We start from the raw sequence: 54,903 nt of genomic DNA on the forward strand, positions 1-54,903 counted from the left end.
GGCCGATGGCGTCGTCCAGGGTGCCGATGAAGCGCTGATAGTTGTGGCAGTCGCTGGCCGACATACCGGTGGTCATGGCCTGTTGCAGGCGCTCCAGATAGTCCTGGCGATAGTCCTGCAGCATGCCGAGCTGGCGTTCGGCATTGGTGCGCTCGGTGCTGAGGCGGCCAAGCAGGCGGGCGGCTTCGTCCGTGCTCTCCTTGGCCAGGTTGATCAGCATGTCCAGAGGCAATTGGCTAGGCATAGGTGTCCCTCAATTCAAAGCTGGCGCGCAACTGTTCCACCGCGTCCTCGTAGCCGACGTTCTCGCCAATATCCTGCTGCAGGAAGGCTTCCAGGCGCGGGTAGCGGGCGATGGCGTCGTCCAGTTGCGGGTCGTTGCCGGCGGCGTACGCGCCCACGGCGATCAGGTCGCGGTTGCGCTGGTAGCGCGACAGCGTCTGTTTGAAGCGGCGCACCACCGAGAACTGCTGCGGCGTGATCAGCGAGGTCATGGCGCGCGAGATCGAGGCCTCGATGTCGATGGCGGGGTAGTGGCCGGATTCGGCCAGATGGCGCGACAGCACCACGTGGCCGTCCAGGATGGCGCGGGCCGAGTCGGCGATCGGGTCCTGCTGGTCGTCGCCTTCGGCCAGCACGGTGTAGAACGCGGTGATCGAGCCGGCCTTGCCGCTGGGCCCGGGCGCGCCCATGCCGGCGCGTTCGACCAGGGTCGGCAGCTTGGCGAACACCGACGGCGGATAGCCTTTGGTGGCGGGCGGCTCGCCGATGGCCAGCGCGATTTCGCGTTGCGCCATGGCGTAGCGGGTAAGCGAGTCCATGATCAGCAGCACGTCCAGGCCCTGGTCGCGGAAGTGTTCCGCCAGGCGCGTGGCATAGGCCGCGCCCTGCAGGCGCAGGAGCGCCGAGACGTCGGCCGGGGCGGCCACCACCACCGAGCGCGCCAGGCCCTCGGGGCCCAGGTTGTGCTCGATGAATTCCTTGACTTCGCGGCCGCGTTCGCCGATCAGGCCGACCACGATGACGTCGGCCTTGGTGTAGCGGGCCATCATGCCGAGCAGCACGCTCTTGCCGACGCCGGAGCCGGCGAACAGGCCCATGCGCTGGCCGCGGCCGACGGTGAGCAGGCCGTTGATCGCGCGCACGCCGGTATCGAGCACGGTGTCGATCGGGGCGCGCGACAGCGGGTTGATCGGCTGGGCCGACAGCGGCGCCAGTTCGGCGCCGGTCAGCGGACCGAGGCCATCCAGCGGCCGGCCGGCGCCGTCCAGCACGCGGCCCAGCAGGGCGTTGCCCACCGGCAGGTGGCGACCCAGCTGCGGCTTGGCGTTGCCATTCAGCTCGGCCTTGCGCGGCAGCGGGATCTGGCGCTGCACGGGCGGTTCGCCGGGCACCACGCGGGCGCCGGGCGGCAGGCCGGAAATGTCGGCCTGCGGCATCAGGTACAGGGTGTGACCGTCGAAACCGACCACTTCGGCGTCGGCCCAGTGGTCGTGGCCGCGGGCGATCTCGATGCGCGCGGCGGCGCCCACCGGCAGGCGCAGCCCCGTGGCGTGCAGCACCAGGCCCGTGGCGCGCGTGATCTTGCCGCTGACCAGCCAGGGGTCGGTCGAGGCGGCGCGGATCGAGCCGATCTGCAGCTGGGTCTGCCAGCGGTCGATCACGGGCACGGCCGGTTGGCCGGGCTGCGCGGGGGCCGGATTGGCGCTCACGCCGGGTCCTCCCAGTGGACGTTGCGGCCCAGCGAGGCCGCGACGCGGCGCCAGCGGGTCTGCAAGGTGGCGTCGATGTCGCCGAATGGCGTCTCGGCGCGGCAGCCGCCGCGGGCGATGGATTCGTCGGCCAGCACGCGCCAGTGGCCTTCCTTGAGCTCGTCGGCCAGATGCAGGCGGATCAGCTCGATGTCGGCCGGATTGGCCCACAGGCGCATCTGGCCGCCGGCGGTGGGGTTGATGTGCAGCACTTCGCGCACGGCGCTGGCCACGGTCTCGGGCTGCTCGGCCAGCGTGGTGCGCACGACCTGCTGGGCGATGTCCAGCGCCAGCGTCAGCAGGCTCTGGCCCATCTTTTCTTCCAGCGATCCCACCGATTCAGCGCAGGCTTGCAGCAACGCGTGCAGCTGTTGCGCTTCCTGGGCGCCTTGTTCGCGCGCCTGGGCCAGGCCTTCGGCATAGCCGGCTTCGCGGCCGGCGGCCAGGCCCGCTTCATGGCCTTCGGCGCGGCCGGCTTCCAGGCCGGCGGCATGACCTTGCGCGTAACCTTCCTCGCGGCCCTCGGCGATGGCCTGGGCGCGCAACTGGGCCATCACCACTTCCGGGTCGGGGCCCGGGTCGGGTTCCGGCTCGGGTTCCACTTCGACGGGCGGCGGCTCGTCGAACGACAGCATCTGCCAGCGCCGCCAGGCGGCGCTGCGCGAGATGAGCGTCGACTGGCCGGTATCCGCTTCAGACATACGCGTCGTCTCCGGAATTGCCCAGGACGATCTGGCCGCTCTCGGCCAGGCGGCGGGCGATCTGCAGGATCTTCTTCTGCTCGCCCTCGACCTTCGACATGCGGATCGGGCCTTGCGCTTCCAGGTCTTCGCGCAGCATCTCGGCGGCGCGGCTGGACATGTTGCGCAGGAACTTGGCGCGCAGCTCTTCCTGGGCGCCCTTGAGCGCGACCATGAGCGTGTCGTTGTCGATTTCCTTGAGGATGAGCTGGATCGCGCGGTCTTCGACGTCGAGCAGGTTGTCGAACACGAACATCTCGTCGATGATCTTCTGCGCCAGGTCGTTGTCGCGTTCGCGCAGGCTGGCGACCACGGTTTCCTCTTCGGCCGAATTCATCATGTTGAGAATCTCGGCCGCGGTGCGCACGCCGCCCATCTTGCTGCGCTTGGCGCCCTGGCCGGCCAGCACGGAATTGAGCACTTCGGTCAGTTCCGACAGGGCCGCGGGCTGCACGCCGCCGAAGGTGGCGATGCGCAGCATGACGTCGTTGCGCAGGCGGTCGGTCAGCAGCGCCAGCACGCCGGCGGCGCGGTCGCGTTCCAGGTGCACCAGGATGGTGGCGATGATCTGCGGGTGCTCGTCGCCGATCAGCTCGGCCACGGTGTGCGGGTCGAGCCAGTTCAGGGCGTCGATGCCGCTGCCGCCTTCGCCGGCTTCCAGGATGTCCTCGATCAGGCCGGCGGCGCGGTCGCTGCCCAGCGCCTTGGTCAGCACGGTGCGGATGTAGTCGTCCGATCCCAGCGTGACGGCCATGAACTGGTCGGCTTCCTGGCGGAACTCCTCCAGCACCACGGCCACGTCGTTGCGGGTGACCTGCTTGAGGCTGGCCATGGCGGCGCCGACCTGCTGCACTTCGCGGGCGGTGAGGTACTTGAAGACCTCGGCGGCGGCGTCTTCACCCAGCGACATCATCAGGACGGCGCTGCGCGTCATGCCGTCCATGGGCTTGGCATCATTTTTCATCTTTGGTCATCCAGGTGCGCAGGACCATCGCGACGGCGCGCGGATCCTTGTTCGCCATCGTGCGGGCGCGTTCCAGGTTGTCCTGGTAACGGTCGGTTTCCTTGGCGCGGGCCAGGTCCTGGGCCTCGCGCTGGGCTTCGATGCGCTCGGCCTCGGCCACTTCAGGATCGACCGGCGGGTACAGGTAGTCGCCCACCGAGCGGCGGATCTTGCGGTACAGCCACAGGGCCAGCACGCCACCCACCAGCCAGGCCAGGATGGTCTTGAACAGGGCGATCATTTCCGGATCGCGCCACATCGGCACGGCCGGCGGACCGTCGTTGAACTGGCTGTTGACCAGGTTCAGCGAGTCGCCACGGCTTTCGGAGTAGCCCATCGCCTCGCGCACCAGGTTGGTGAGCTTGCTCAGTTCCTCGGGCGGCAGGGCGGCCAGTTCGCCGTCCTTGTCGCGCACGTAGTTGACCACCACGGCGACCGACAGGCGCTTGAGCGTGCCGACCGGCTGCTTGATGTGGCTGATGGTGCGGTCGACCTCGTAGTTGGTGGTGGCGTCGCGGCGATCGCTGACGGTGCCGCCGGCGCCCTGGGCGCCAGCGCCGGTGGTGGTCTGCTGTTGCTGCTGGCCTTGTTGTTGCGGCTGGCCCGGGCGCGGCGGCTGGGTCTGCGGCGGGTTGGCGATCGGCGCCTGGGCGTTGGCCGGGGGCTGGTTGGACAGCGCGCCAGGCACGCCCTGCGCGGGATTGATGCCGCGCTGGTTCGACTCGCTGGTCTGCTGGCTGCGGATGGCGGCCTGGCCGGGCTCCTGGTTGGGGCGGTAGACCTCGGAGGTTTCCTCGCGGCGCGAGAAATCCATTTCGGCGCTGGCCTGGGCGTGGACGTTGCCCGGGCCGACCAGCGGGTTGAGGATGGTGAGGATGCGTTCGACGGTGCGCTGCTCGGTCTCGCGGACCATGCGCATCTGGTCGGCGTCCATGCCGCGGCCCTCGCCGGTGGGGGCGGACAGCAGGCGGCCGTTCTGGTCGACGATCGAGACGTTTTCGGCGGTCAGTTCCGGCACGCTGGAGGCGACCAGCCAGGAAATGGCCGAGACCTGGGCGTCGCTCAGGCTGCGGCCGGGGTAGACGTTCAGCAGCACCGAGGCGGTCGGCGGCTGGCGTTCACGCACGAACAGCGACTGGCGCGGCATGGCCAGGTGCACGCGGGCGTGCTGCACGGTGTGCATGGATTCGATCGAGCGCGCCAGTTCGCCTTCGAGGCCGCGCTGGTAGTTGATCTGTTCGGCGAACTGGCTGGCGCCGAAACGGGCGTTGTCCATTAGTTCGAAGCCGACCGAGCCGCCGCGCGGCAGGCCCTGCGAGGCCAGTTGCAGGCGGGCGTCGTAAACGCGGTCTGCCGGCACCAGCAGGGCGGTGCCGGTGTCGTTGTACTTGTACGGCACGTTCATGGAGCCCAGGGCGGTCACGATGGCGCCGCCATCGCGGTCGTCCAGGTTCGAGAACAGCACCTTGTACTTGGGCTCGCTGCTCCACATCGCCACGGCGACGATCAGCGCGACCAGCGCCGCGGCCGCGCCGAGCAGGATCGGCTTGGGCAGGGCACGTATCTTTTCCAACACGGGAAACTTCGCCAGAAGCGACGCGCTCAGGGTAGCCTGCTGATTCATTGGCGGCTCCCGCTGGCTTCGCGGAGCAGGGAAAATGACTTCATGTTCGGGTAGGGCAGATTACACATGCAACGTGCTTCTGGTCTGGGGAGAGCCTGGATTATTGCTGCTGCGTTAGCAAACCCAATCGTTGAAAACAGCGGTTTTTTGGCGTTACTTGTCCTCTATGTCGACAAGCGAGCGCGGCAGGTGGACGCGGGCGGTCGCGACGGGTGCCGGCCGCTGTGGGGCATTCGCGGAAATATCGGGTGTTTTGGCGGCTTTTAGCCGCTATGGCGCGCGCGATGGCGGGTTACGCTGCCAGCATCCTGGGCGTAGTCCCTCGTCCTACCAGCAAGGAATAACGTAATGGCTGTATCAGGCTTGTCCGGCATCGAAAGCATGCTTCAGCAGATGCGCGTGGCGGTAACCAAGGCCGAAACCGGCAACCTGGCCGCCGGCGAAAGCGTGGCCCAACCCGACGGCTTCGCCGCCGAGCTGCATCGCTCCATCCGCCGCGTCACCGCCGCGCAGAACGCCGCCACCGCCCAGGCCAAGGCCTTTGAACTGGGCGCGCCCGACGTGTCGCTCAACGACGTCATGATCGACCTGCAGAAAGCCAGCATCGGCTTCCAGACGGCCGTCCAGGTGCGCAACAAGCTGGTCGCCGCCTACAAGGAAATCTCGTCGATGGCCGTGTAACGGCCAGTCGGAGCGGATCACGGGGGGGGGGGGGCGGCAGCCGCGCCTGCCCCGCGCGAAGGCACGTTGCCAGCGGTTGTGGTCAGCCGTTGGCGATTGGTGTTTCCACCGGCCGTTGTGGCCCGCCGTTCCTGTCGGTCGTTTTTGTTGGTTGTTATTGTCGGTTGTTCTTGCCGGTCGTTGCGGTCAACGGCCTTTCTCAGGCCCGTTCGCCCGCCGCGTTTTCGGCGCCGAACCGGGGCGCCTCTGCTCCCCGTGCGGCATGCATGCCCGTGCGGTCAGCGGGCAGTCTTCTCCAGCCGCCACACCACCTGCTGCAACCAGTTCTCCTGGCGCGCGTCCAGGTTCAGGAAGACCGCGCCCAAATGGCTCATTGGCGGCTCGCCCGTCAGCGACACGTGGGTCGGCGCCGGCTCGTCGGGGCTGGCGGCCTGGGTCATGGGCTGGCCCGAGATCGGGTATACATTGCGGACTTCCAGGTGCGCATTGAGCTTGCCCAGCTCGCCGAAATCCAGTTGCACGTCTTCGAGCACCGTGCCGCGTTGCGGCAGGGCCTGCACCGCCAGCTCCGCCCGCAAGCCCACCCCGTCCACCGAAATATCGCGCACCGAGAAGCTGATCGGCTTGTCGGTGGGAGCGGGGCGCCAGGACGCCTGGCAGCGGTTGGCATGGGTCACCAGCGAGGCCCGGAACATCTTGCGGCGCTGGATGCGCGCCAGACGTTCGGGGAAGGGCGACATCAGCGCCGCGCTGCCGTCATCGAAATGGATGACTTCGGGACGCGAGACGCGGAAGCGGATCTGCACGCCGCCGTAAGCCGTCGCGTGGAAATGGAAAGTGGTGCCGCTGAGCAGGCCCATGCTGTCGGACTGCTCGAAGTCGGCGCCCGCGTAATCGCGCGGGCGCCAGAAAAACTGTCGGGTCTGCTTGTCGGCGCCCAGCACCAACACCGCCATTTCCCGGTCCGCGGCGTCACGCACCAGGATGTGGCTGTCGGGGTGCGTCAGTTCGAAGAGCGCGGCGCGCATGTCTTCCGGCCGCGTGAGCAGGAATTCCGGATCGCTGGCATCCAACACGGTGGTGGTCCTTAGAGAGAGGGGTCAGGCAGGCGGCGCGCCTTCGGGGAGTTCGCGCGATTCGAGGCGATAGAGCCAGGCCAGCAATTCTGCCACCGCCACGTAGAGTTGGGGAGGAATATGCGAATCCAGGTCCACCTGCATCAGCAGTCCGACGAGTTCGCGCGATTCGTGCACGTACAGGCCGTTTTCCTCGGCGGCACGCACGATGGTGTCGGCCAACTGGCCGTAGCCCTTGGCCACCACGCGCGGGGCGGCGTCGCGGTCATCGTATGAAATGGCGACCGCGGCATTGCGGTTGGCGTTCGGGCCCTGGTCGGGCGGTGGCACGGTACGCATCAGAAATCCGTGGGGACGACGGGGCGGGGGTCGACCACGTTCACCACCAGGTGGCTGAGCGTGAGGCCGGCGGCCAGCAGGCGCGAGCGCAGCAGGTCGGAGGATTCGTTGATCTCGGCGGCGCTGTGGGGCGCGACCACCTGCAGCACGAGCTGGTCGCCCGCCAGGTTCAGGCGCGCGTCCACCAGGCCCAGGCGCGGCAGGTCGAGCTTCAGGCGGGTGGCCCAGGTGGACCCGGCGGAGTCCGGATCGCCGCCATAGGGGTCGCGCTCCACCTCCCACTCCATTGGAGCGCCAGGCCAGGCCTCGCCCTGCCAGGTCAGGGCCTGGTTGGCCAGTACGTCCAGCTGCTGGCGCACCAGCAAAGTCAGGTCCTGGTGGATGCCGCTGATCGGGGCGCCCGGCGCGGGCGTGCTGGCGCCGCCGGTGGCGGTCGATTCGCCGCCGGCGCGGCCGGTCGGCGCGGTGGTGTCGGCGCGAGGCCGCGCGCCGTCGGCGTCGGCGGCGGCGCCACGGGTAAGGCGGGCCTGCGGTTCCTGTTGTAACTGTGCCGGATTGCTACGGCCGAAGACCATGTCGGTCAGGTGCGATTCGTAGAACAACCCGCTGGTCTGCAGCGCGGCGCGCAGGGCCTGGCCCAGCGCGCGGGCGGAAGGGGCGGCGCCGGCCAGGGCGGCGTGGGCCGCGCCGTCGGCGCCTTTGGCGCCGGCGGGGGCGCCGTCCGCAACGGCGGGGCGTCCGGGTTTGGCGGTTGCGGGGGCGTCCGTGGCGGGGTCGGCCGCGACGGACGCCGCTGCGGCCGCGGCCGTGCTGGCGGCGGAGGCGCCGGCAGGCGCTGCGCCGCCAGGCGTGGGCGCGGTGGCGCCGGGAGCGGGTTGCGTGGCGGGTTGCTGGGGATTGGATTGGCCAGCCGCCGGCTGCGCTGGCGTGCCGCTCGACGGCGCGGGCGCATCCGCCGTCCAGAGGGGCGCGCGGCCCTGCACCGCCGGGGCGGTTTCAGGATACTGGGCCAGCAGGGCCAGGATGGCGCGGGCGGTGGTGCCCAGCGTGGTGGGGGCCGAGGCGGTGGTGTCGCTGCTGGTGACCAGGCCGCGCGCGGCCAGCGCCAGCGCGGCGGCGGTCTTGGCATCGATAACGGTGGCCGGGCGATCGCCGCGGGCGCCGCCCGTCTGTATGCCTTGGCGGGGATCGCGGTTGGAGCCGTCGGCCGAGCCGGGCTTGTCCAGGTTGCCGGGCTGGCTGACCGCATCCGGCCGCGCGCCCGACACCTGGTTGGCGCTGGCGGCGGACATCGTCGTGCCAAGCACGGCATCCAACCGCTGCACCAGGACGTTGCCGAGTGCCGCGGGACCCACGCTCATGCTTCAGGCGCCTGGTAGCCGTAGGCCGAGAGCAGGGTCTGCTGGCGCTTCATGCGCCCCAGCAGCTCGCCCAGCCGGGCCAGTTGCGGCAACGCCAGATCGCGCGTCATCGCGTCGTTCTCCAGGATGCGCACCAGCAGGTCGTATTTCATGGCGCGGCCGGCCTCGTCCAGCGGCGCCGTCGGCTCGGCGATGCGCAGGCGTTCCACCAGTTCGCAGTACTGCTGGCCATGCGCCATCGCCGTATCCCAGTCACCGGCCTGCGCGGCCGTCAGCATTTCGCCCGTGATGAGGGCTATCTCCTGGTAGTGTTCCAGAATAGGGGAGGTGTACTGGGTAAGGGACGTCATGGAAATCTCGGGCGTTCGATGGCGGGCTGGATTTGTGTTTCTGGGCCATCAGGGCTGCGTTACACCAGCCGGTCGGTCGATGGAAGTCTGCCAAGCCTCGGCCAGATCCGCCAACAGGCGGTCGGCGATGTCGAGTTGCTCGGGATCTGCTTTCAGATTTGCCGTCAGCAGGGTGCGGACGATGTAATCGTAGAGCCGGGCGAGGTTGGCGGCGATGTCGCCGCCGGCCTCCATGTTCAACCCGGTCTTCAAGCCTTCATCGACGATCTTGATCGCTTTCGAGATGGCCGCGCCGCGTTCGGCGATGCGGCCGTCCTGCAGGTGGATGCGCGCTTGCCCGATCGCCGCCCGCGCACCCAGGTACAGCAGGGTGATCAGCCGCTCGGGCGTCGCGCTCAAAACCTGGGTTTCCAGGCCGATATCGGCGTAGGAGCGGACGGATTGGGACCCTGTGGGGCGGCGGGCGGCGTAAGTCATTGATGCATCTTCTACAGGTTATTTGCTCGATTTGTTCATCGCCGCAAATTGTTGGGTCAGGTAGTTGCCCGTGACAGCCAGTTGGGAAACGTATTTGTCCAGCGCCACGAAGCGCGTGCGCATTTGGTCCATTTCGGCATCGCTGGCGGCCTTGGCCCGCTTTTGCTGGGCGTCGAGGTCGCTCATGGATTTGGCGAGGCCATCGGTCCGCGTCTTGAGTGAGCCGGTGCTACCCAGGACGTCCTTGAAGGCGGCTTCGAAGTTCTTGGCCAGGCCGTTGCTCCCGGTTAGCAGCTTGGTGACGTCACCGGGGTTCTCGGTCAGGGCCTTGTCGAGCTTGGTCTGGTCGAGCTTGAGCTGGCGCGTCTGCGGATCGGTGGTGATGCCCAGGTCGGCCAGCGAACGGACGGTGCCTTCGCCAAGCACGGCCTGCAGCGCATTGGTCACCGACGACTGGATCGAACGCGTGGTGCCGTCGCCGGTCAGCGGCTGGTTGGTGGCCGCCTTGGCGTCGAAGGCCGTCAGGTTCTTGATGGTCGTTTGCAACGCGTTGTAGGTCTTGACGAAGTCCTGGACGGCCTTGCTGGCGACCGAGGTGTCGGCTTCCAGTTTGAGCGTGATCGGCTTACCGGCCTCGGTCTTCTCGGTCAGGTTCAGCGTGACGCCGTCGATGGCCTTGGAGACGTTATTCGAACCGCTCTTGACCGTGATGCCGTTGATAACCACTTCGGCGTCTTCGGCCTTGTTATTGGCCATGCCGCTGGTGGTGCCGTCGGCGGCGGTGCTGAAGGTCAGGATGTCCTTGAGCGATTGGTCACCGGTGACGGTGATGTTCTTCACCGAGGCCTGGACGCCGGTGTCCTTGGCGGTCAGCATCAGGTAGTTGTTGCCGTTGCCGTCATTGATGACGGTGGCGCGCAGGCCGGACTTGTCGTCGGCGTTGATCGCCTTGACGATGCCGTTGAGGGAGGTGTCGCCCTTCAGATCGATGGTGCGTTTGGTGCCGTCGGCCAGTTCGACCTCGAATGAGCCCGTGTCGCCGTTCTTGGCGGTGCGATCGGCCACGGCACCCGATTGCAGGCTCTGGGCGCGGGCCAGGTTGTTCACATAGATGGTGTACTGGCCCGCGACGGCGCCCTCGGCGGCCACGCTGGCCGTCAAGGCGGTGCCGCCGGTGACGCTGCCTTTGATGGCGGCCATCGTCTCGGTCTTGCCCAGCACGCCGGCCGACTTCTGCAGCGCTTCCAGCGCGCTTTGGAGCTGCGCGTAGGCATCGATGCGGGTCTGGTAGCTTTGGGCGCGGGTGGTGTAGATCGAGAGCTTCTTGTCCTCGGCGTCCTGCAATTTTTTCAGTGTTTCTTCCAGGGGCAAGCCGGAAACCGAACCGAGGTTAGTGATAGAGGCCATGTGAAATTCCTTCCTAGCGATGCGATTCTGTCAAAAATAGGGTGCCGGCGATTGACCGGGTAAGGGCATAAGGCGGGCCTAATTCAATGCTTCCGGCATCGATTGGCGCCAAAACAGGCACGGCGGAAAATATCCGGTGCCATATCAAGCCGTGGTTTTGATGCCGTTTCCTTGCATGTTGACGATCATTTTGGCGATCTTCAGTACGGCTTCACTCGGGATGGTGCGGATGACGTCCCCGGATTTCGCGTCCACCACCGACACCACTACCTGGTGCACGTCGGGATCGACCTCGAACTGCAATTGGGTGGACCAGGCCTTCATCTGTTCGTTGATCTCGTCGAGCGCCTTTTCCAGCGGCAGCTTCTGGGAGGTCGACTGCTCCGATGTGGCGGTGTCGGCGCCACCGCTCTGGCTGCCGGCGGCCGGCGGCGCGACGGTCACCGACGGATCGGCGGTGACCGGCACGGGCGCCGCCGGCGCGGGCGCGAACGTAGCGGGGGCTAAGGGGGTTACGGCCATGATCACTCCAACGGCGATGAGGGCGTCTCGGAGGAACGCGCTGTTTTCAGGGAATTCTCAGCTACGATTACGGCAGTCCCGCAGGGAACTTTAGGGCCCGGCGCGGACGGTTGTTTCATGTGCTAACAAGTTGGGAACGGGCAATGAGTGTCAAGACGGCGCTGCGAGTCATCGAAATCATCGAAACCTATGCCCGGGAGAAGCGCGCACTGCCCCTGTCTGAACTGGCCCGGCTGCTGGACGTGCCGGTGTCGAGCTGCCTGGCGCTGATCCGAACCCTGACCGGCCTGGGCTATCTCTATGAAACCGGCCGCCGCCAGGGCTATTACCCGACGGGCCGCCTGCTGGCGATGGCGCAGCGCATCGCCCGCGCCGACCCGGTGCTGGACCGGGTCTACCCGAGCCTGGTCGAACTGCGCGATGCCACCCGCGAAACCGTTGTATTCGCCAAGCTGACGCAGGATGGCCGGGTGGTCTATCTGGACGTGCTGGACTCGCCCCATACGATCCGATACGCGCCGGTTGCCGGCGAGTTCAAGGACGTACACGCCAATTCGCTGGGCAAAGCGCTCATGTCGCTGATGGACGAGCCGGCCCGCGACGCGCTCCTGGCCGCCACGCCGTTGACGCGCTACAACGACCGCACGCTGGTCACGCGCGAGGCGGTATTGCAGGACATCGACCGGTCGCGCCAGCGCGGCTGGTTCATGAACAGCGGCGAGTCGATTCCCGACGTGGGTGCCATCGCCTGGCCGGTGACGCTGTCAGGCGAGCATTACGCCATCTCGGTGGGCGGACCGATCTACCGGATCGAGCCGTGCCAGGAAGAGTACGCCCGCATTCTGCGGGCGGCCTGCACGGGGCTGGAACAGCAGTCCTGAGGCGGTCCGGGGTGCCCCGGCAAGGCGTCGCCCGGGCGGAAGGCGCGCCGGCCGCGCGCTGGGCAGGCGCCTCAATAGGACTTCGGCAGGCCCAGCACCTTTTCCGCGATGAAGCACATGATCAGCTGCGGGCTGACCGGCGCGATGCGCGGGATGAAGCTCTCGCGCAGCAGCCGTTCCACGTGGTATTCCTTGGCGTAGCCCATCCCGCCCAGCGTCATCACCGCCGTCTGGCAGGCGTTGTAGCCGGCCTCGGCCGCCAGGTACTTGGCGGCGTTGGCGGCCGGGCCGCAGGGCTGGCCGGCGTCATACAGGCTGGCGGCCTTGAACACCATCAGGTCGGCCGCCTCCAGTTGCATCCAGGCCTGCGCCAGCGGGTGCTGGATGCCCTGGTTCTGGCCGATGGGCCGGCCGAACACCTTGCGCTCGCCGGCATAGCGCACCGCCCGCTCCAGGGCGGCGCGGCCGATGCCCACCGCCTCGGCGGCGATCAGGATGCGTTCCGGGTTCAGGCCATGCAGGATGTATTCGAAGCCGCGGCCTTCCTCGCCGATGCGGTCGGCGACCGGAATCCGCAGGCCGTCGATGAACAGCATGTTCGAATCCACCGCCTTGCGGCCCATCTTCTCGATCTCGCGCACCTCGACCTTGGCGCGGTCCAGGTCGGTGTAGAACAGCGACAGGCCCTGGGTCGGCTTGGCCACGTCCGCCAGCGGCGTGGTGCGGGCCAGCAGCAGCATCTTGTCGGCCACCTGGGCGGTCGAGATCCAGATCTTGCGGCCATGCACCACGTATTCGTCGCCCTCGCGCACGGCGCGGGTGCCAAGCTTGGTGGTGTCCAGGCCGGCGTCGGGCTCGGTCACCGCGAAGCAGGCCTTCTCGCGGCCCGAAATCAGGGGCGGCAGCCAGCGGGCGCGCTGCGCGTCGTTGCCGAACACCACCACCGGGTTCAGGCCGAAGATGTTCATGTGCACGGCCGAGGCCCCGGTGAAGCCGGCCCCCGAGGCGGCGATGGTCTGCATCATCAGGGCGGCCTCGGTCATGCCCAGGCCGGCGCCGCCATGCTCTTGCGGCATGGCGATGCCGAGCCAGCCGTCGCGCGCCAGGTCCGCGTGCAGGGGCTCGGGGAAACCGCCTTCGCGGTCGCGTTCCAGCCAGTACTCGTCCGGATAGCGTTCGCAGATGCGCGACACGGCATCGCGCAAGGCCAGTTGGTCGGGGGTGAATTCGAAGTCCATCAGTGGGTTCCGTCCTGGGTGATGCGATGGGTGAAGAGGGCGTCGATGGCCGTGTCGTCGTAACCGGCTTCGGCCAGCACTTCGCGGCTGTGCTGGCCCAGTGTCGGCGCCGGGCGGCGAATAGCGGTCGGCGTGCCCTGGTAGCGGCCGAGCGGGGCGGGGGTGCGCAGGCGGCCTTCGGTGGGATGGTCGTGGCGCTGCACGAAACCGGTGGCCGCCAGGTGTTCGTCCTCCAGCAGATCGTCCACCGTATAGAGCTGCGAGGCCGGGATGTCGGCGTCCGCCAGCGCCCGCAGCCAGTCCTGGCTAGAGCGGGTGCGGATCACGTCGGCGACGAAGGCGTAGACCTCGTCGATGTGCGCGGCGCGCGCGCCGTGGGTGTGAAAGCGCGGATCCTGGCCCAGTTCGGGTTGGCCGATCAGGGCGAAGAAATTGCGCCAGTGCTTGTCGTTGTAGATCAGCAGGCAGATGTAGCCGTCGGCAGTGGCGTACGGGCGGCGGTGCGACGCCAGCAGCCGCGCGTAGCCGGTGGGGCCGAGCGGTGGCTCGAAGGTCGCCCCGCCCAGGTGGTCGCCCAGTACCAGGTGGGCCATGCCTTCGAACATGGGAATCTCCACCTGCTGTCCCTGGCCGCTGGCCCGCGCATGCAGCACCGCGGACACCAGCGCGATGCCGACGTGCAGGCCGACCGCCCGGTCGGCCAGCGTCAGTGGCGCGTAGCGCGGCACGTCACCGCTCTGGCGCGCCGCCAGCGCCGCGATGCCGGTCTGGCCCTGGATCAGGTCGTCATAGGCGGGACGGCCGGCGTAGGGGCCGGCTTCGCCGAAGCCGTACGCGCCCAGGTAGACGATGCGCGGATTGCGCGCCGCCACCACCTCGTACGACAGGCCCAGCCGGGCCATGGCTTGGGGGCGGATGTTGTAGAGCAGGGCGTCGCAGCTCTCGGCCAGGCGCAGGCAGGCCTCGCGGCCCTCGGGGGTTTTCAGGTCCAGCACCACGGAGCGCTTGTTGCGGTTCAGGTGCAGGTACAGGTGCCCCATGCCCGGATTGCGCATGGGGCCGACCGCGCGCATGTTGTCGCCCGCCGGCGATTCGACCTTGATGACATCGGCGCCGAGGTCGGCCAGCACCTGGGTGGCATAGGGGCCCATCACGACCGAGCTGAGGTCGAGGATGCGCACGCCGGCAAGGGGGCCGGCGGCCTGCGGGGCGGCTGCGTGGGGCATTGTCATTGCTGCTCGATCCCCGCGTCGCGGATCAGCTTGCCCCACAGGTCGCGCTGTTCGCCGACGAACTGGCCGAAGGCTTCCGGCGAGCTGGAGAAAGCGTCAAAGCCCAGGCCCGCCAGGCGCTTGCGCACGTCGGGTTTGGCCACCACCTGCTTGATGGCGTCGTTGAGCTTGGCCACCACCTCGGGCGGCAGGCCGGCCGGGCCGAAATAGCCGTTCCAGGAGTTCAGGTCGAAGTCCGGCACGCCCGACTCGGCCATGGACGGCAGGTCCGGCACGATGGCGCTGCGCTCGGCCGTGGACACGGCCAGCGCCCGCAACTGGCCGGACTGCACGAACGGCAGGCCAGACGCCAGGTCGGTGAACATGAAGTCGACCTGGCCGCCGACCACGTCGGTCAGCCCCTGGGGCGTGCCTTTGTAGGGCACGTGCAGGATGTCGATCTTGGCGCGGTTGGCCAGCGTGGCGCCCGCCACGATGCCGGTGCTGTTGCCGCTGGCGTAGGTGATGCGGCCCGGATGCTGGCGCGCGTCGGCCACCAGGTCGGCCACGCGCTTCCAGGGCCGCTTGGGATTGACCACCAGGATGAAGGGCAGGTTGCCGCCACGCGCGATGGGGGTGAAGTCCTTGACCGGATCGTAGGGAACGTTCTTCATCAGCCAGGGGGCTGCCGAATGCGAGGTGTTGGTGGTGACGAACAGCGTGTAGCCGTCAGGTTTGGCGCGCGCGACGTAGCTGGCGGCGATGGTGGCGTTGGCGCCGGGCTTGTTCTCCACCACGATCTGCTGGCCAAGGATGGTCGACAACTCGGCGCCGAAGATGCGGCCGACCGCGTCGGTGCCAGAGCCGGCAGGGAATGGCACGATCAGCGTGATGGGTTTGTTCGGATAGTCCGCGGCGTGGGCCGCGGGCAGGGCCAGCAGGCTGGCGCCGCCGATCAGGGCGGCTCCCAACAGGCGTGGAAGTTGCATGGTTTGTCTCTCCAGATGGTGGGAAACCGGGCGCGGCTTCTGCGGCCGCTGTCCGGGGATGCCGGGGACCCCGGCGCCTCAGGCGCCGGCGTTGGGCGCGGGGAAATCGCGGATGACGCGGTCGGGGGATTCCTCGTAGGGCGGCGTGTAGATCACCAGCAGTCGGGCAGGCTCGTCGCTGGTCACGGTGAATACGTGCGGAATGTCGGGCGGGAAGTAGCAGCAGTCACCCGGCCCCATGTCGGCCCATTCGTCCTGGACCTGGGCGCGGGCGGTGCCGGACAGCAGGTAACAGACCTGTTCGATGCCGGGATGGGCATGCGGCAGCGCGCCTTTGCCTTTTTCGATCACCCCCAGCAGTACCTCCACGCCGCGCGCGCCCACGGTGTCGGGGCCGATCAGGCGGCGGTTCAGGGTGCCGGTGTGGTTGGCCGGGTGATAGCCGGGCACGTCGGCTTCGCGGATCAGCCAGGCCGGGGTTTTCTGCTGCGTCATGTCGCCTTCCTTCTGAATTCTCATATGTGAATTTATTTTTACGTATGAGAAAAACATCGGCAAGCGGTTTTTCCCGAGAACCCGTGCCGCGCCCTGGGGGATTAGGGAAAACACCGGGCGCGCGCTGCTAAAATCCGCGGTTGTTCACCTTTTCGATGCCGTCATGCCTTCTGCCCTCCCGCCCGCCGCCGGTGCTTCCCTGTCCGTCTGGCTGCAGTACCTGGAATCCATCCACGCCACCGCGATCGACATGGGCCTGGAGCGCGTGCGGGAAGTGGCGGCGCGCATGAACCTGGAACTGTCCGGCGTGAAGTTCGTGGTCGGCGGCACCAACGGCAAGGGCTCGACCTGCGCCATGCTCGAAGCCATCCTGCTGGCGGCGGGTTACAAGGTCGGCCTCTACACCTCGCCGCATCTCATCGATTTCAACGAGCGCGCCCGCGTCAACGGTCAGATCGCCTCGGACGAGGCCCTGATCGAGCAGTTCGCCGCCGTCGAGGCCGCGCGCGGCGAGGTATCCCTGACGTACTTCGAATTCACCACGCTGGCGATCCTGCGCCTGTTCTCGCAATCGCGGCTGGACGCGGTGGTGCTGGAAGTGGGCCTGGGGGGACGCCTGGACGCCGTCAACATCGTCGACGCCGACTGTGCCATCGTCACCAGCGTGGACCTGGACCACATCGAATACCTGGGCGACACGCGCGAGAAGATTGGCTTCGAGAAAGCCCACATCTATCGCGCCGGCCGGCCGGCCATCTGTGCCGACCCGGTGCCGCCGCAGTCGCTGCTCGATTACGTCGCGCAGATCGGCGCCGACCTGTGGCTGTTCAGCCGCGACTACAACTATTCCGGCGACCGTCAGCAGTGGGCCTATGGCGGGCGCGAGCAGCGCCGCAGCGCGCTGGCGTATCCGGCGCTGCGCGGCGCCAACCAGCTGCTGAACGCCTCGGCCGCGCTGGCCGCGCTGGAATCGGTGCGCGACCGCCTGCCGGTGCCCCAGCAGGCCGTGCGCCAGGGATTGCTGCAGGCCTCGCTGCCTGGCCGCTTCCAAATCCTGCCGGGCCAGCCGACCGTGATCCTGGATGTGGCCCACAATCCGCACGCCGCCGCGGTGCTGGCCCAGAACCTGGACAACATGGGTTTCCATCCGTACACCTACGCGGTGTTCGGCATGCTCAACGACAAGGACCTGGCCGGCGTGCTGGCCAAGCTCGGCACCCGCATCGACCACTGGTTCTGCGCCGGCCTGCCCGGGCCGCGCGGTGGCACCGGCGAGCGCCTGGCCGAGCAGGTGGCCGCCGGGTTGCCGGCGGCGCCGGCCGGGGCCGAGGCGCCGGGTGTGTCAGCCTACGCGGATCCGGCCCAGGCCTTCGCCGCGGCGCGCGAACGGGCGGGCGAGAATGATAGAATCGTGGTGTTCGGATCATTTCTCACCGTGGCCTCGGTTTTGCAGTCTCTGGGTCGCAAGGCGTAGGTAAAGCGGCATAGGCAAAACCGGGTGCAGCGTCGTGGCGGTTTGCCGCCATACCCGCAAATCCGCCGCCGCGAGGCGCCGCAAGGAATTCTCTCCCATGGGTTTTTTCAAACGCAAAGATCCTGCCGACCAGGCGCAGCCCTCCAAGCGAGCGGCGGTGCCCAGCGAGGTCCAGGCGGCGGAGTTGCGCGGGCGCGCCCGGCGCCGGCTGGCCGGCGCCATTGCGCTGGTGCTGGCTGCTGTCATCATCCTGCCCATGGTCCTGGACTCCCAGCCGACGCCCGTCGCCGATAACATCCCCATCAAGGTGCCGGAACGCAACACGCCGTTCCAGCCGCAGGTGAGCGAACCACAGGCCGCCGCGCCGGCCACGCCGACGCCGGGCGCCGCGCCCGCCGATCCGTCGGCCGTGCAGACGCCGCCGCCGCTCACCTCGGCCCAGCCGCCGGCCACCACGCCGCCCGCCACCACACCGCCCGCCGCGACGCCGCCCATGGCCACGCCGCCGCAGGTAGCCGCCACCACGCCGCCGCGCGCGCAGCCGGCCACGCCGCCCAAGCCGGAATCCAAGCCCGAGCCCAAGCCGGCCACGCCCAAGCCCGAAACCCGTTCCGATGACGGCGCCCGCGCCCTGGCATTGCTCGAAGGCCGCGCGGCGCCCGCCGCGGCCGCCACGCCAGCGGCCAAGCCGCCGGCCGCCAAGGGCAATTTCGTGCTGCAGATCGCGGCCTACACCACGTCCGAGGACGCCCAGTCGCGGCGCGCCAAGCTGCATCAGGCCGGGGTGACCAACGCATTCGTCGAGCAGGCTTCCATCGGAGGCAAGCAGCAGTACCGTCTGCGGGTGGGGCCGTTCCCCTCGCGCGAGGCGGCGCAGGCGGCCCAGGCGCGGTTGCGCACCCTGGGCTATGACAACGGTTTCATTGCCGCCCAGTAGTGACCGGCTTCGACTTCGTCGTGCTGGCCATCCTGGCGGTATCGGGTGTGCTGGGCCTGGTGCGCGGCCTGCTCAAGGAAGTGCTGTCGCTGGTCGCGTATCTGCTGGCCTTCGTGGCCGCGATCTGGTGGGGGCCCACGGTCTATACCTGGCTGGAGCCCTATATCGAAACAACGCTGCTGCGCATGGGTGTCTCGTACGCGGTGGTTTTCATTATCGTGCTGCTCGGCGTGGGGTTGGTCAACATGACGCTTGCCGCCTTGATCCGCAGCACCGGGCTGGGTCCGGCCGATCACGGCCTGGGCGGCATGTTCGGACTGGCCCGGGGGCTGCTCATCGTGCTGGCGCTGGTCGCCGCCGCCGGCTATACGCCGTTGCCGCAGGAGCCGTGGTGGCAGGACGCCATGTTTTCGCATTCGGCCATCGAGGCCATCAAACATATCAAGACGTGGCTGCCGCCGTCCCTGGCGACATGGCTGCCGTATTGATTAGCTTCACATCAACCAGGAAATCTCACCATGTGTGGAATCGTAGGGGTCATCGGGCGCGGGCCGGTCAACCAGCTGCTCTATGACAGCTTGCTGCTGTTGCAGCATCGCGGGCAGGATGCCGCGGGCATCGCGACGTCGCAAGGCAACCAGTTCAATATGTACAAGGCGCACGGCCTGGTGCGCGACGTATTCCGCACGCGCAACATGCGTGCCCTGCCGGGCACCTCGGGCGTGGGCCAGGTGCGTTATCCCACCGCCGGCTCCAGCGCCAGCGAGGAAGAGGCCCAGCCGTTCTACGTCAACGCGCCGTTCGGCATCATGTTCGCCCACAACGGCAACCTGACCAACTGGCGCGAGCTGCGTGAATCGCTCTACCGCGTCGACCGCCGCCATATCAACACCAATTCCGACTCGGAAGTGCTGCTGAACGTGCTGGCCCACGAGCTGCAATCGGCCGCCAGCGGCGTGTCGCTCGATGACGACGCCATGTTCCGCGCCGTTGCCGCCGTGCACAAGCGCGTGCGCGGCGCCTACGCCGTGGTGGCGCAGATTTCCGGTTACGGCCTGCTGGCGTTCCGCGATCCCAACGGCATCCGTCCGCTGTGCATCGGCCGCCAGGAGACCGACGAAGGCGTCGAGTGGATGGTGGCTTCGGAATCCGTGGCGCTGGAAGGCAGCGGTTTCGCCTTCGTGCGCGACGTCGAGCCGGGAGAGGCGGTGTTCATCGACCTGGACGGCCGCTTCGTCAGCCGCCAGTGCGCCGACAATCCGCAGCTGGTGCCATGCATTTTCGAATACGTCTACTTCGCCCGCCCCGATTCGTTGATCGACGGCGTGTCGGTGTACGACGCGCGCCTGCGCATGGGTGAATACCTGGCCGACAAGGTCGCGCGCAACATGCGCCTGGGCGACATCGACGTGGTCATGCCGATCCCCGATTCCTCGCGCCCGGCCGCCATGCAACTGGCCGCGCGCCTGAACCTGGACTACCGCGAAGGCCTGATCAAGAACCGCTACGTCGGCCGCACCTTCATCATGCCCGGCCAGGCCGTGCGCCGTAAATCGGTGCGCCAGAAGCTCAATGCCATCGGCATGGAATTCAAGGGCAAGAACGTGCTGCTGGTGGACGACTCCATCGTGCGCGGCACCACCAGCCGCGAGATCGTCGACATGGCGCGCGCCGCCGGCGCCAACAAGGTGTACTTTGCCTCGGCCGCGCCTCCGGTGCGCTTCCCCAACGTCTACGGCATCGACATGCCGACGCAGAGCGAACTGATCGCCACCGGCCGCAGCGACGAGGAAATCGCCCGCGCGATCGGCGCCGACAGCCTGGTCTACCAGGACCCGCACGACATGCAGCAGGCGGTGCGCGACCTGAACCCGAAGCTGTCGCGCTTCGAAGCGTCGTGCTTCGATGGCGAGTACATTACCGGCGACATCACCGCGGAATACCTGGCTCGCCTGGGCCAGTCGCGCGCGGAGCCGGGCGATGGCGAAGGCGCCAGCGGCCTGCAGTTCAACATGGGCTATGCTGCCAACGACGCCTGAGGTCGGCGCCCCATGCAAAAGCCGCTCCCTGGGGAGCGGCTTTTTTTTGTCCGTGGGCTCGCGCGGGCGGAGGCCTCACCACAGGCTCTCGCCGCTGGCTTCCAGATGGGTCAGGTACAGCCGCAGGTCGAATTCATACTGGTGATATTGCGGCTCCATTAGTCGGCACAGGTTGTAGAAGGCCTTGTTGTGGTCTTTTTCCTTCAGGTGCGCCAGTTCGTGCACCGTGATCATCTTCAGGAATTCCTCCGGCACCGTCTTGAACAGCGTGGCCACGCGGATCTCGTGCTTGGCCTTGAGCTTGCCGCCCTGCACCCGCGAGATGAACGTGTGCTGGCCCAGCGCGTGCTGGATCACATGGATCTTGCTGTCGAAGGCGATCTTGCTGAGCGGCGCGCCGTTGCGGATGTAGGTGTTCTTCAGGTCCACCACGTAGTCGTACAGCGCCTTGTCGGTGCGCACGGCATGCGCGCCGGCGGGATAACGGGCTCGCAGCGCCGGTCCCAGCTTGCCCTGGTCGAGCAGCGCGCGGGCCTGCGCCAGCAGGGGTTCCGGATAACCGGTAAGGTATTTCATGGCGTCAGGAAAGCGGGGAGGGCAGCACCCGCAGGCGCGGCCATTTGTCGGTGTAGCGCTTGGCCAGCAGCCGTTGCGCGTAGAGCGCGGGATCGCGCAGTCCGGGGCTGGGCCGCAGCACCAGGTTGAACAGGTCGTCCAGGCCGTGCGGCGCCAGGATGCGCAGGTGGTCGTCGGCGTCGAGCGACACGCCGATACAGGTGGCGGTCTCGGGCCAGGTGGCGATGCCGGCCGCCAGCGACGCCAGCGGGGGCGGCGCCATGCCGCCGTCGCGGCGCCACAGGTGGACCCGCGCCTGGTTCACCACCTCCCAGGGCGCATCCGGCGCGGCGCCGCGCAGGCGGTGCGCGATAGCGGCCTCTCGCTCCGCCGTCAGGTTGGCGGCGTCGAAATAGACGAAGTCCACATCCGCGGGCGCATGACTGTCTGGAGGCAGGTCGTGCAGATGGTTCCAGACCAGCGTGCGGACCACGCCCGCGCCCAGACACCAGTCGGCCAGGCCGCAATCGCGCGCGGCGCGCAGCCACCGCATCAGCGGTGCGTGATCGCGGACCAGGGCGCGCAGGCGTTCGGCGTGGGGCGCTTCCAATGGCGAGGCGTGCGGCTCAGGCGCGGCCACGGCCGAACGCCGCGGCCAGCGCCATGACCAGCAGGATCACGAACAGCGCCAGGCTCCACAGCGCATACTCGATGCCCAGCACCGGCACCACCGCGTCCATGCAGGTGGCATAGATGCCGAACAGCCAGGGCACGCCGCCATCCAGGCCGATGCCGGTCATGAAGCGGTCGGCGAAGGTCTGGTCGCAGGACAGCATCTTGGCGGCCACGGTGTACTGGTACCAGGCGGCGGCGATGCCGCTGATCGACAGCAGGGCGGCCAGGGACGCGCAGATGCGCGTCAGCGCGCGGCCGCCGCCGAAGCCGCAGACCAGGGCGATGACGCCGATCACCAGGTAGATCAGGCGCTGCAGCACGCACCAGGCGCAGGGCGGCATGTCGAAGGCATACTGGGAGACCAGGGCGATGCCGACGGCGCCAAAGCAGAAGAGGGCGATCAGTCGGAGCAGGCGTTCTGAACGAGAAGTCATGGTTGTTGCAAGGTAAGGGGTTCGCGGGGGCGGAGCCCCCGGTGGATGGCCGGTCCGGCCGCCAGGCGTTAGGCCTTGGGAACCGGAATTGGTTGCATGACCTGCTGCAAGACGCCGAGCAGCAGTTCGCGCGAGCCTTCCCAGAAGATCTGCACGCCCAGGCACAGCATGATGAAGGCCGACATGCGCATGAACACGGCGGTGCCATTATCGCCCAGCCGATGCAGCATCTGCGCGGCAAAGCGCAGGCAGACATACAAAGTCAGCGAAACCACCACGATGCCCGGGATCGAGCCGCCCAAGCGCAGCAGGCTCAGCACGTGGTTCTGGTCGCGCAGCGACACGCCCACGGTGATGGCCGCGGCGATCGAGCCGGGGCCGCAGCTGATGGGGAAGGTCAGCGGGTAGAAGGCGCGCGCCTTGGCCATTTCCGGGGTGAAGGATTCGGCCATGCGGGCCACGCGCTCGGTGTCGGCATCGGGGGAATTGACCAGGCGCCACGCGCTGGCGATCACCAGCATGCCGCCGCCCACCCGCACGATCGACAGCGAGATGCCGAAAAAGCTCAGCAGCACGTTGCCCGCCACCATGGCCACGATCAGCATCAGGCCGACATTGACGGCCACGCGCTTGGCCAGCACCGTGCGGGTTGCCGACGAGGCGCCTTCGGTGAGCGACAGGAAGATGGGGGCGATGGCCGGTGGGTTCAGGAACGGCAGCAACGTGGCCAGCGCGAAGAAGAAGCTGGTCCCCAGCACCCGCAAATATTCGTTTAGCTCCATCGCACGGTATCGCCAAGCCGAAAACCGGATTGTATGCGGTCGGCGACGGTCTGGCGATGGCGCGGCGAGGCGGTCAGGCGGCCTGCTGCCGGGCCTCTTCCCCGGCCAGGGCGTCCAGGATGTCGCGTTCGAACTGCATCTGGCTGCGCGGGCGCGCCAGCGCGGCGCCGTCGACGATGAAAACGTCCTCCACACGGTCGCCCAGCGTCATGATCTTGGCCATCAGCAGGTTCACCTCGTGCTGGGCAAAGACCCGCGCCAGGGCGTGCAGCAGGCCGGGCCGGTCGGTTGCCGTGACCGACAGGCGCCACGAGGTGCTGCGTTCGTCGGGCTGCAATTCCGCCTGCGGCATGATCGGAAACACGCGTGACATGCGCGACTGGCGCCCGCGGCCGTAGTAGCCGCCACGGCCAGGCGGGACCTGGGCCGCGGCCTTGGCGTCCTTCAGGCGTTCGGCCAGTTCGTGCTCGACCAGCGTGGCCTGCGCGCGCAGGTCGCTGGCGCCTTCGGGCAGCAGCACGATGAAGCTGTCCAGCGCCCAGCCATGGCGCGTGGTGTGGATGCGGGCGTCCTGCACCGACAGCGACTTGGCGTCGAAATACCCGCAGATCGCCACGAACAGGTCCGGCACGTCGCGCGTGTAGACCATGATCTGCAGGCCTTCGCCCTGCTCGGTGGGGCGGGCCCGCACCACCGCGTGCGGCGGCGCCACCTGGTGGTACAGATGGCGCGTGTGCCAGGCGATGTCGGAGGCGTCGTGTCGCAGGAAATACGCCACGTCGAGCTGGTTCCAGAAGGCTTCGCGGGCGTCGTCGCGCAGGCCGGCCAGGCGCGTCAGGCGCGCGGCCTCTTCCTTGCGTTCGGTCAGCACCGTATGGGCGTCGGCATGGGCGCCGCCCAGCGCGGCCAGGGTCAGCTTGTACAGGTCCTCGAGCAGCTTGCCCTTCCAGGCGTTCCAGACCTTGGGGCTGGTGCCGCGGATATCGGCCACCGTCAGCAGGTACAGCGCGGTCAGGTGGCGTTCGTCCTTGACCGTGGCGGCGAAGTCCTGGATCACGGTGGGGTCGGACAGGTCGCGCTTTTGCGCCACGGCCGACATCAGCAGGTGCTGGCGCACCAGGAATTCGACCAGCCTGGCGTCCTCGGGCTCCATGCCGTGATCGTGGGCGAACTTGCGCACCTCGCGCGCGCCCAGCTCGGAGTGGTCGCCGCCACGGCCCTTGGCGATGTCGTGGAACAACGCCGCCACGTACAGCAGCCAATGGCGGTCCAGGCCGGCGATCAGCTGGCTGGCCAGCGGGTATTCCTGGGCGTGCTCGGGCATGGTGAAGCGGCGCAGGTTGCGCACCACCGCCAGGGTGTGCTGGTCCACCGTGTAAGCGTGGAACAGGTCGTGCTGCATCTGGCCGACGATGCGGCGGAACACCGGCAGGTAGCGCGGCAGGATGTTCAGCATGGTCATGCGGCGCAGCTCGTGCACGATGCCGCGCGGCTGCTGCAGGATCTGCAGGAACAGCTTGCGGTTGACCGGGTTGCGGCGGAATTGCGCGTCGATGCGGTGGCGCGAGTGCCAGATGGCGCGCAGCGTGCGCGCCGACATGCCGGTCAGCTCGGGATGCTGTTGCATCACCAGGAAGGCGCGCAGCAACAGCGTCGGGTTCCGCTCGAAGCCGTCGTCGCGGATGATGTCGAGGCGGTCGCGCAGGTTGCGGAAATCGTCGTCGATGTCGCGCGCGTCGCTGTCGGGGCGCGGGAACAGCCGTTCCTCGATGTTCTGCACCAGGATGCCGTTGAGCTGCGTCACCAGGCGCGCGGCCCAGTAGTAGCGCTGCATCAGCAGCTCGCTGCCGCGCCGGGTGGCCGTGGCATGGATGCCGTAGACTTCGGCCAGGGCCGGTTGCAGGTCGAACAGCACGCGGTCCTCGCGCCGCTTGGCCAGCAGGTGCAATTCGATGCGCAGGCGCTTGAAAGCCTGTTCCGCCTTGCGCAGGTCGCGCGCCTCGGAGGGAGTCAGCAGGCCTGCCTGCGCCACCGCGCGCCAGTTCTCGCCGAAGCCGGCCGCGCGCGCCATCCACAGGATCACCTGCAGGTCGCGCAGGCCGCCGGGCGATTCCTTGCAATTGGGTTCGAGCGCGTAGGGCGTGTCCTGGTAGCGCGCATGCCGCTGCTGCATCTCGACGCGCTTGGCGCGAAAGAACGCGCGCGCGTCCAGCCGCGACTGGGTGGCGGCCTCGAACTTCTTCATCAGCGCGCGGCTGCCGGCCAGCCAGCGGGATTCGAGCAGCGCGGTCTCGACCGTAATGTCGGCGTCGGCCTCGCGCTCGCAGTCCTCGATGGTGCGCACGCTGTGGCCGGGCTCCAGGCCCAGGTCCCAGAGCGAGGCCACCAGGCGCTCGATCGCGGATTCGTCCTCGGCGGTGGGCGCGTGCGGCAGCAGGATCAGCAGGTCGACGTCCGAATGCGGATACAGTTCGCCGCGGCCGTAGCCGCCCACCGCGGCCAGCGTGGCGCCGGCAGGCAGGGGATAGTGCTTGACCAGGTCGCGCAGCGCCGCGTCGACGATGCGGCGCAGTTCGCCCAGCAGCGTGTCGGGGCGTTCGTGCTCGCGGAACTGGGCCACCGCGGCGCGCCGGGATTCCTGGATGCGTTCGCGCAGGGTGCTGAGGATGTCGGCGGTCATGGTGGCGGACGGGCCGGGGTCAGACGGCGGGGATGACGATCGGTTCGGTGATGAAGGCGGGCGGCTTGGGCATGCCGGGCGACAGGGTCAGGACCTCGTAGCCGGTGTCGGTGACGCAGACAGCATGCTCCCATTGCGCCGACAGGCTGTGGTCGCGCGTCACGACCGTCCAGCCGTCGGACAGCTGGCGGATCTCGCGGCGGCCGGCGTTGATCATGGGTTCGATGGTGAACAGCATGCCCGTCACCAATTTCACCCCGGTGCCCGGCTTGCCGTAGTGCAGCACCTGCGGGTCTTCGTGAAAGCGCTGGCCGATGCCGTGGCCGCAGAACTCGCGCACCACCGAAAAGCCGTTGGCCTCGGCATGCTTCTGGATGGCGTTGCCGATGTCGCCCAATGTGGCCCCGTTTTTGACCTGCTGGATGCCTTTCCACATGCACTCGAAGGTGATGTCGGTCAGGCGGCGCGACAGGATCGACTGTTCGCCCACGGCGTACATGCGGCTGGTGTCGCCGAACCAGCCGTCCTTGATGATGGTGACGTCGATATTGAGGGAGTCCCCGTTTTTCAGGGCCTTGTCGCCGGGGATGCCGTGGCACACCTGGTGGTTGACCGAGGTGCAGATGGCGCCAGGAAAGGGCGGATAGCCGGGCGGGGCGTAGCCGACGGTGGCGGACTTCACCTTGAGCTCGTCGGTCAGGTATTCCAGGCAGAGGCGGTCCAGTTCCCCGGTGGTGACGCCAGGCTTGACGTAGGGGGTGATGAAATCGAGGACTTTGGCGGCGTCCTGGCAGGCCGCGCGCATCTTGGCCAGGTCGGCCGGATTGGTAATGGTGCCCATGGAATGACTGACGGATCTCGCTTGAATGTCTGCTTGAAAGAATAGTAGAATTATAGGCTTCCCTAAAATTTTGGGGAGCAATCTGGGTAGCGGCAAGCGCCGATCCCGGCGGGTGGGGATGGAATCATCCAGGCCACACCCGGTTGGTTGTCTGATTTACGTACGTTGGGCCGCGCCGCTTCTTGTGAGATCGGTGGCGGGCTTCGGAGTTTCATCGCAAGCGAAGGTTGTGGTGGGGGTTCGGGCCAGTCGCCAGGTTCCGGGAGGCACGGCGGCACAGCGGATGAGAGAAGGCGGCGGGCCGGGGCGGCGGGATGGTTGCATCGACACAGGTCGGGGCGCTGCGTGCTCGCAAGCCCGGTCATGTTTTCGAGCAGCGATGCAGGTTCAGGGTGGCTGCCGGCTTAAGTTCTTGGAAGGTTTCCAGTTCCTGGGAGTTTTCCTGAAGAACCGCCCCCGGCGACTGATGCGCGGCAGGGTCAAAAACCGTCTGGTTGAAAAGCCGGGGGGGTGAAAACCAGGGCGCGAGTGAACTGGATTTCGCTGCCAACAAAACAGGTCCGGGTGCGCTGGAAGAAACTGCCAGGCATTTCCTGGCGGGTCGGACGGCGCGATGCGTGCGGGCGGGGCAAGGCGCTTTGTCGTGGCGGCCGTCTGGGTTTATCGCGGCAGCGTAGCAGCAGGCGCCAAGGGCATCGCCCGGCGGCGTCGGAGTATTGCGGCAGTGATCGGCCGGCCCGGTTAAAATCGTTATTCATCCCGCATGTGCGGGAAATCGCGCGCAACACCACCCAGGGTGTCAGCCACAGGCTGATGCAGGTGCGGCGCAAGAAATCAACCCTTGGAGAAAGTTATGTCTTTGATGCGCGAAATGCTGGAAGCGGGTGTCCACTTCGGTCACCAGACCCGCTACTGGAACCCCAAGATGGCCCCCTTCATCTTCGGCCATCGCAACAAGATTCACATCATCAACCTGGAAAAGACGGTTGATAAGTACCAGGAAGCCACCAAGTTCGTGAAGCAGCTGGCTGCTCGCGGTGGCAACATCCTGTTCGTCGGCACCAAGCGCGCCGCCCGTGAGCTGGTCGCCGCCGAAGCCGCCCGTTGCGGCATGCCCTACGTCGATGCCCGCTGGCTCGGCGGCATGCTGACCAACTTCAAGACGGTCAAGACCTCGGTCAAGCGCCTGAAGGACATGGAAGCCGTGGTCGCCGAAGGCGGCGCCGAGCGCATGATCAAGAAGGAAGGCCTGCTGTTCCAGCGTGAACTGGAAAAGCTGAACAAGTCGATCGGCGGCATCAAGGACATGAACGGCCTGCCCGATGCCATGTTCGTGATCGACGTCGGCTACCACAAGATCGCCATCGCCGAAGCCAAGACCCTGGGCATCCCCGTGGTCGCCGTGGTTGACACCAACCACTCGCCCGAAGGCATCGACTACGTGATCCCCGGCAACGACGACTCGGCCAAGGCCATCGCGCTGTACGCCAAGGGCATCGCCGACGCCGTGCTGGAAGGCCGCGAGCAGAACCTGAACGGTCTGGTCGAGGAAATCGGCGAAGGCCAGGAAGAGTTCGTCGAAGTGCAGGACAACCAGGCCTAAGCCTGCTGTCATGTCCGGCGGTTAGTGTCAGGGGGCGGTCGCGGAATGCGGCGTGCCCCCGCCTCGCCGGCAGTGCGAAGGCGGACTCCCGCCTTCCTCATCCGCAGCTTGCGGACGTCTCATCGAATCACACCAATGCCCCGGCCCGCCGGGGCATGTCTTAGCAAAATTTGGAGCTAACATGGCTGAAATTACCGCCGCCCTGGTCAAGGAACTGCGCGAAAAGACCGATGCGCCCATGATGGAGTGCAAGAAGGCCCTGACGGAAGCCGAAGGCGACCTGGCCCGCGCTGAAGAGATCCTGCGCGTCAAGCTGGGCAACAAGGCCAGCAAGGCTGCCGCTCGCGTCACGGCCGAAGGCCTGATCGGCCTGTTCATCTCGGCCGACGCCAAGCAAGGCGCCGTCATCGAAGTGAACTGCGAAACCGACTTCGTTGCCAAGAACGACGACTTCGTCGCCTTCGTCAACAAGCTGGCCGAGCTGGTCGCCACCCAGAACCCCGCCGACGTGGCCGCCCTGTCGGCGCTGCCCTACGGCGACGGCACCATCGAATCGACCCGTACCGCCCTGATCGGCAAGATCGGCGAGAACATCTCGATCCGCCGCTTCGAGCGCATCCAGACCCCGAACGCGCTGGCCAGCTACGTGCACGGCGGCAAGATCGGCGTGCTGGTGGAATACGCCGGCGCCGAGGAAGTGGGCAAGGACCTGGCGATGCACATCGCCGCGACCAAGCCGAAGGCCCTGAACGCCGACGGCGTGAACCCGGCCGACATCGCCGCCGAACGCTCGGTCGCCGAGCAGAAGGCCGCCGAATCGGGCAAGCCGGCTGAAATCGTCGCCAAGATGGTCGAAGGCTCGGTGCAGAAGTTCCTGAAGGAAGTCACGCTGCTGTCGCAACCTTTCGTCAAGGACGACAAGAACACGGTCGAACAGATGCTCAAGGCCAAGGGCGCCTCGATCACCAAGTTCGTGCTGTTCGTCGTCGGCGAAGGTATCGAGAAGAAGACCAGCGACTTCGCCGCTGAGGTTGCCGCCGCCGCCGCCGGCCGCGCCTGATCTCGGGGTAGTCCTTACAGGCCGGCGCTAGATATTTTCTAGTCCGGCCTATTTCTTGTCTTACACTTTCGTCGGAATGTTCTTCGGGATATCACCTATGAGCAGCAGATCATACAAACGGGTTCTTCTCAAACTTTCCGGCGAGGCGCTGATGGGCGACGATGCATTCGGCATCAATCGCGCCACCATCGTCCGCATGACCGATGAGATCGCCGAAGTCGCCGCCACTGGCGTCGAGCTGGCCATCGTCATCGGCGGTGGCAACATCTTCCGTGGCGTCGCCCCGGGTGCGCAGGGCATGGACCGCGCCACCGCCGACTACATGGGCATGATGGCCACCATCATGAACGCGCTTGCCCTGCAGGACGCGCTCAAGCACAAGGGTATCGACACCCGCGTGCAGTCGGCCCTGAACATCGACCAGGTCGTCGAACCGTACATCCGCCCCAAGGCCCTGCGTTACCTCGAAGAAGGCAAAGTCGTCATCTTCGCCGCGGGCACCGGCAACCCCTTCTTCACGACCGACACCGCGGCCGCCCTGCGTGGCGCCGAGATCGGCGCGGAGATCGTGCTGAAGGCCACCAAGGTCGACGGCATCTACAGCGCGGATCCCAACAAGGATCCTTCCGCCACGCGCTACGCGCGCATCAGCTTCGACGAGGCCATCGTCCGCCGCCTGGAAGTCATGGACGCCACGGCGTTCGCCCTGTGCCGCGACCAGAAGCTGCCGATCAAGGTGTTTTCGATCAATAAGTCGGGCGCGCTCAAGCGCGTCGTCAGCGGCGAAGACGAAGGCACGTTGGTACACGTTTAAAGAAAAGGAAAATCCATGAGCGTCGCAGAAATCCGCAAATCCGCCGAAGCCAGGATGGCCAAGTCGCTTGACACGCTCAAGACCAACCTGGCCAAGATCCGCACGGGCCGCGCCCACACCGGCATCCTGGACCACGTGCAGGTCGAGTACTACGGTTCGCCCGTGCCGATCAGCCAGGTCGGCAACGTGAACCTGATCGACGCGCGCACCATCAGCGTCCAGCCCTACGAAAAGAGCATGGCCGCCGCCATCGAGAAGGCCATCCGTGAGTCGGACCTGGGTCTGAACCCCATGTCCATGGGCGATACCATCCGCGTGCCGATGCCGGCCCTGACCGAAGAGCGCCGCCGCGACCTGACCAAGGTCGTGCGCAGCGAAGGCGAGGATGCCAAGGTGGCCGTGCGCAACCTGCGCCGCGAAGCCAACGACACCTTGAAGAAGCTGGTCAAGGACAAGGAAATCTCCGAGGACGACGAGCGTCGCGCCCAGGATGACGTCCAGAAGCTGACGGACCGCAACGTGGCCGACATCGACAAGATGGTCGCCCAAAAAGAAGCGGAAATCATGACCGTATAATCCTTGCAGTGCCGGACGGGCCGAATGGCCCGCCCGGCGCCAGGATTCCTGCTTTCGCGCCGTCCTATCCATCGCTACGCGGCACGCCTGTGCGGCGATGGATCGACGGCGCGGGTTTTTCACCGTATTCCCTGTTTTACGCCGGTCGACGGCGCTTCCCGGATCCATGGCAACCAGTTCCACCCAGGCGGTTCCCGATACCCGCGATATCCCCGAGCACGTTGCCATCATCATGGATGGCAACGGCAGATGGGCGACGCGGCGCCTGCTGCCGCGCACGGCGGGGCACGCCAAGGGCGTGCAGGCGGTGCGCCGCGTGGTCGAGGCCTGCGGCCGGGTGGGGGTGCGCTACCTGACACTATTCGCCTTCAGTTCCGAGAACTGGCGCCGGCCCGCCGAGGAAGTGTCGCTGCTGATGCGCCTGTTCGTGCAGGCGCTTGAGCGCGAGGTTGGCAAGCTGGAAGAGCAGGGCGTGCGCCTGCACGTCATCGGCGACCTGTCGGCCTTCGAGCCGCGCTTGCAGGAACTGATCTTCGCGGCCCAGGCCCGCACCGCCCACAACGACCGCCTGCACCTGACGGTGGCCGCCAACTACGGCGGCCGCTGGGACATCCTGCAGGCCACCCGCGCGATGCTGGCGGCCGAACCCGAGCTGGCGGCGCATCCGGAGCGGGTCGACGAAGAGCGCCTGGCGCGGCATCTTTCCATGTCCTGGGCGCCCGAGCCCGACCTGTTCATCCGCACGGGCGGCGAGCAGCGCATTTCCAATTTCCTGATCTGGCAGATGGCGTACGCGGAGTTCTACTTCACCGACCGCTTCTGGCCGGACTTCGGCGCCGACGAACTGCGCCAGGCATTCGAGTGGTACCGGACGCGCGAGCGCCGTTTCGGCCGCACCAGCGCCCAGCTCAACGAGAGCAGCGGAAAATAGTCCGGCGCTCCGCCTGCCACGCGCCGTACGGGGCAGCGCCGAGTCGACCCTGAGGAGACCGTCATATGTTGGGCCAGCGTATCGTTACCGCCGTCATTCTGCTCGCCGTCCTGGCCGCCGCGATGATGAGCGCCAATCCCTGGTGGTTCGTGGCGTTGCTGGCGCTGGCCGCGGCCTGCGCCAACTGGGAGTGGCTGCGCCTGACGCTGCCGCAACCGCCGTCGCCGCTGATCGCCGCCGGCATTCCTGTTCTGCTGTTCGCGGCCATGCTGGCCCTGGCGTCGGCCTGGCTGGCGGGCAATCGCGCCGGTCTGGCCGATCCCGACTGGATCCTGCGCTACGCGACACCGCTGGTGGTGGTGGTCTGGCTGTTCGGCGCCACCGCGGCAGTAGTGCGCGGCCGTTCCGACGCCGCGCCCGCCAGCCTGGGGTGGTCGCTGTTCTCGGTGCCGGCCGCTTTCGTCGCCTGGGCCGTGCTGGCGCAGTGGTACATGGCACGCGGTCCCGTTTTCGTGGTGTCGCTGCTGGCGCTGGTCTGGGTGGCCGACATTGCCGCCTATTTTGCCGGCCGCGCCTTCGGCAAGCGTAAACTGGCGCCACGCGTCAGCCCCGGCAAGACGGTGGCCGGCGCCGTGGCCGGCGTGCTCGGCGCGGTCATCTGGATCGGCCTGTCGAGCCTCTGGGACGGCACTTATGGCCACGCCCTGGTGGCGCGCTGGACGTTCTGGCTGGCCCTGCCGATCGCGGCGCTGCTGGGCGTGCTGTCCATCATTGGCGACCTGTTCGAATCGCTGCTCAAGCGCCGCGCCGGCCGCAAGGATTCCAGCGCGCTGCTGCCTGGCCATGGGGGCGTCTACGATCGCATCGACGCGATCCTTCCGGTCGCGCCCTTCGCGCTAATTTTGTCTGGAGTGTTGTTTTGACGGCTTTTCAACGCGTCGTGGTGCTGGGGTCGACCGGTTCGATCGGCGAAAGCACGCTGGATGTGATTGCCCGCCACCCCGATCGGCTGGCCGTGTATGCCTTGTCCGCCTATAGCCGCATGCAGCGCCTGGCCGAGCAGGCGCTGGCCAGCCGCGCCGCGGTGGTGGTGGTGCCCGATGCCGAGGCGCGCCGGCAGTTCGTCGCGGCCTGGCCGGCGGGCCGGACCCTGCCCGAGATCCGCGTCGGCGCGCAGGCCCTGGCCGACACCGCGGCCGACCCGCAATGCGATTCGGTCATGGCCGCCATTGTCGGCGCCGCGGGGCTGCCCGCGGCCCTGGCGGCCGCGCGCCAAGGCAAGCGGGTGCTGCTGGCCAACAAGGAAGCGCTGGTGGCGGCGGGTTCGCTGTTCATGCAGGCAATTCGCGACAACGGCGCCGAACTGCTGCCGATCGATAGCGAACACAACGCGATTTTCCAATGCATGCCGCACGGCGGCCGCGCCGGCGCGCCGGATGCGCCGGCCCCCGGCGTGCGCCGCTTGTTGCTGACCGCCTCGGGCGGCCCGTTCCGGGGCCGCGACCTCGAGGACCTGCACGACGTCACGCCGGCGCAGGCCTGCGCCCATCCCAACTGGAGCATGGGCCGCAAGATCTCGGTCGATTCGGCCACCATGCTCAACAAGGGCCTGGAGGTGATCGAGGCGCACTGGCTGTTCGCCATGCCGGCCGACCGGATCGAGGTGGTGGTGCATCCGCAAAGCGTGATCCACTCCATGGTGGAGTACGACGACGGCTCGATCCTGGCGCAACTGGGCCAGCCCGACATGCGTACGCCTATCGCCTACGGCCTGGGCTTCCCCGAACGCCTGGACAGCGGCGTGGGGCCGCTCGACCTGACGCGCCTGGGCCGGCTCGATTTCGAGAAGCCCGACCTGGCGCGTTTTCCGTGCCTGGCGCTGTCGTTCGCGGCGCTGCGGGCCGGGCAGGGCGCCTGCATTGCCCTGAATGCCGCCAACGAGGTGGCGGTGGAGGCCTTTCTGGCGGGCCGCCTGGGGTACACCTGGATTGCGCGGGTTATCGAGGCGACCCTGGAGTGGCAGGTGGGGCAATCATCTGTTACGCTCAATAGTCTTGACGATGTGCTGGCGCTGGATGCCGCCGCGCGCGCCTACGCCGGCAATCTGGGCCTGGCGTAACCGCGCTCGATTGCGTATCAGCGCCCCGGCCCGCCTCGTCGCCGATTCCTGGATTTCCTGACCCCGATGCTTTTCACCCTGCTGGCCTTTGCCGTCGCGCTTGGCTCCCTGATCATTTTTCATGAGTTGGGGCATTATTGGGTGGCGCGCCTTTGCGGTGTGAAGGTGCTGCGATTCTCGGTCGGCTTCGGCAAGGTCATCCTGCGCCGCACCGACCGGCATGGCACCGAATGGGCCCTGTCGGCGCTGCCGCTGGGCGGCTACGTCAAGATGCAGGACGATGCTCCGGCTGGCGCCAGCCCGGCCGAGGCGGCCGGCGCCTTTAACAACAAGCCCGTCGGCAAGCGCATCGCCATCGTTGCCGCTGGTCCCATTTTCAATCTCATCCTCGCGGTCTTCCTGTATGCCGGCCTGAACATGGCGGGCACCGAGGAGCCGGTGGCCGTCATCGCCCAACCCGCTGCCGGTACGCCCGCCGCGCGTGCCGGGTTGGCGGCGGGCGACCGCATCCTGGCCATCGACGGCCAGGAGGTCGCGTCGTGGTCAGACGCCCGCTGGCGCCTGATGGACGTGATGGCCACGGGCGGTCGCGCCCAGATCGAAGTCGGCGCCCCTGGTGGTGCATCGCAGCAACGGGAACTGACCCTGCCGGCCAACGCCATGGATCCGGCCGGCGGCGATCCGCTGCTGGCCGCCGGCATCCGCCTGGCCCAACCCAAGCCCGCCGTGCGCGTCGTCAACGATGGCGGCGAAGGGCAGGCGGCCGGCCTGCGCGCGGGCGACCTGATCCTGGCCGTCGATGGCCAGCCCACGCCGGACACCGGCGCGCTGGTAAAGCAGATCCAGGACAGCGCGGGCAAGACGCTGGCCCTGACGCTGGCGCGCGATGGCGCCCAGATTTCCGTGAACGTCACGCCGCGCGCCGAAACGGTCAACGGCCAGCTCATCGGCCGGCTCGGCGTCCAGCTGGGCGGCGACGTGCCCATGGTGACGGTGCGTTATGGCGTGTTCGACAGCCTGTGGCGCGGCGCGGTCCGCACCTGGGACACCGCGCTGTTTTCGCTGCGCATGATGGGTCGCATGGTGACGGGCGACGTCTCCTGGCGCAACGTCAGCGGCCCGGTCACCATCGCCGATTATGCGGGCCAGACCGCCCGGATCGGCATTGTTGCTTATATCGCTTATATCGCGTTGATCAGCATCAGCCTTGGCGTACTAAATTTGCTGCCCATTCCTATGCTGGACGGGGGCCATCTGCTGTACTATCTCGTCGAAATTGTGCGGGGCAGTCCGCCGCCCGCACGGTGGATCGATATCGGACAGCGCGCAGGCATTGGTTTATTGGCAAGCCTGATGGGGCTTGCGCTGTTCAATGATTTCACGCGCTTGTTTACTTAAGCGCCAATTAGCATAAAATCCCCCGCCATTTGCACGACCGAGGATACTCAAGGATGTCTTTTCGCCGGATGTTTCATCACAAAAAGGGTGTACTGCCGGGCGTAGTGCCGAGTCTGATCGCCGCATTGCTGCTTCCAGGCATGGCTCACGCCTTCGACCCTTTTGTCGTGCGGGATATCCGCGTAGAAGGGATCCAGCGTACCGACGCGGGTACCGTCTTCGGTTATCTGCCGGTCAAGGTGGGTGAGAAATTCACCGAGGAAGAAGCCACCGAGGCGATCCGCCGCCTGTATGGCACCGGCTTTTTCACCGACGTGCAGATCCAGACCGACAATAATGTCGTGGTCGTGGTGGTCCAGGAACGTCCGACGATCGCATCCGTGAATTTCAACGGCATGCGCGAGTTCGATTCCAAGGCCATTACCAAGTCGCTGGGGCAGGTGGGTTTTGCCGAAGGCCGCATTTTCGACCGCTCGATGCTCGAGCGCGCGGAATACGAGCTCAAGCAACAGTATCTGTCCAAGGGCAAGTACGGCGTCGAGGTCACCTCCACCGTGACGCCGCTGCCGCGCAACCGCGTCGGCGTGAGCTTCGACGTGTTCGAAGGCTCGGTCGCCCGCATCCAGGAAATCCGCTTCGTCGGCAACAAGGCCTTCTCCGAAAGCGACCTGCTCGACGAATTCAAGCTGACCACGCCGGGCTGGCTGACCTGGTACACCGATACCGACAAGTACTCGCGCGAAAAGCTCGAGGGCGACCTCGAACGCCTGCGTTCGTTCTACCTGGACCGCGGCTACCTCGAATTCACGGTCGAGCCGCCCCAGGTGACGATCTCGCCCGACCGCAAGGACATCCGCATCACCATCACGGTCCACGAAGGCGAGCCGTACAAGGTGCGCAGCGTCAAGCTGGCCGGCAACCTGATCGGCCTGGACAAGGAAATCAACGCCCTGGTCAAGATCAAGCCGGACGAGACTTTCTCGGCGGCCAAGGCCAACGATTCGGCCAAGGCCATCACCGACTACCTGGGTGAACTGGGCTACGCGTTCGCCAACGTCAACCCGAATCCGCAGCTCGACCGCGCCAAGCACGAGGCCGACCTGACGTTCTACGTCGATCCGAGCCGCCGCGTGTACGTGCGCCGCATCCAGATCGGCGGCAACACCCGCACGCGCGACGAAGTCGTGCGCCGCGAGATGCGCCAGCAGGAAGCCGCCTGGTACGACGCCAAGGACATCAAGACCTCGCGCGACCGCGTCGACCGGCTGGGCTACTTCAGCGACGTCAACGTCAAGACCGATCCGGTGCCGGGTTCGCCCGACCAGGTCGACGTCAACGTCGACGTGAAGGAAAAGCCCACCGGCATGATCAACCTGGGCGTGGGCTACGGTTCGTCCGAAAAGGCGATCCTGTCGGCCGGCATCAGCGAAGACAACGTGTTCGGCAGCGGCACCAACTTGACGCTGCAGCTGAACACCAGCAAGAGCAACCGCGCGGTGGTGCTGTCGCACACCGACCCGTACTGGACCAAGGACGGCATCAGCCGCACCACGTCCGCCTACTACCGCGTGACCGAGCCCTGGAACAACAACGACGGCGATTACCGCGTCAAATCCATGGGCCTGGGCATGAACTTCGGCGTGCCGATCTCCGAATACGACCGGATCTTCCTGGGCGCCAACCTCGAGCGCAACCAGATCGATCTGTTCTCGAATTCGCCGCTGGCCTACCGCAACTTCGTCAATCAGTACGGCGACTCGACCAACTCGGTGATCTTCACCGCCGGCTGGTCCAACGACACCCGCGACAGCGCCCTGGCGCCGACCAAGGGTTCGTACACCCGCTTGAAGAGCGACTTCTCGACGGTCGACCTGAAGTACTACATGCTCACCGGCCAGCAGCAGTACTTCATCCCGCTGGGCGGCTCGTACACCCTGGCGCTGAACGGCATGGTCGACTGGGGCCAGAGCTACGGCGGCAAGGACTACCCGATCATCAAGGACGTGTACGCGGGCGGTATCGGCACGGTGCGCGGCTACGAAGGTTCGTCGCTGGGTCCGCGCGACCCGGTCACGGGCGACTACCTGGGCGGTTCGCGCCGCATCGTGGCCAACGCCCAGCTGTATCTGCCGTTCCCGGGCGCCTCCAAGGATCGCACGCTGCGCTGGTTCATCTTCAGCGACGCGGGCCAGGTGGGCGCCGGCAGCGGCCTGTCTTGCACCAACGGCAAGCCCGGCAGCGAGGTCGACGATCCTTGCGGCTGGCGCTTCTCGGCCGGTATCGGCCTGTCGTGGCAGTCGCCGATGGGTCCGTTGCAGCTGTCGTATGCCCGTCCGCTCAACGCCAAGCCGGGCGACGACAAGCAGAGCTTCCAGTTCCAGATCGGGACCGGGTTCTAACCGGCGTTACGCTTGAAAACAAGGGAGGGGCCCGCCGGCCCGGCCCTTTTGCCGTTTAGTGGCACAATACATACTTTGGCTTTGCCTTACTGGAAGGTGAGATTTTCATGATGTCTGACTTCGCACTTAAATCATCGAATACGCCGCGTGCCAACCGCCGTGGCAAGCTGGGCGGCTCTATTGCCCTGGTGGGTGCGCTCATTCTCGGTTCCGTCGCGGCGGTGCCCGCTCAGGCTCAAAACACCAAGATCGGCTTCGTCAACACCGAGCGGATCCTGCGTGAGTCCGGTCCGGCCAAGACGGCGCAAAGCAAGATCGAAGCCGAATTCAAGAAGCGCGACGACGAGCTGCAGCGCCTGAACTCCAGCCTGCGTTCGCAAGCCGAAAAGTTCGACAAGGACGCGCCCGTGCTGTCGGAATCCGACCGCGTCAAGCGCCAGCGCGAACTGTCCAACCTGGACACCGACCTGCAGCGCAAGCGCCGCGAATTCCAGGAAGACTTCAACCGTCGCCGCAACGAAGAGTTCTCCAGCATCGTGACGAAGGCCAACGAGGCCATCAAGCGCATCGCTGAACAGGAAAACTACGACCTGATCATCCAGGACGCCGTGACGGTCAACCCGCGCATCGACATCACCGACAAGGTGATCCAGAGCCTGGGCAAGTAAGTCGCAGTCGCCGTATGCCGGTTCTACTGGATCTAGCCCGCGCCCCGACGCTGGAAGCGCTGCTGAGCGCGGCCGATACGCAGGGCATGGGCTGGCGCATCAGCGCGCCCGCAGGCGCCGCGGAGCCCCTGCGGGTCCGTGGCATCGGCACCCTGGCCTCGGCCGGCGGCCAGGAAATCAGTTTCCTGGCCAATCCGAAGTACCAGAGCCAGCTCGCCGCCACCCAGGCGGGGGCGGTGATCGTCTCGACCGAGGTGGCCGAGGCGCTGGAAGCCGCTGGCGCCGACCGGCCGCGATTCACGCTGGTCGCCTGCAAGCATCCCTACCTGCTGTACGCACGGGTGGCCCAGTGGTTCGACGCCGCCCGGCGTCCGGCCCTGCCGGCCGCCACGCATCCCTCCGCGGTGGTCGCGCCTGACGCGCACATCGAGGAAGACGTGCGCATTGGTCCGAATTGCGTGATCGAGTCGGGCGCGCGCATCGGCCGCGGCAGCGTGCTGGGCGCAGGTTGCGTCATCGGCGCCGGCTCCTCGGTGGGCCCCGGCAGCCGCCTGCATGCCCATGTCACGCTGTACGAAGGCGTGAAGGTCGGGGCACGCGCCATCATCCACAGCGGCGCGGTGCTCGGCGCCGACGGCTTCGGTTTCGCGCCGGACCCGTCGTTGGGGCAGGGCGCCTGGGGCAAGATTCCGCAACTGGGCGGGGTGACGGTGGGCGACGACGTCGAAATCGGCGCCAACACGACCATCGACCGCGGCGCGCTCGAAGATACCGTGGTGGGCAACGGCGTCAAGCTGGACAACCAGATCATGGTGGCCCACAACTGCCGCATCGGCGCATACACCGCCATCGCGGCGTGCGTGGGCGTGGCGGGTTCGACCACCATCGGCGAACGCTGCACCATTGGCGGCGCCGCCATGCTCTCGGGACACCTGACCCTGGCGGACGACGTGCACATTTCGGGCGGCACCGCGGTGACGTCCAATATTTCCAAGCCTGGCCGCTATACCGGGGTGTACCCGTATGCGGATCATGGTGAATGGCAGCGCAACGCCGCCGTGATACAACAGTTGGCGCAATTGCGCCGCCGCGTGCGGACGCTGGAAAAAGACTAGGGCGCAGCCACGCCGCCCTGGGCGCGTCCGGCGCCGCAAGATTTATTTCATTTCGCAGGAATTCACAGAAAAATGGAACTCGACATCAAGGGGATCATGGAGAGGCTGCCGCATCGTTACCCGATGCTGCTGATTGATCGCGTCGTCGAAATGGTGCCCGGCAAGTCCATCGTCGCCATCAAGAACGTCTCGATCAATGAACCGTTTTTCAATGGCCACTTTCCCCACCATCCGGTGATGCCTGGCGTGCTGATCGTGGAAGCCATGGCCCAGGCTTCGGCCCTGTTCTCGTTCACCGACGAGAACGGCGGCCTGAAGTGCGAAGGCGCCAAGACGGCTTACTACCTGGTGGGCATCGACGGCGCGCGTTTCCGCCGTCCGGTGGTGCCGGGCGACCAGTTGCGCATCGAGGTCGAAGCCGAGCGCCTGAGCCGCAGCATCTGTAAATATCAGGCGCGCGCCACGGTGGATGGGCAGGAAGTGGCGTCGGCCAAGCTCATGTGCGCGATCCGTAGCCTGGAAGAGTAAATGGCAGGAAACATCCATCCTACCGCCGTCGTCGATCCGGCGGCGAAAATCGACCCTAGCGTGGTCATCGGCGCGTTCTGTGTCGTGGGACCCGATGTGACGATCGGCGCCGGCACCGAGCTCGGCCCGTATTGCATGGTCGATGGCGTGACCACCATCGGGCGCGACAACCGGTTCTACCGGTATTGCTCGATCGGCGGCATGCCGCAGGACAAGAAGTACAAGGGCGAGCGCACCCGGCTGGTCATCGGCGACCGCAACACGGTGCGCGAGTTCGTCACGCTGAACACTGGCACGGTGCAGGACGGCGGCGCCACCACGCTGGGCGATGACAACTGGATCATGGCCTATGTGCACGTGGCGCACGATTGCCACGTGGGCAACAACACCATCCTGGCCAATTCCGTGCAGTTGGGCGGTCACGTCCACGTGGGCGACTGGGCCATCGTCGGCGGCTTGACCGGCGTGCACCAGTTCTCGCGCATCGGCGCCCACAGCATGACGGGCGGCAACAGCTCGCTGATGCAGGACACGCCGCCGTTCGTGCTGGCCGCGGGCAACCCCTGCCGGCCGGTCGGCGTCAACGTCGAAGGCCTGAAGCGCCGCGGTTTCACGCCGGCCCAGGTGTCGGCGCTGCGTGACGCCTACAAGATCATCTACCGCCGCGGCCTGTCGCTGGACGACGCGCGCGCCGAACTGCGGGCCCGCCAGCAGGCCGAGCCCGAAGTCGCCGAGCACCTGCAGACGCTGCTGGATTTCCTCGACGTCGCTTCGCGCGGCATCATCCGTCCATGAGCATGCGGATCGGCATGGTGGCCGGCGAGCCTTCGGGCGACCTGCTGGCCGGCCGCATCATTGCCGGTTTGCAGGAGCGCGCGCCGGGTGTGCGTTGCGAAGGCATTGGCGGTCCGCAGATGCAGGCGCGCGATTTCGATACCTGGCATCCGATGCATGCGCTGACGGTGTTCGGGTATGTGGATGCGCTCAAGCGCCTGCCGAGCCTGCTGCGGACCTATCGCGACGTGTCGCGCCGCTGGCTGGCCGAGCCGCCGTCGGTGTTCGTCGGCATCGATGCGCCCGATTTCAACCTGCGCCTGGAGCACCAGTTGCGCCAGGCCGGCACGCCCACGGTGCATTTCGTCGGCCCGTCGATCTGGGCCTGGCGCTACGACCGCATTCACAAGATCCGCGAGTCGGTCTCGCACATGCTGGTGCTGTTCCCGTTCGAGGAAGAGATCTACCGCAAGGAAGGCATCCCGGTCACCTATGTCGGTCATCCGCTGGCTGGCGCCGTGCCGATGCAGCCCGATCGCGCCGCCGCGCGCGCGCGGCTGGGCATCGACCCGGATGCGCGCGTGTTGGCGATCCTGCCGGGTAGCCGTTCGTCCGAGATCCGCCTGCTGGCGCCGCGCTTCCTGCAAGCCGCGCAGATGCTGCAGAAGCGCGATCCGGCGCTGCAATGCGTGGTGCCGATGGTCAACGATCAGCGCCGCGCCGAATTCCAGGCGATCCTGGCCAAATACCCGGTGCCGGGGCTGCGCTGCGTCACCGCCCAGGATCTGCACGGGGCGGATGGCGATCGCCAGGCCCCGGTGGCGTGGTCGGTGATGGAGGCCAGTACCGCGGTGCTGGTGGCCAGTGGCACCGCCACTCTGGAAACGGCGCTGTACAAGCGGCCCATGGTGATTTCCTACGTGCTGTCGCCGCTGATGCGCCGCATCATGGCCTGGAAGTCCGGCCAGGAGCGGCCCTACCTGCCGTGGGTGGGACTGCCCAACGTGCTGCTGCGCGACTTCGCGGTGCCCGAACTGCTGCAGGACGACGCCACGCCGGAGAAGCTGGCAGAGGCCACCTGGACCGCGTTGACCGACGAGGCCCTGGCGGCGCGCATCGAGGCGCGCTTCACGGCCTTGCACCAGGAACTGCTGCGCGACACGCCGGCGCTCGCCGCCCAGGCGATCCTGGAGGTGGCCGGTGGAGCAGCCTGACCTGTTTGCCGCGCCGGCGCAGCCGGCGCTGGTGACCGCCGGCGTCGACGAGGCCGGCCGCGGCCCGCTGGCGGGCGCCGTGTACGCGGCCGCCGTGATCCTGGACCCGGCGCGTCCCATCGACGGCCTGGCCGACTCCAAGGTGCTCAAGGCGGCGACCCGCGAGGCGTTGGCCCTGGAGATCCAGGCACGCGCGCTGGCCTGGTGCGTGGCCAGCGCCAGCGTGGCCGAGATCGACAGCCTGAACATCCTGCGCGCCACCTTGCTGGCGATGCGCCGCGCCGTCGAAGGCCTGGCGCTGGCGCCCCAACTGGCGCTGGTGGACGGGAACCAGGCCCCCAAGCTGGGCTGCACGGTGCAGACGGTGATCAAGGGCGACGCCCTGGTGCCGGCCATCTCCGCCGCGTCGATCCTGGCCAAGACCGCGCGCGACGCCGATCTGCTGCGCCTGCACGCGCTGTACCCGCAGTATGCGTTCGATCAGCACAAGGGCTACGGCACCGCGCTGCACCTGCAGATGCTGCGCGAACACGGCCCCTGCGCCGAGCATCGCCGCAGTTTCGCGCCCATCAAGGCCTTCGGCCTGGTCTCATGAAGCACATCAGTTCCCGCGACAACCCCGCGGTCAAGGCGCTCGTCAAGCTGGCGGGCACCGCTGGCAAGCGTGGCGCGCCCGTGCTGCTGGACGGCGTGCATCTGTGCCAGGCCTGGCTGCAGCATCACGGCGCGCCGGATCAGGCCATCTTCGACGTCGAACGGCTGTCGCAGCCCGATATCGCGGCGCTGGCGGAGGCGGTGCCGGATGCCCGTTGCCTGGCGCTGGACGCGCGCCTGATGCAAGCCTTGGCCAGCGTCGAAAGCGGGCAGGGCGTCGCCTTCGTGGTGACGCCGCCGCAGCCATCGCCGCCCGAGGCGGTGGACGAGAATTGCGTGCTGTTCGATCGCATCCAGGATCCGGGCAATGTCGGCACCTTGCTGCGCACCTGCGCCGCGGCTGGGGTCAAGCGCGTGTTCCTGGCCACCGGCACCGCCGCGGCCTGGTCGTCCAAGGTGTTGCGTAGCGGCCAGGGGGCGCACTTCGCGCTGGCGATTCACGAGCACGTGGACTTGCAGGCGCTGCTGCCGATCCTGCGCGTGCCGCTGGTGGCGACCGCCCTGGAAGGGGCCGAGGACCTTTACGCGGGGCGCCTGCCCGATCGCTGCGCCTGGGTCTTCGGCCACGAAGGGCAGGGCGTGGCGGCCGATCTGCTGGCGGCGGCGCGGCTCAAGCTGCGCATTCCCCATGACATTGCCGCGGTCGAATCGCTCAACGTGGGCGCGGCCGCCGCCATCTGCCTGTTCGAACAGCGCCGCCAGGCGCTGGCGGCCGGCGCGCGCTGACACCGTCCCATCTTTCCGTGCGGCTCCGCTAATGGGGCCCGTCCCCGCATATACTCTCGCGATATTCAGGATCGGGATGCCGCTGTCGGCGTCCGGCCTCGACCGCCCCAGGAGTGCGCATGAAGATCGGAAGGATGCTTGTGATGTCGGCCGCCGCGTTGTTGCTGGCGGGCTGCGCCGGGCCGCGTCATGGCGAGATCGCCTCCCAGATTCCGCCGATCGAGGCCGGCAATGGCCGTATCTACATCTACCAACTGGCCCAGGCCGACGGCGCCAACGCCGCCGAGCCGGCGATCCTGATCGACGGCCGCAAGGTCGGCCGCTCCAAGCCGGGACGCTTCTTCTTCGTCGACCGGCCGGCCGGCGCGCATACGCTGGCCACCGCCCACTACAAGCGATCGGCCAGGCCGGCGCTGCCGGTGCCGTTGGAAGCCGGCCAGACCCGCTATGTGCGCACGGACATCGTCGCCGGCGCCCAGGTGCTGCGGTTGGAGGAATCGGCCGAGACGGCGCAACAGGACCTGACCGGGCTGCGTTATTGGGGAGCGGGCTGGCGCGACCGCGAGAAGCTGCGCTACTGACGCAGGCGTGCTCGTCGCTATTGCCGCCCTCGGCAAGGCGTTCGGGCGGCTAAGTTTTGTAAAGTTATGTCGCGTTTATATATACTCGACGCTTTTGCCATTCGAGGAACTCATGGCGTCATCTCAGGTCAGGGGCGGGAAAGTGGGCCACGTGGTCCGTGCGTGGCTTGTCGTGGGCGCATGTGCGCTCGTGCTGGGCGGCTGCATGGCCGTGAGGTCGGAGCGCGTGTCACTGGTGCCGGTCGCGGCATCGGAGCCGGTCAATACGATCCAGCTGTCGCGGGCGGTGATCGCGACGCTGCCCAATGAGGGAGCGGCAACGCTGCCCTCGGGATCGCAGTGGCAGCGAGTCGGCGCCATATTGCAGGGTGATGTCTATCGCGCGCAGGGACGCCTGTTCACGATCCAGACGCGTCGGCAGAACGAGGCCTATCCGGTGGCCTCGTCGGGCAAGCTGGTGGGTTTCTACCTGCCCGGCGAGGGGTCTTATATCGCACTGTCGCGGCCCGTGACCCTGCCGGTGGAGATGCGCCAATGAGTCCGGTGAAACTGGCCGCCGCGATGTTGGCGGCGATGGCCCTGGTTGGCTGCGCCGGCGCCAAATACGAAAAGGCCGCCTCGCGGATCCCACCGATCCCGCAGGACAAGGGTCGCATTTATTTCTATCAGCCACAGCCCGAAATGATGTCGTCGGCGCAGCAGAAGCTGCGCGTCAACGAGGTGGTGGTGGGCCGCAACAAGCCGGGAGCTTTCTTCTTCGTAGACCGGCCGGCGGGCAGCTACACGGTGACCAACCTGTATTGGACCGGCGATGGAGTGAGCTTCATGTTGGATGCCGGGCAGACGCGCTACGTGCGCATCATGGCCGAGTCGCTCGGCAGCACGAGCGCCTCGGGCAAGCTGATGATGGAGCTGGTCGATCCGCCCGAGATGGCCGAACGGGAAATGAACCGGCTGCGCTATTGGGGCGCGGCGTCGTCCGAGCAGGTGCCGGGGCTGTGACTCCAACTCGAGGTATGACGATGAATCGCAGGACCATATTGTCGGCCGCCGTGGCGGTGATGGCTGTGGCGTTAGCGGGGTGCGCCGGAACGCGCTATGAGACTGCTGGCGCGCGAATTCCTCCCATTCCAGAGGGTAAGGGGCGCATCTATTTCTATCAGCTTCACCCTAACCTGGTGACAACGCGACAGCAGAAGCTGCGCGTCAACGGCGTCGTAGTGGGCCGCAACAAGCAGGGCGGATTCTTTTTCGTCGATCGGCCCGCCGGCAGCTATGTGGTGACCAGCCGATATTGGACCGACAGTGGCGTGAGCTTCATGTTGGACGCCGGGCAGACCCGCTATGTGCGGGTTGATGTCGCATCCAATGATGGCAAGACGGCGACGGGTGGGGCCGGGTTGACGTTGATTGATCCGCCGGAGACGGCCGAGTTCGAAATGCGCAAGCTGCGTTACTGGGGGGCGGCTTCGCCCGAGCAGGTGCCAGGCCTATAAACACACACAACAAGGAAGGATATGAAGCGCGGGATCAGGATGTTGGCCGCCGCCGCAATCGCGGTGGGGGTATTGGCGGGATGCGGTGGCGCGCGTTACCGGGACGTGGCGGCGAACATTCCCGTCATGGTGCCGGATACCGGCCGGATTTATTTCTACCAGCCGCCGGCGCCGGGCAGCGTGTTGTCGAGCCAGCCTTACCTGCGGGTCAACGGCACCAAGGTTGGACGTTCCAAGCCCGGCAGCTTCTTCTTCATCAATCGTCCGCCCGGTACCTATCGCGTCGACACGATGCGCGAGAATGAATTCGTGACCTTCGACCTGGCGCCGGGACAGACGCGCTACGTGCGCCTGAGCATCGAGGGCGTCGGCGGCAATTCGTCCAGCGTTGGCACCCAGGTCATGCGCATGGAAGACTCGGAAACGCTGGCGCAGCAGGAGATGGCGCCGCTGAAGTACTGGGGCGCCGGTTCGCGCGAGCGGGTCAAGCTGCGTCGCTGACCGCCGCGGGGCGGCCCGTTTGCCGCCAGACAAGGGCGCGCCGGTGGCGCGCCCTTGGCGTTTTCAGCCGCGGTCCAGGCCGACTTCCTGCAGCACCGTGGTCGAGATTTCCTCGATCGACTTGGTGGTGGTGGACAGCCACGAAATGCCCTCGCGACGCATCATGCGCTCGGCCTCGGCCACCTCGTAGCGGCACTGTTCCAGCTGCGCGTAGCGGCTGTTGGGGCGACGCTCGTTGCGCACCTCGGACAGGCGCTCGGGCTGGATCGACAGGCCGAACAGCTTGGCGCGGTGCGGCGCGATGGTCGAGGGCAGGGTGCCGCGCTCGAAATCGTCAGGCGTCAGGGGGAAGTTGGCGGCCTTGATGGCGTATTGCATGGCCAGGTACAGGCTGGTCGGGGTCTTGCCGCAGCGCGAGACGCCCACCAGGATGACGTCGGCCTGGTCCAGCTGGTTGACGAACTGGCCGTCGTCGTGCGCCAGGCTGAAGTTGATGGCGTCGATCCGGTTGCGGTACTTTTCCGAATTGGCCTGCATGTGCGAGCGGCCGATGGAATGGCTGGATTTGAGCCCCAGCGCCTGCTCGATGTGGCTGACGAAGGTGCCGAACAGGTCCAGGAAAATTCCGTTCGCCTGGCGAACACGGGCCAGGATGTCGGGGTTGACCAGGGTGCTGAAGACGATCGGCGGCACGCCGGCTTCCTGGGCGCTGCGGTCGATGCGCATGGCCACTTCGGCGGCTTTTTCCAGCGTGTCGACAAACGGCAGCCGCACCGGCTTGAAATCGACTTCTTCGAACTGGGAAAGCACCGACTGGCTGAAGGTTTCCGCGGTGATACCGGTACTGTCGGAAACGATGTATACCGTGCGTACGATCGGGGTAGATGTCATATGTAAAAATTCCAACCAGGCGGATGGCCGGATGTGCTCCTCCGAGTACAATCAGGCCCCTATAAGTCACCCCAAGGGCGGTCCAAGGCCAGTTTGGTCAGCGCAGGCGGATCGGCGAAAACCAGGCGATAAGCCGGCGTCGAATCTGCATTGACCAAACTCGCTTTCATTCCATTGTAAAAGGTGACTTCAATGTCGTACGTTGTTTTGTTCGAGCAGCTCCGCATGACGGACGTGGACTCGGTAGGAGGCAAGAACGCATCACTAGGCGAAATGATCAGCCAGCTGTCTGGCGCGGGTGTCCGCGTGCCGGGCGGCTTTGCCACGACCGCTGACGCCTTCCGCGACTTTCTCAAGGCCTCGGGCCTGGACAAGCGCATCGCCGAACGCCTGACCACGCTGAACCCCGAAGACGTGCGCGAGCTGGCCAACGCCGGCGCGCAGATCCGTCAATGGATCGTCGAAGCGCCGTTCTCGGCCGAATTCGAAGCGCAGATCCGCGACGCCTTCGCCAAGCTCGACGCCGATGGCAAGGGCTCGTTCGCCGTGCGCTCGTCCGCCACCGCCGAAGACCTGCCCGACGCTTCGTTCGCCGGCCAGCAGGAAACCTTCCTGAACGTGGTCGGCATCGACGACGTGCTGGACAAGATCCGCCACGTGTTCGCCTCGCTCTACAACGACCGCGCCATCTCCTACCGCGTGCACAAGGGCTATGCCCACGCCGATGTGGCCCTGTCGGCCGGCATCCAGCGCATGGTGCGTTCGGACAAGGGCAGCGCCGGCGTGATGTTCACCATCGACACCGAATCGGGCTTCCAGGACGTGGTGTTCATCACCTCGTCGTACGGCCTGGGCGAAACCGTGGTGCAGGGCGCCGTCAACCCCGACGAGTTCTACGTCTTCAAGCCCACGCTGGCCCAGGGCCATTTCCCCATCGTCGGCCGCCGCATCGGTTCCAAGCTGATCAAGATGGAGTTCGACCCCGAGCGTCCGGAAGGCCGCGCCGTGCGCACGGTCGACGTGCCGGTGTCCGAGCGCAACCGCTACTCGCTGACCGACGACGAGGTCATCGAGCTGGCCCGCTACGCCGTCATCATCGAGAAGCACTATGGCCGCCCGATGGACATCGAGTGGGGCCGCGACGGCGTCGACGGCAAGATCTACATCCTGCAGGCGCGCCCGGAAACGGTGAAGTCGCAGCAGGGCGCCAACGACGTGCAGCAGCGCTATCGCCTGAAGGCCACCGGCCAGGTCCTGATCACCGGCCGCGCCATTGGCCAGAAGATCGGTTCGGGCCCGGTGCGCGTGGTCGGCGACATCTCCGACATGGACAAGGTCCAGCCCGGCGACGTGCTGGTCACCGACATGACCGATCCCAACTGGGAGCCCGTCATGAAGCGCGCCTCGGCGATCGTGACCAACCGCGGCGGTCGTACCTGCCACGCGGCCATCATCGCGCGCGAACTCGGCATTCCGGCCGTGGTGGGCTGCGGCAACGCCACCGACCTGCTCAAGGAAGGCCAGGCCGTGACCGTGTCGTGCGCCGAGGGAGACGAAGGCCGCATCTATGACGGCCTGATCGAGACCGAGGTCGAGGAAGTGCGCCGCGGCGAGATGCCCGCCATCGACCTGAAGATCATGATGAACGTGGGCAATCCCCAGCTGGCGTTCGACTTCGCCCAGATCCCCAACGGCGGCGTCGGTTTGGCGCGCCTGGAATTCATCATCAACAACAACATCGGCATCCACCCGAAGGCGGTGCTGGACTACCCGAACGTCGACGGCGAGCTGAAGAAGGCCGTGGAATCGGCCGCCCGCGGCCATGCCAGCCCGCGCGCCTTCTTCGTCGAGAAGATGGCCGAAGGCGTGGCCACCATCGCGGCGGCCTTCTACCCGAAGCCCGTGATCGTGCGCATGTCGGACTTCAAGTCCAACGAGTACCGCAAGCTGGTCGGCGGTTCGCGCTACGAGCCCGAGGAAGAGAACCCGATGCTGGGCTTCCGCGGCGCCTCGCGCTACATCGCCGACGACTTCGCCGAGTGCTTCCGCATGGAATGCGAAGCGCTCAAGAAGGTGCGCGATGACATGGGCCTGACCAACGTCGAGATCATGGTGCCGTTCGTGCGCACCCTGGGCCAGGCGGAAAAGGTGGTCAACCTGCTCGCCAAGCACGGCCTGGCGCGCGGCGAGAACGGCCTGAAGCTGATCATGATGTGCGAAGTGCCGTCCAACGCCATCCTGGCCGACGAGTTCCTGCAGTACTTCGACGGCTTCTCGATCGGTTCGAACGACATGACCCAGCTGACCCTGGGCCTGGACCGCGATTCCGGTATGGAACTGCTGGCGGCCGATTTCGACGAACGCGACGACGCCGTCAAGTTCATGCTGCGCCGCGCGATCAAGGCTTGCCTGGCCGCCAACAAGTACGTCGGCATCTGCGGCCAGGGCCCCAGCGATCATCCGGACTTCGCGCAGTGGCTCAAGGACGAAGGCATCCTGTCGATGTCGCTGAACCCGGACACGGTGGTCGACACCTGGCAGCGCCTGGCGAAGTAATCGCCGGTCCGCATGCAAAAAACCCGCGCCAGGGATGGCGCGGGTTTTTTTTGCCATCGGGCCGTCCCAAGGTGAAAACGTCGCCTGGGGCACGGCGGTGACGCGTGCGAGGCTTGCGCCTGGCGCGCGCGGCGTTGGAAGAGGAGGGCGCCGCGGCCGACCGCGCCGCGTGGGGGCGCGCCTTGGAATCAGGCCGCCTTGGCCTCGCGCTCGATCAGTTCGCGCTTGCGCTCGATGCCCCAGCGGTAGCCGGCCAGCGAGCCGTCGGTGCGCACCACGCGGTGGCAGGGAATCGCCAGCGCGATGTTGTTGGTGGCGCAGGCCCGCGCCACCGCGCGCACCGAACGCGGCGAGCCGATGCGTTCGGCGATGTCGGTGTAGGTGACGGTGGTGCCCACCGGGATCTCGCGCAGCGCCTCCCAGACGCGGCGCTGGAAGGCGGTGCCGCGCACGTCCAGCGGCAGGTGCAGGCCCACCGAGGGGTTTTCGACGAAACCGACCACCGCCGCCATCCATTGCTCGAATTCGCGGTCGGCGCCGATCAGCCGGGCGGCCTTGAAGCGGTCCTGCAGGTTGCGCACCAGTTGTTCGGGGTCTTCGTGCAGCGCGATTTCGCAGATGCCGGTGTCGCTGGCCGCCACCAGCAGGGCGCCCAGCGCGCACTGGCCCACGGCGAAGCGGATCTCGACGCCTTCGCCGTCCTTGCGGAAGGCGGTGGGCGTCATGCCGAGGATGGCCGGCGCCGCCTCGTAGAAGCGGCCGCTGGAGTTGAAGCCGGCGCCGTACATGGCGTCGGTGACGCTGGCGCTCTGGCGCAGCTGCTGGCGGGCGCGGTCGGCGCGCAGCGCGTTGGCGTAGGCCTTGGGCGTGATGCCGGTGGCCGCCTTGAAGATGCGGTGGAAATGGAAGCGGCTCATGCCGGCCTGTTCGGCCAGGGTGTTCAGGTCGGGTGGCTGCTCGGCCTCCAGCGCCCGGCAGGCGCGTTCGACAGCGGCGGCGTGCTGTTTGCTCAAGGGGGCGGCGTGGGTCATGTCGGGCTCCAGGGGCGCGCCGGTTTGCGCGCTTTCGACCATGTTCTCAAAGGCCTGCCCGCGCCGCACTCCGGTTGTTGCCGGGAGCGGCCTGTGCCCCTGGCCGGGGCCTCAGGCGGGCGCGTAGGCGTCCAGGAAGCGGCGCACCAGTTCGCCCGACACCGGCGTGGCGCGCACGTTGGCGGACAGGCCGGGCACGTCGAGGTTTTCGGCGGCGTAGCGGCGGCCGAAGCGTTCGAGGTGGGCGCGCACGAAATCGGGGCCGAATTCGGGGTGGAACTGGGTCGAGAAGATGTTGCGGCCGATGCGGATCATCTGGTGCGGGTCCAGGTCGGAACGCGCCAGCACGGCGGCGCCGGGCGGCAACTGCAGCACGGTCTGCGCATGCAGCATCTGGGCCGGGAAGGTGGGCGGCAGGCCGGCCAGCAGTTTGTCGCCGGCGGCGGCGGGCAGCAGTTCGACCGTCTGGGTGCCGACCTCGCGGCCGGCGGGGTTGTAGCCCACCTTGCCGCCCAGGGCGTGCGCCAGGAGCTGGTGGCCGTAGCAGATGCCGAACATCGGCAGGCCGGCCGCGGCGGCCTCGCGCAGCCAGGCGGCGGTGGCTTCGCTCCAGGGCTCCAGGTCGGTGACCATGGCCGGCGAGCCGGTGATCAGGGCGGCGCGGTACTGGTCCGGCGCGCGCGGCCGTTCGCCGGCGTGGACGGCGACCACTTCGAGGGCGTCGGGCGCCAGGCCGGAGGCCCGCGCCAACTGTTCGGCATAGCCGCCGAACTGGCTCTTGAGCGTATCGTCCGGGTCGCCCGTGTGCAGGATGAGGACGGGACGGGCGGGGGAGATTGCAGCGGTCATTGGGGGTGTATGCGTGGTAAATGCCAGCGGCCGGGGACGGCAGCCAGCGCACATCATAATCCAGGCGATTGTCCGAGGTGGGCGGGGGCGTCACCGCGGCGTCATGGAAATACGTACAATCCGCTGACCGACTCATCCTTTCAGGCAAACGTAACTATGTGGATTTGGTTAGGGCTGGCCGCGCTGGCGCTTATCGGCGAACTGGCGACAGGAACCTTCTACCTGCTATTGGTGGCGCTGGGACTGGCCGCGGGGGGCGTTGCCGCCTGGCTGCTGGCGGGCCTGGAATGGCAACTGGTGGCGTGTGGCGTCGTGCTGCTGCTGGGCCTGCTGGTGCTGCGCAAGACGCGCGTCCTGAAAAAGCGCGAGGTCGACGCCTCGCGCAACGCCGACGTCAACCTGGACATCGGCCAGACTGTCAAGGTGGAAGCCTGGAGCCAGGACGGTACCGCGCGCGTCTGGTACCGCGGCGCGCACTGGCAGGCGGAACTGGCCGAGGGGCAGCCGGCCCACGGCGGCGAACACATCATCACCGAAATGCGCGGCACGCGCCTGGTCCTGACTCCGAAGGGGGACGCGACCGGCGCCACGCGCTAGGGCGTGGCGGCGTGGAGGGCTCCTTGCCTTTGCGCGCCGGCCCGTTCCAAGGCAGGACCCGGACCCGCGCAGACGGGCCGGCCGCAGCAGGCGCCCTGGCTATCGCGGACAGGCGCGTCACCGCATTCACCCCAGAAGAGGCACTACACCATGATGGACACTTCCACTATCGTCCTGCTTGTTATCGTCGCACTGGCGATCCTGATCGTCATCAAGGCGATCGCCATCGTCCCCCAGCAGCACGCCTGGGTGGTCGAGCGGCTGGGCAAGTTCGACCGCGTACTGTCGCCGGGCGCCGGCTTCGTGATCCCGTTCATCGAGCGCGTGTCGTACAAGCATTCGCTCAAGGAAATCCCGCTGGACGTGCCGAGCCAGGTCTGCATCACGCGCGACAACACCCAACTGCAGGTGGACGGCGTGCTGTACTTCCAGGTGACCGACCCGATGCGCGCGTCGTACGGTTCGTCCAATTACATCTCGGCCATCACGCAGCTGGCGCAGACCACGCTGCGCTCGGTGATCGGCAAGATGGAACTGGACCGCACCTTCGAGGAACGCGACGCCATCAACAGCACCATCGTGTCGTCGCTGGACGAGGCGGCGCTGAACTGGGGCGTGAAGGTGCTGCGCTATGAGATCAAGGACCTGACCCCGCCCAACGAGATCCTGCGCTCGATGCAGGCGCAGATCACCGCCGAGCGCGAGAAGCGCGCGCTGATCGCGGCCTCGGAAGGCCGCCGCCAGGAGCAGATCAACATCGCCACCGGCGAACGCGAAGCGGCCATCGCCCGTTCGGAAGGCGAGAAGCAGGCCCAGATCAACCAGGCGCAGGGCGAGGCCGCGGCGGTGCTGGCGATCGCCGAAGCCACCGCCAAGGCCATCACGCAGGTGGCCGACGCCGTGCGCCAGCCCGGCGGCATGGAAGCGGTCAACCTGAAGGTGGCCGAGCGCTACGTCGAGGCCTTCGGCAACGTGGCCAAGGAAGGCAACACGCTGATCCTGCCGGCCAACCTGGCGGACGTGGGCGGCATGATCGCCTCGGCCATGACCATCGTCAAATCCACCCGCAACAGCTGAACCGCGCGCCGCCTGGCGCATTGCCCATGATCGCTCCCGTCCATTTGCTGTCGATCGCAGTACTGACGGGAGTGCTATCGCTGTGTGTGCTGGGATCCCTGGCGCGCAGCGGCATGGCCGGGATCCGCGAAACCATACGCGCCAACCTGCTCACGCTGTTGGCGTTTTTTCTGTTCGGGCTACAGGCCACCGAGGCGCCGCGCTGGCTGTCGATCGTGCTGCCCAATGTGCTGATCGGGCTGGCGCTGTGCGCCTACTACACCGGTATCCGACGCCTGCTGGGGCAGCGGGTGCCGCGCCACCTGATGGGGCTGGCCTGCGGCGCGGCCTGGCTGGTGCTGGCGGGATATACCTACCTGGACAACCAGGTGGCGCCCCGCATCGTGGCCATGTCGACGCTGCAGATGGGCTTCATGTTCGCGGTGGCGGCGGCGGTGCGGCGGGGACTGCCCGCCAACCGTTCGCGCTACAGCTATTACTTCGTCTGGTCGGTGGCGATGATATCCGGCCTGACCTGCGCGCTGCGGTCGGTGCTGTTCGCGTCCGGCGTGGCCCGGGCCGATTTCCTGCTGCAACCGACCAACTGGAACATTGTGTTCATGACGCTGGGCGTGCTGGCGATGCCCTGCCTGACGCTGGGCACGATCATGATCATCCACGACCGCATGCTGGCCGATCGCGAGCACGAGGCCAGCACCGATTTCCTGACAGGGTTGATGTCGCGCAAGGCATGGTGGCTGCAGGCGGAGCGCTTTTGCGCCCAGGCGCTGCGCACGCGGCGGCCATTGTCCCTGATGCTGCTGGATATCGACCACTTCAAGCGGATCAACGATACGCACGGCCATGCCGCCGGCGACGCGGTGCTGCGCCATTTCGGCCTGCTGGCCACGGCCACGTTGCGAACCGGCGACCATGTCGGCCGGGTGGGGGGCGAGGAATTCAGCGTGCTGTTCGCCGATTTGCGCAGCGACGCCGTGATGGACGTGGCGCAGCGCTTGCTCGACTCGGTGCAGCGCACGCCCTGCGCCCATGGCGGCAGCGTGATTGCCTATACGTTCAGCGCCGGGGTGGCGGAGTGGCTGCCGGGCGAGAACCTGCAGGCCTTTTTTGAGCGCGCCGACCGCATGCTGTACGCGGCCAAGCAGGGCGGCCGCAACCGGGTGCTGGGGCCGGGCATGCAGCCGGCCGAGCGCGTGCCGCTGCCGGCGGCCGCCTGATTCAACTGTCTTTGCGCGACGCCCGCGTGTCGTGCTTCATGATGCGCTCTTTTTCGCGCTGCCAGTCCTTCTCGCGCGCGGTGTCGCGCTTGTCGAAGAGTTTCTTGCCGCGGCCCAGCGCGAAGTCGAGCTTGATGCGGCCGTTCTTGTAGTGCAGGTTGAGCGGCACCAGCGTATAGCCGCGCTGTTCGACCTTGCCGATCAGCTTGCTGATCTCCTCGGCCTTGAGCAGCAGCTTGCGCGTGCGCATGGCGTCGGGGTGAATGTGGGTGGAGGCCGTCGGCAGGGGGCTGACGTGCATGCCGAGCAGGAACAGCTCGCCGTCGCGCACGATGACGTAGCTTTCCTTGAGCTGCACGCGGCCATCGCGGATCGCCTTGACTTCCCAGCCCTGGAGGACCAGGCCGGCCTCGTAGCGGTCCTCGATGAAATAATCGTGCGTGGCCTTGCGATTGTCGATAATGCTCATCTTGTGGGGGCCAAAATGCCCATCTGTTCTCTGATCCGTTCCGGGGCCGCCGTTCCCGGACCGGCATGCGGATCCGTTCCGTGGCGGGATCTGTTCTTGGGTTTGCTCTGCGGCAGGCGATGGGCGGGCAGTCCGGGGGGCGTTCGCCCGGATACCCGGCTGCCGCGGACCCGCCGCGGCCATGTTTGCGCCCCGGGTGGCGCGGTGCCGGTAAAATCCTATCATTCTAGCCATTTGCGATAGTCGATGCACAAAGTACAGCGATCCGTCCTGGTGCCCTACAGCGCCGCCCAGATGTTCGACCTGGTGGCCGACGTGGAGAAGTACCCCGAATTCATGCCGTGGTGCGGCGGCGCGGAGGTCCAGAGCCGCGACGAGCACGGCATGCAGGCTTCAATCCTGATCAGTTTCGCGGGCATGAAGCAGCGCTTCACCACGCGCAACCGGCATGTCTATCCCGACCGCATCGACCTGGAACTGGTCGATGGTCCGTTCTC

General features: G+C 67.1%; 58 protein-coding genes (2 of these 58 running past the window's edge). 32 read left to right on the plus strand and 26 right to left on the minus strand.

Going from position 1 to position 54,903, the window contains the following annotated elements:
• The 5 genes in view from fliJ to fliF are tightly spaced (each overlapping or abutting the next) and all read right to left on the minus strand, a layout consistent with a single transcriptional unit that may run on beyond the window.
• Window positions 1-244 carry the 5' portion of a flagellar export protein FliJ gene (fliJ, locus tag ABFG95_RS26545; protein ID WP_006385228.1) on the minus strand. The gene continues 206 nt to the left of window position 1, outside the view, so only the first 244 of its 450 coding nucleotides appear in the window; the start codon lies at window positions 242-244; the stop codon falls past the left edge of the window.
• Window positions 237-1,712 (minus strand): flagellar protein export ATPase FliI, encoded by a 1,476-nt coding sequence (gene fliI, locus ABFG95_RS26550; protein ID WP_049074327.1) that lies wholly within the window; start codon window positions 1,710-1,712, stop codon window positions 237-239. Before fliI ends, fliJ begins: the two co-directional genes overlap by 8 nt.
• On the minus strand, window positions 1,709-2,452 hold the full coding sequence (gene fliH / locus ABFG95_RS26555; RefSeq protein ID WP_049074325.1) for a flagellar assembly protein FliH: 744 nt from the start codon (window positions 2,450-2,452) through the stop codon (window positions 1,709-1,711). Before fliH ends, fliI begins: the two co-directional genes overlap by 4 nt.
• A complete protein-coding gene (gene fliG / locus ABFG95_RS26560) occupies window positions 2,445-3,455 on the minus strand; it encodes a flagellar motor switch protein FliG (RefSeq protein WP_049074321.1) in 1,011 nt (336 codons plus the stop codon). Before fliG ends, fliH begins: the two co-directional genes overlap by 8 nt.
• A complete protein-coding gene (gene fliF / locus ABFG95_RS26565; protein WP_054416214.1) occupies window positions 3,445-5,118 on the minus strand; it encodes a flagellar basal-body MS-ring/collar protein FliF in 1,674 nt (557 codons plus the stop codon). The genes fliG and fliF overlap by 11 nt, the downstream gene beginning before the upstream one ends.
• Before the next feature lie 348 nt (window positions 5,119-5,466).
• On the opposite strand from fliF, the gene fliE reads away from it, so the two are divergent.
• The gene (gene fliE / locus ABFG95_RS26570) at window positions 5,467-5,799 is read left to right on the plus strand and encodes a flagellar hook-basal body complex protein FliE (RefSeq protein WP_049074315.1); all 333 of its coding nucleotides are present in this window, start codon (window positions 5,467-5,469) and stop codon (window positions 5,797-5,799) included.
• A gap of 278 nt (window positions 5,800-6,077) precedes the next feature.
• On the opposite strand, the gene ABFG95_RS26575 is transcribed toward fliE, so the two are convergent.
• The 7 genes from ABFG95_RS26575 to ABFG95_RS26605 form a co-directional block, all read right to left on the minus strand.
• Window positions 6,078-6,875, minus strand: a complete 798-nt coding sequence (locus ABFG95_RS26575) for a hypothetical protein (protein WP_049074312.1) — start codon at window positions 6,873-6,875, stop codon at window positions 6,078-6,080.
• Between the two features lie 24 nt (window positions 6,876-6,899).
• Entirely contained in the window at window positions 6,900-7,214 is a 315-nt protein-coding gene (locus ABFG95_RS26580; protein ID WP_348995097.1) for an EscU/YscU/HrcU family type III secretion system export apparatus switch protein, read from the minus strand.
• Window positions 7,214-8,575 (minus strand): flagellar hook-length control protein FliK, encoded by a 1,362-nt coding sequence (locus tag ABFG95_RS26585; protein ID WP_348995098.1) that lies wholly within the window; start codon window positions 8,573-8,575, stop codon window positions 7,214-7,216. The genes ABFG95_RS26580 and ABFG95_RS26585 overlap by 1 nt, the downstream gene beginning before the upstream one ends.
• Entirely contained in the window at window positions 8,572-8,925 is a 354-nt protein-coding gene (locus ABFG95_RS26590; RefSeq protein ID WP_049074307.1) for a flagellar protein FliT, read from the minus strand. Before ABFG95_RS26590 ends, ABFG95_RS26585 begins: the two co-directional genes overlap by 4 nt.
• Window positions 8,926-8,973: 48 nt before the next feature.
• A complete protein-coding gene (fliS, locus tag ABFG95_RS26595; protein WP_054416212.1) occupies window positions 8,974-9,402 on the minus strand; it encodes a flagellar export chaperone FliS in 429 nt (142 codons plus the stop codon).
• A gap of 18 nt (window positions 9,403-9,420) precedes the next feature.
• A complete protein-coding gene (gene fliD, locus ABFG95_RS26600; protein WP_348995099.1) occupies window positions 9,421-10,809 on the minus strand; it encodes a flagellar filament capping protein FliD in 1,389 nt (462 codons plus the stop codon).
• A 144-nt stretch (window positions 10,810-10,953) separates the two neighbouring features.
• Complete coding sequence (locus ABFG95_RS26605) at window positions 10,954-11,331, minus strand: flagellar protein FlaG (RefSeq protein ID WP_049074301.1); 378 nt, start codon at window positions 11,329-11,331, stop codon at window positions 10,954-10,956.
• 143 nt (window positions 11,332-11,474) lie between these two features.
• Between ABFG95_RS26605 and ABFG95_RS26610 the strand changes: the two genes are divergently transcribed.
• Window positions 11,475-12,212, plus strand: a complete 738-nt coding sequence (locus ABFG95_RS26610) for an IclR family transcriptional regulator (RefSeq protein WP_054416211.1) — start codon at window positions 11,475-11,477, stop codon at window positions 12,210-12,212.
• Between the two features lie 71 nt (window positions 12,213-12,283).
• Here ABFG95_RS26610 and ABFG95_RS26615 read toward each other — a convergent pair whose 3' ends face one another.
• From ABFG95_RS26615 to ABFG95_RS26630, 4 genes are all read right to left on the minus strand, one after another.
• Entirely contained in the window at window positions 12,284-13,450 is a 1,167-nt protein-coding gene (locus ABFG95_RS26615) for an acyl-CoA dehydrogenase family protein (RefSeq protein ID WP_049074296.1), read from the minus strand.
• Window positions 13,450-14,682: a CoA transferase gene (locus tag ABFG95_RS26620; RefSeq protein ID WP_348995100.1), complete on the minus strand. Its 1,233-nt coding sequence runs from the start codon at window positions 14,680-14,682 to the stop codon at window positions 13,450-13,452. The genes ABFG95_RS26615 and ABFG95_RS26620 overlap by 1 nt, the downstream gene beginning before the upstream one ends.
• Entirely contained in the window at window positions 14,679-15,650 is a 972-nt protein-coding gene (locus ABFG95_RS26625; RefSeq protein WP_059270113.1) for a tripartite tricarboxylate transporter substrate binding protein, read from the minus strand. Before ABFG95_RS26625 ends, ABFG95_RS26620 begins: the two co-directional genes overlap by 4 nt.
• 78 nt (window positions 15,651-15,728) lie before the next feature.
• On the minus strand, window positions 15,729-16,145 hold the full coding sequence (locus ABFG95_RS26630) for a cupin domain-containing protein (RefSeq protein ID WP_059270115.1): 417 nt from the start codon (window positions 16,143-16,145) through the stop codon (window positions 15,729-15,731).
• A 163-nt stretch (window positions 16,146-16,308) separates the two neighbouring features.
• Between ABFG95_RS26630 and folC the strand changes: the two genes are divergently transcribed.
• From folC to purF, 4 genes are all read left to right on the plus strand, one after another.
• Window positions 16,309-17,619: a bifunctional tetrahydrofolate synthase/dihydrofolate synthase gene (gene folC, locus ABFG95_RS26635; RefSeq protein WP_059270117.1), complete on the plus strand. Its 1,311-nt coding sequence runs from the start codon at window positions 16,309-16,311 to the stop codon at window positions 17,617-17,619.
• A gap of 97 nt (window positions 17,620-17,716) precedes the next feature.
• Complete coding sequence (locus tag ABFG95_RS26640; RefSeq protein ID WP_348995101.1) at window positions 17,717-18,556, plus strand: SPOR domain-containing protein; 840 nt, start codon at window positions 17,717-17,719, stop codon at window positions 18,554-18,556.
• Window positions 18,556-19,044, plus strand: a complete 489-nt coding sequence (locus ABFG95_RS26645) for a CvpA family protein (protein WP_025138852.1) — start codon at window positions 18,556-18,558, stop codon at window positions 19,042-19,044. The genes ABFG95_RS26640 and ABFG95_RS26645 overlap by 1 nt, the downstream gene beginning before the upstream one ends.
• Before the next feature lie 30 nt (window positions 19,045-19,074).
• Window positions 19,075-20,595 (plus strand): amidophosphoribosyltransferase, encoded by a 1,521-nt coding sequence (purF, locus tag ABFG95_RS26650; protein ID WP_348995102.1) that lies wholly within the window; start codon window positions 19,075-19,077, stop codon window positions 20,593-20,595.
• Window positions 20,596-20,670: 75 nt separating this feature from the next.
• On the opposite strand, the gene ABFG95_RS26655 is transcribed toward purF, so the two are convergent.
• From ABFG95_RS26655 to map, 6 genes are all read right to left on the minus strand, one after another.
• Complete coding sequence (locus ABFG95_RS26655; RefSeq protein ID WP_054416205.1) at window positions 20,671-21,171, minus strand: YgjP-like metallopeptidase domain-containing protein; 501 nt, start codon at window positions 21,169-21,171, stop codon at window positions 20,671-20,673.
• Window positions 21,172-21,175: 4 nt separating this feature from the next.
• Entirely contained in the window at window positions 21,176-21,790 is a 615-nt protein-coding gene (locus ABFG95_RS26660) for a nucleotidyltransferase family protein (protein ID WP_348995103.1), read from the minus strand.
• Window positions 21,777-22,259 carry a disulfide bond formation protein B gene (locus ABFG95_RS26665; protein ID WP_348995104.1) on the minus strand — a complete coding sequence of 161 codons (483 nt, stop codon included), beginning with the start codon at window positions 22,257-22,259 and terminating at the stop codon, window positions 21,777-21,779. Before ABFG95_RS26665 ends, ABFG95_RS26660 begins: the two co-directional genes overlap by 14 nt.
• A 68-nt stretch (window positions 22,260-22,327) precedes the next feature.
• Window positions 22,328-23,041: a MarC family protein gene (locus ABFG95_RS26670; protein WP_054416204.1), complete on the minus strand. Its 714-nt coding sequence runs from the start codon at window positions 23,039-23,041 to the stop codon at window positions 22,328-22,330.
• A gap of 73 nt (window positions 23,042-23,114) precedes the next feature.
• A complete protein-coding gene (locus ABFG95_RS26675; protein WP_278992144.1) occupies window positions 23,115-25,721 on the minus strand; it encodes a [protein-PII] uridylyltransferase in 2,607 nt (868 codons plus the stop codon).
• 19 nt (window positions 25,722-25,740) lie between these two features.
• A complete protein-coding gene (map, locus tag ABFG95_RS26680) occupies window positions 25,741-26,562 on the minus strand; it encodes a type I methionyl aminopeptidase (RefSeq protein WP_049074274.1) in 822 nt (273 codons plus the stop codon).
• Window positions 26,563-27,415: 853 nt separating this feature from the next.
• Here map and rpsB point away from each other — a divergent pair.
• From rpsB to ABFG95_RS26785, 21 genes are all read left to right on the plus strand, one after another.
• On the plus strand, window positions 27,416-28,165 hold the full coding sequence (gene rpsB / locus ABFG95_RS26685; protein WP_049074271.1) for a 30S ribosomal protein S2: 750 nt from the start codon (window positions 27,416-27,418) through the stop codon (window positions 28,163-28,165).
• Between the two features lie 181 nt (window positions 28,166-28,346).
• Window positions 28,347-29,225 carry a translation elongation factor Ts gene (tsf, locus tag ABFG95_RS26690; protein WP_049074268.1) on the plus strand — a complete coding sequence of 293 codons (879 nt, stop codon included), beginning with the start codon at window positions 28,347-28,349 and terminating at the stop codon, window positions 29,223-29,225.
• A 97-nt stretch (window positions 29,226-29,322) separates the two neighbouring features.
• Window positions 29,323-30,039: a UMP kinase gene (gene pyrH / locus ABFG95_RS26695; protein WP_006394495.1), complete on the plus strand. Its 717-nt coding sequence runs from the start codon at window positions 29,323-29,325 to the stop codon at window positions 30,037-30,039.
• Between the two features lie 15 nt (window positions 30,040-30,054).
• Complete coding sequence (frr, locus tag ABFG95_RS26700) at window positions 30,055-30,615, plus strand: ribosome recycling factor (protein ID WP_049074267.1); 561 nt, start codon at window positions 30,055-30,057, stop codon at window positions 30,613-30,615.
• Window positions 30,616-30,781: 166 nt separating this feature from the next.
• Window positions 30,782-31,546: a polyprenyl diphosphate synthase gene (gene uppS / locus ABFG95_RS26705; RefSeq protein ID WP_049074264.1), complete on the plus strand. Its 765-nt coding sequence runs from the start codon at window positions 30,782-30,784 to the stop codon at window positions 31,544-31,546.
• A 65-nt stretch (window positions 31,547-31,611) separates the two neighbouring features.
• Entirely contained in the window at window positions 31,612-32,469 is an 858-nt protein-coding gene (locus ABFG95_RS26710) for a phosphatidate cytidylyltransferase (RefSeq protein WP_049074262.1), read from the plus strand.
• Window positions 32,466-33,665, plus strand: a complete 1,200-nt coding sequence (locus tag ABFG95_RS26715; protein WP_049074259.1) for a 1-deoxy-D-xylulose-5-phosphate reductoisomerase — start codon at window positions 32,466-32,468, stop codon at window positions 33,663-33,665. Before ABFG95_RS26710 ends, ABFG95_RS26715 begins: the two co-directional genes overlap by 4 nt.
• A gap of 66 nt (window positions 33,666-33,731) precedes the next feature.
• Window positions 33,732-35,063, plus strand: coding sequence for an RIP metalloprotease RseP (gene rseP / locus ABFG95_RS26720; RefSeq protein WP_348995105.1), 1,332 nt, complete (start codon window positions 33,732-33,734; stop codon window positions 35,061-35,063).
• A 53-nt stretch (window positions 35,064-35,116) separates the two neighbouring features.
• Complete coding sequence (bamA, locus tag ABFG95_RS26725; RefSeq protein WP_049074254.1) at window positions 35,117-37,462, plus strand: outer membrane protein assembly factor BamA; 2,346 nt, start codon at window positions 35,117-35,119, stop codon at window positions 37,460-37,462.
• Window positions 37,463-37,569: 107 nt separating this feature from the next.
• A complete protein-coding gene (locus tag ABFG95_RS26730; protein WP_054416197.1) occupies window positions 37,570-38,130 on the plus strand; it encodes an OmpH family outer membrane protein in 561 nt (186 codons plus the stop codon).
• A gap of 14 nt (window positions 38,131-38,144) precedes the next feature.
• Window positions 38,145-39,245 carry a UDP-3-O-(3-hydroxymyristoyl)glucosamine N-acyltransferase gene (gene lpxD, locus ABFG95_RS26735; protein ID WP_063584326.1) on the plus strand — a complete coding sequence of 367 codons (1,101 nt, stop codon included), beginning with the start codon at window positions 38,145-38,147 and terminating at the stop codon, window positions 39,243-39,245.
• 72 nt (window positions 39,246-39,317) lie between these two features.
• The gene (gene fabZ / locus ABFG95_RS26740) at window positions 39,318-39,773 is read left to right on the plus strand and encodes a 3-hydroxyacyl-ACP dehydratase FabZ (RefSeq protein WP_006385190.1); all 456 of its coding nucleotides are present in this window, start codon (window positions 39,318-39,320) and stop codon (window positions 39,771-39,773) included.
• On the plus strand, window positions 39,774-40,568 hold the full coding sequence (gene lpxA, locus ABFG95_RS26745; RefSeq protein ID WP_049074247.1) for an acyl-ACP--UDP-N-acetylglucosamine O-acyltransferase: 795 nt from the start codon (window positions 39,774-39,776) through the stop codon (window positions 40,566-40,568).
• Entirely contained in the window at window positions 40,565-41,761 is a 1,197-nt protein-coding gene (gene lpxB, locus ABFG95_RS26750) for a lipid-A-disaccharide synthase (RefSeq protein ID WP_049074245.1), read from the plus strand. Before lpxA ends, lpxB begins: the two co-directional genes overlap by 4 nt.
• On the plus strand, window positions 41,748-42,356 hold the full coding sequence (gene rnhB / locus ABFG95_RS26755) for a ribonuclease HII (RefSeq protein ID WP_175147066.1): 609 nt from the start codon (window positions 41,748-41,750) through the stop codon (window positions 42,354-42,356). Before lpxB ends, rnhB begins: the two co-directional genes overlap by 14 nt.
• On the plus strand, window positions 42,353-43,141 hold the full coding sequence (locus ABFG95_RS26760; protein ID WP_175204442.1) for an RNA methyltransferase: 789 nt from the start codon (window positions 42,353-42,355) through the stop codon (window positions 43,139-43,141). The genes rnhB and ABFG95_RS26760 overlap by 4 nt, the downstream gene beginning before the upstream one ends.
• Before the next feature lie 119 nt (window positions 43,142-43,260).
• Window positions 43,261-43,722, plus strand: coding sequence for a DUF2846 domain-containing protein (locus ABFG95_RS26765; RefSeq protein ID WP_049074237.1), 462 nt, complete (start codon window positions 43,261-43,263; stop codon window positions 43,720-43,722).
• A 7-nt stretch (window positions 43,723-43,729) separates the two neighbouring features.
• On the plus strand, window positions 43,730-44,260 hold the full coding sequence (locus ABFG95_RS26770; RefSeq protein WP_278992156.1) for a hypothetical protein: 531 nt from the start codon (window positions 43,730-43,732) through the stop codon (window positions 44,258-44,260).
• The gene (locus ABFG95_RS26775) at window positions 44,257-44,724 is read left to right on the plus strand and encodes a DUF2846 domain-containing protein (protein ID WP_336764780.1); all 468 of its coding nucleotides are present in this window, start codon (window positions 44,257-44,259) and stop codon (window positions 44,722-44,724) included. Before ABFG95_RS26770 ends, ABFG95_RS26775 begins: the two co-directional genes overlap by 4 nt.
• A 20-nt stretch (window positions 44,725-44,744) precedes the next feature.
• Window positions 44,745-45,218: a DUF2846 domain-containing protein gene (locus tag ABFG95_RS26780; RefSeq protein ID WP_238910140.1), complete on the plus strand. Its 474-nt coding sequence runs from the start codon at window positions 44,745-44,747 to the stop codon at window positions 45,216-45,218.
• Between the two features lie 126 nt (window positions 45,219-45,344).
• Window positions 45,345-45,719, plus strand: a complete 375-nt coding sequence (locus ABFG95_RS26785; protein WP_231891595.1) for a DUF2846 domain-containing protein — start codon at window positions 45,345-45,347, stop codon at window positions 45,717-45,719.
• Between the two features lie 63 nt (window positions 45,720-45,782).
• Here ABFG95_RS26785 and ABFG95_RS26790 read toward each other — a convergent pair whose 3' ends face one another.
• A complete protein-coding gene (locus ABFG95_RS26790) occupies window positions 45,783-46,610 on the minus strand; it encodes a pyruvate, water dikinase regulatory protein (RefSeq protein ID WP_175147069.1) in 828 nt (275 codons plus the stop codon).
• 192 nt (window positions 46,611-46,802) lie between these two features.
• Between ABFG95_RS26790 and ppsA the strand changes: the two genes are divergently transcribed.
• Window positions 46,803-49,166, plus strand: coding sequence for a phosphoenolpyruvate synthase (ppsA, locus tag ABFG95_RS26795; RefSeq protein WP_054416190.1), 2,364 nt, complete (start codon window positions 46,803-46,805; stop codon window positions 49,164-49,166).
• A gap of 188 nt (window positions 49,167-49,354) precedes the next feature.
• On the opposite strand, the gene ABFG95_RS26800 is transcribed toward ppsA, so the two are convergent.
• Window positions 49,355-50,197, minus strand: coding sequence for a methylated-DNA--[protein]-cysteine S-methyltransferase (locus tag ABFG95_RS26800; protein ID WP_080977580.1), 843 nt, complete (start codon window positions 50,195-50,197; stop codon window positions 49,355-49,357).
• A 111-nt stretch (window positions 50,198-50,308) separates the two neighbouring features.
• Window positions 50,309-51,046, minus strand: a complete 738-nt coding sequence (locus ABFG95_RS26805; RefSeq protein ID WP_169535749.1) for a glutamine amidotransferase — start codon at window positions 51,044-51,046, stop codon at window positions 50,309-50,311.
• 156 nt (window positions 51,047-51,202) lie between these two features.
• Between ABFG95_RS26805 and ABFG95_RS26810 the strand changes: the two genes are divergently transcribed.
• From ABFG95_RS26810 to ABFG95_RS26820, 3 genes are all read left to right on the plus strand, one after another.
• Window positions 51,203-51,643 (plus strand): NfeD family protein, encoded by a 441-nt coding sequence (locus tag ABFG95_RS26810; protein ID WP_006394517.1) that lies wholly within the window; start codon window positions 51,203-51,205, stop codon window positions 51,641-51,643.
• Window positions 51,644-51,793: 150 nt separating this feature from the next.
• Window positions 51,794-52,720 carry an SPFH domain-containing protein gene (locus ABFG95_RS26815; RefSeq protein WP_049074219.1) on the plus strand — a complete coding sequence of 309 codons (927 nt, stop codon included), beginning with the start codon at window positions 51,794-51,796 and terminating at the stop codon, window positions 52,718-52,720.
• A gap of 26 nt (window positions 52,721-52,746) precedes the next feature.
• Window positions 52,747-53,937 (plus strand): GGDEF domain-containing protein, encoded by a 1,191-nt coding sequence (locus ABFG95_RS26820; RefSeq protein WP_054416188.1) that lies wholly within the window; start codon window positions 52,747-52,749, stop codon window positions 53,935-53,937.
• Between the two features lies 1 nt (window position 53,938).
• On the opposite strand, the gene smpB is transcribed toward ABFG95_RS26820, so the two are convergent.
• Window positions 53,939-54,406 (minus strand): SsrA-binding protein SmpB, encoded by a 468-nt coding sequence (gene smpB, locus ABFG95_RS26825; protein ID WP_006385177.1) that lies wholly within the window; start codon window positions 54,404-54,406, stop codon window positions 53,939-53,941.
• A gap of 246 nt (window positions 54,407-54,652) precedes the next feature.
• Between smpB and ABFG95_RS26830 the strand changes: the two genes are divergently transcribed.
• A protein-coding gene (locus ABFG95_RS26830) for a type II toxin-antitoxin system RatA family toxin (RefSeq protein WP_059270151.1) crosses the window boundary here: on the plus strand, window positions 54,653-54,903 show its 5' portion. 184 nt of this gene lie beyond the right edge of the window; the window shows 251 of its 435 coding nt (coding positions 1-251); its start codon is at window positions 54,653-54,655; the stop codon falls past the right edge of the window.

Origin of the sequence: Achromobacter sp. HNDS-1, from assembly GCF_040084795.1 — a bacterium.
Lineage (GTDB): Bacteria > Pseudomonadota > Gammaproteobacteria > Burkholderiales > Burkholderiaceae_B > Achromobacter > Achromobacter ruhlandii.

Coding starts and splice junctions, on each gene's coding strand:
- fliG (WP_049074321.1), bottom strand. CDS start 3,455: ATGAAAAATGATGCCAAGCCCATGGACGGCATGACGCGCAGCGCCGTC.
- bamA (WP_049074254.1), top strand. CDS start 35,117: ATGTCTTTTCGCCGGATGTTTCATCACAAAAAGGGTGTACTGCCGGGC.
- ABFG95_RS26710 (WP_049074262.1), top strand. CDS start 31,612: ATGTTGGGCCAGCGTATCGTTACCGCCGTCATTCTGCTCGCCGTCCTG.
- rpsB (WP_049074271.1), top strand. CDS start 27,416: ATGTCTTTGATGCGCGAAATGCTGGAAGCGGGTGTCCACTTCGGTCAC.
- pyrH (WP_006394495.1), top strand. CDS start 29,323: ATGAGCAGCAGATCATACAAACGGGTTCTTCTCAAACTTTCCGGCGAG.
- fliS (WP_054416212.1), bottom strand. CDS start 9,402: ATGACTTACGCCGCCCGCCGCCCCACAGGGTCCCAATCCGTCCGCTCC.
- ABFG95_RS26610 (WP_054416211.1), top strand. CDS start 11,475: ATGAGTGTCAAGACGGCGCTGCGAGTCATCGAAATCATCGAAACCTAT.
- fliF (WP_054416214.1), bottom strand. CDS start 5,118: ATGAATCAGCAGGCTACCCTGAGCGCGTCGCTTCTGGCGAAGTTTCCC.
- ABFG95_RS26785 (WP_231891595.1), top strand. CDS start 45,345: ATGGTGCCGGATACCGGCCGGATTTATTTCTACCAGCCGCCGGCGCCG.
- ABFG95_RS26820 (WP_054416188.1), top strand. CDS start 52,747: ATGATCGCTCCCGTCCATTTGCTGTCGATCGCAGTACTGACGGGAGTG.
- ABFG95_RS26790 (WP_175147069.1), bottom strand. CDS start 46,610: ATGACATCTACCCCGATCGTACGCACGGTATACATCGTTTCCGACAGT.
- ABFG95_RS26665 (WP_348995104.1), bottom strand. CDS start 22,259: ATGACTTCTCGTTCAGAACGCCTGCTCCGACTGATCGCCCTCTTCTGC.
- ABFG95_RS26780 (WP_238910140.1), top strand. CDS start 44,745: ATGAATCGCAGGACCATATTGTCGGCCGCCGTGGCGGTGATGGCTGTG.
- ABFG95_RS26775 (WP_336764780.1), top strand. CDS start 44,257: ATGAGTCCGGTGAAACTGGCCGCCGCGATGTTGGCGGCGATGGCCCTG.
- uppS (WP_049074264.1), top strand. CDS start 30,782: ATGGCAACCAGTTCCACCCAGGCGGTTCCCGATACCCGCGATATCCCC.
- ABFG95_RS26590 (WP_049074307.1), bottom strand. CDS start 8,925: ATGACGTCCCTTACCCAGTACACCTCCCCTATTCTGGAACACTACCAG.
- frr (WP_049074267.1), top strand. CDS start 30,055: ATGAGCGTCGCAGAAATCCGCAAATCCGCCGAAGCCAGGATGGCCAAG.
- ABFG95_RS26675 (WP_278992144.1), bottom strand. CDS start 25,721: ATGACCGCCGACATCCTCAGCACCCTGCGCGAACGCATCCAGGAATCC.
- ABFG95_RS26625 (WP_059270113.1), bottom strand. CDS start 15,650: ATGCAACTTCCACGCCTGTTGGGAGCCGCCCTGATCGGCGGCGCCAGC.
- ABFG95_RS26630 (WP_059270115.1), bottom strand. CDS start 16,145: ATGACGCAGCAGAAAACCCCGGCCTGGCTGATCCGCGAAGCCGACGTG.
- lpxA (WP_049074247.1), top strand. CDS start 39,774: ATGGCAGGAAACATCCATCCTACCGCCGTCGTCGATCCGGCGGCGAAA.
- map (WP_049074274.1), bottom strand. CDS start 26,562: ATGGGCACCATTACCAATCCGGCCGACCTGGCCAAGATGCGCGCGGCC.
- rseP (WP_348995105.1), top strand. CDS start 33,732: ATGCTTTTCACCCTGCTGGCCTTTGCCGTCGCGCTTGGCTCCCTGATC.
- ABFG95_RS26615 (WP_049074296.1), bottom strand. CDS start 13,450: ATGGACTTCGAATTCACCCCCGACCAACTGGCCTTGCGCGATGCCGTG.
- ppsA (WP_054416190.1), top strand. CDS start 46,803: ATGTCGTACGTTGTTTTGTTCGAGCAGCTCCGCATGACGGACGTGGAC.
- lpxB (WP_049074245.1), top strand. CDS start 40,565: ATGAGCATGCGGATCGGCATGGTGGCCGGCGAGCCTTCGGGCGACCTG.
- ABFG95_RS26730 (WP_054416197.1), top strand. CDS start 37,570: ATGATGTCTGACTTCGCACTTAAATCATCGAATACGCCGCGTGCCAAC.
- ABFG95_RS26655 (WP_054416205.1), bottom strand. CDS start 21,171: ATGAAATACCTTACCGGTTATCCGGAACCCCTGCTGGCGCAGGCCCGC.
- tsf (WP_049074268.1), top strand. CDS start 28,347: ATGGCTGAAATTACCGCCGCCCTGGTCAAGGAACTGCGCGAAAAGACC.
- lpxD (WP_063584326.1), top strand. CDS start 38,145: ATGCCGGTTCTACTGGATCTAGCCCGCGCCCCGACGCTGGAAGCGCTG.
- ABFG95_RS26800 (WP_080977580.1), bottom strand. CDS start 50,197: ATGACCCACGCCGCCCCCTTGAGCAAACAGCACGCCGCCGCTGTCGAA.
- ABFG95_RS26765 (WP_049074237.1), top strand. CDS start 43,261: ATGAAGATCGGAAGGATGCTTGTGATGTCGGCCGCCGCGTTGTTGCTG.
- ABFG95_RS26810 (WP_006394517.1), top strand. CDS start 51,203: ATGTGGATTTGGTTAGGGCTGGCCGCGCTGGCGCTTATCGGCGAACTG.
- ABFG95_RS26640 (WP_348995101.1), top strand. CDS start 17,717: ATGGGTTTTTTCAAACGCAAAGATCCTGCCGACCAGGCGCAGCCCTCC.
- fliD (WP_348995099.1), bottom strand. CDS start 10,809: ATGGCCTCTATCACTAACCTCGGTTCGGTTTCCGGCTTGCCCCTGGAA.
- purF (WP_348995102.1), top strand. CDS start 19,075: ATGTGTGGAATCGTAGGGGTCATCGGGCGCGGGCCGGTCAACCAGCTG.
- ABFG95_RS26670 (WP_054416204.1), bottom strand. CDS start 23,041: ATGGAGCTAAACGAATATTTGCGGGTGCTGGGGACCAGCTTCTTCTTC.
- ABFG95_RS26805 (WP_169535749.1), bottom strand. CDS start 51,046: ATGACCGCTGCAATCTCCCCCGCCCGTCCCGTCCTCATCCTGCACACG.
- smpB (WP_006385177.1), bottom strand. CDS start 54,406: ATGAGCATTATCGACAATCGCAAGGCCACGCACGATTATTTCATCGAG.
- fliE (WP_049074315.1), top strand. CDS start 5,467: ATGGCTGTATCAGGCTTGTCCGGCATCGAAAGCATGCTTCAGCAGATG.
- folC (WP_059270117.1), top strand. CDS start 16,309: ATGCCTTCTGCCCTCCCGCCCGCCGCCGGTGCTTCCCTGTCCGTCTGG.
- ABFG95_RS26815 (WP_049074219.1), top strand. CDS start 51,794: ATGATGGACACTTCCACTATCGTCCTGCTTGTTATCGTCGCACTGGCG.
- fabZ (WP_006385190.1), top strand. CDS start 39,318: ATGGAACTCGACATCAAGGGGATCATGGAGAGGCTGCCGCATCGTTAC.
- ABFG95_RS26585 (WP_348995098.1), bottom strand. CDS start 8,575: ATGAGCGTGGGTCCCGCGGCACTCGGCAACGTCCTGGTGCAGCGGTTG.
- fliH (WP_049074325.1), bottom strand. CDS start 2,452: ATGTCTGAAGCGGATACCGGCCAGTCGACGCTCATCTCGCGCAGCGCC.
- ABFG95_RS26760 (WP_175204442.1), top strand. CDS start 42,353: ATGAAGCACATCAGTTCCCGCGACAACCCCGCGGTCAAGGCGCTCGTC.
- ABFG95_RS26605 (WP_049074301.1), bottom strand. CDS start 11,331: ATGGCCGTAACCCCCTTAGCCCCCGCTACGTTCGCGCCCGCGCCGGCG.
- ABFG95_RS26620 (WP_348995100.1), bottom strand. CDS start 14,682: ATGACAATGCCCCACGCAGCCGCCCCGCAGGCCGCCGGCCCCCTTGCC.
- ABFG95_RS26580 (WP_348995097.1), bottom strand. CDS start 7,214: ATGCGTACCGTGCCACCGCCCGACCAGGGCCCGAACGCCAACCGCAAT.